General features: G+C 41.0%; 52 protein-coding genes, 1 tRNA gene and 1 pseudogene (1 of these 54 running past the window's edge). 29 read left to right on the forward strand and 25 right to left on the reverse strand.

What is annotated here, in order from left to right; genetic code table 11:
• Positions 1–137: 137 nt before the first annotated feature.
• Both FPZ43_RS11040 and mnmE read right to left on the reverse strand, forming a co-directional pair.
• Positions 138–548, reverse strand: a complete 411-nt coding sequence (locus tag FPZ43_RS11040; RefSeq protein WP_186461817.1) for a helix-turn-helix domain-containing protein — start codon at positions 546–548, stop codon at positions 138–140.
• 558 nt (positions 549–1,106) lie between these two features.
• Positions 1,107–2,471: a tRNA uridine-5-carboxymethylaminomethyl(34) synthesis GTPase MnmE gene (gene mnmE / locus FPZ43_RS11045; RefSeq protein ID WP_146381985.1), complete on the reverse strand. Its 1,365-nt coding sequence runs from the start codon at positions 2,469–2,471 to the stop codon at positions 1,107–1,109.
• A 154-nt stretch (positions 2,472–2,625) separates the two neighbouring features.
• On the opposite strand from mnmE, the gene FPZ43_RS11050 reads away from it, so the two are divergent.
• The 3 genes from FPZ43_RS11050 to FPZ43_RS11060 all read left to right on the forward strand — a co-directional run bounded on the left by FPZ43_RS11050 (position 2,626) and on the right by FPZ43_RS11060 (position 5,752).
• Entirely contained in the window at positions 2,626–3,684 is a 1,059-nt protein-coding gene (locus FPZ43_RS11050; protein WP_146381986.1) for a nucleoid-associated protein, read from the forward strand.
• Positions 3,685–3,863: 179 nt separating this feature from the next.
• Positions 3,864–4,151, forward strand: a complete 288-nt coding sequence (locus FPZ43_RS11055; RefSeq protein WP_146381987.1) for a hypothetical protein — start codon at positions 3,864–3,866, stop codon at positions 4,149–4,151.
• 62 nt (positions 4,152–4,213) lie between these two features.
• Positions 4,214–5,752: a DUF4394 domain-containing protein gene (locus FPZ43_RS11060; protein WP_146381988.1), complete on the forward strand. Its 1,539-nt coding sequence runs from the start codon at positions 4,214–4,216 to the stop codon at positions 5,750–5,752.
• 103 nt (positions 5,753–5,855) lie between these two features.
• On the opposite strand, the gene FPZ43_RS11065 is transcribed toward FPZ43_RS11060, so the two are convergent.
• Positions 5,856–6,227: a DUF5655 domain-containing protein gene (locus FPZ43_RS11065; protein WP_146381989.1), complete on the reverse strand. Its 372-nt coding sequence runs from the start codon at positions 6,225–6,227 to the stop codon at positions 5,856–5,858.
• Positions 6,228–6,325: 98 nt separating this feature from the next.
• Between FPZ43_RS11065 and FPZ43_RS11070 the strand changes: the two genes are divergently transcribed.
• Entirely contained in the window at positions 6,326–7,228 is a 903-nt protein-coding gene (locus FPZ43_RS11070; protein WP_146381990.1) for an NAD(P)/FAD-dependent oxidoreductase, read from the forward strand.
• Here FPZ43_RS11070 and FPZ43_RS11075 read toward each other — a convergent pair.
• The 4 genes from FPZ43_RS11075 to proS form a co-directional block, all read right to left on the reverse strand.
• Positions 7,225–8,142 (reverse strand): TIGR02757 family protein, encoded by a 918-nt coding sequence (locus tag FPZ43_RS11075; RefSeq protein WP_146381991.1) that lies wholly within the window; start codon positions 8,140–8,142, stop codon positions 7,225–7,227. The two genes, FPZ43_RS11070 and FPZ43_RS11075, sit on opposite strands and share 4 nt — an antisense overlap.
• Positions 8,143–8,227: 85 nt before the next feature.
• Positions 8,228–9,367, reverse strand: a complete 1,140-nt coding sequence (locus tag FPZ43_RS11080) for a cystathionine gamma-synthase (RefSeq protein WP_146381992.1) — start codon at positions 9,365–9,367, stop codon at positions 8,228–8,230.
• A gap of 91 nt (positions 9,368–9,458) precedes the next feature.
• Positions 9,459–9,827 carry a four helix bundle protein gene (locus tag FPZ43_RS11085; RefSeq protein ID WP_146381993.1) on the reverse strand — a complete coding sequence of 123 codons (369 nt, stop codon included), beginning with the start codon at positions 9,825–9,827 and terminating at the stop codon, positions 9,459–9,461.
• Positions 9,828–9,923: 96 nt separating this feature from the next.
• Complete coding sequence (gene proS, locus FPZ43_RS11090) at positions 9,924–11,396, reverse strand: proline--tRNA ligase (protein ID WP_146381994.1); 1,473 nt, start codon at positions 11,394–11,396, stop codon at positions 9,924–9,926.
• A 103-nt stretch (positions 11,397–11,499) separates the two neighbouring features.
• Between proS and FPZ43_RS19665 the strand changes: the two genes are divergently transcribed.
• Both FPZ43_RS19665 and FPZ43_RS11100 read left to right on the forward strand, forming a co-directional pair.
• The gene (locus FPZ43_RS19665) at positions 11,500–12,387 is read left to right on the forward strand and encodes a hypothetical protein (protein WP_146381995.1); all 888 of its coding nucleotides are present in this window, start codon (positions 11,500–11,502) and stop codon (positions 12,385–12,387) included.
• Positions 12,388–12,413: 26 nt separating this feature from the next.
• Positions 12,414–13,922: an OmpP1/FadL family transporter gene (locus FPZ43_RS11100; RefSeq protein ID WP_146381996.1), complete on the forward strand. Its 1,509-nt coding sequence runs from the start codon at positions 12,414–12,416 to the stop codon at positions 13,920–13,922.
• Positions 13,923–14,076: 154 nt separating this feature from the next.
• Here the strand turns inward: FPZ43_RS11100 and FPZ43_RS11105 are convergent, their stop codons facing one another.
• Positions 14,077–14,556: a Dps family protein gene (locus tag FPZ43_RS11105; RefSeq protein ID WP_146381997.1), complete on the reverse strand. Its 480-nt coding sequence runs from the start codon at positions 14,554–14,556 to the stop codon at positions 14,077–14,079.
• A 98-nt stretch (positions 14,557–14,654) separates the two neighbouring features.
• Here FPZ43_RS11105 and FPZ43_RS11110 point away from each other — a divergent pair, with 98 nt between their 5' ends.
• From FPZ43_RS11110 to FPZ43_RS11120, 3 genes are read left to right on the forward strand one after another with little or no spacing between them, the layout of a single operon-like run.
• The gene (locus tag FPZ43_RS11110) at positions 14,655–15,416 is read left to right on the forward strand and encodes a DUF4905 domain-containing protein (RefSeq protein ID WP_146381998.1); all 762 of its coding nucleotides are present in this window, start codon (positions 14,655–14,657) and stop codon (positions 15,414–15,416) included.
• A 21-nt stretch (positions 15,417–15,437) separates the two neighbouring features.
• A complete protein-coding gene (locus FPZ43_RS11115; protein WP_146381999.1) occupies positions 15,438–16,493 on the forward strand; it encodes a DPBB and LysM peptidoglycan-binding domain-containing protein in 1,056 nt (351 codons plus the stop codon).
• On the forward strand, positions 16,486–17,121 hold the full coding sequence (locus tag FPZ43_RS11120; protein WP_146382000.1) for a uridine kinase family protein: 636 nt from the start codon (positions 16,486–16,488) through the stop codon (positions 17,119–17,121). The genes FPZ43_RS11115 and FPZ43_RS11120 overlap by 8 nt, the downstream gene beginning before the upstream one ends.
• A 1-nt stretch (position 17,122) precedes the next feature.
• Here the strand turns inward: FPZ43_RS11120 and FPZ43_RS11125 are convergent, their stop codons facing one another.
• From FPZ43_RS11125 to rpsO, 4 genes are all read right to left on the reverse strand, one after another.
• Entirely contained in the window at positions 17,123–18,322 is a 1,200-nt protein-coding gene (locus FPZ43_RS11125; protein ID WP_146382001.1) for an erythromycin esterase family protein, read from the reverse strand.
• Positions 18,323–18,413: 91 nt separating this feature from the next.
• Complete coding sequence (locus FPZ43_RS11130; protein WP_146382002.1) at positions 18,414–18,689, reverse strand: hypothetical protein; 276 nt, start codon at positions 18,687–18,689, stop codon at positions 18,414–18,416.
• 164 nt (positions 18,690–18,853) lie between these two features.
• The gene (gene pnp / locus FPZ43_RS11135) at positions 18,854–20,995 is read right to left on the reverse strand and encodes a polyribonucleotide nucleotidyltransferase (RefSeq protein ID WP_146382003.1); all 2,142 of its coding nucleotides are present in this window, start codon (positions 20,993–20,995) and stop codon (positions 18,854–18,856) included.
• 131 nt (positions 20,996–21,126) lie between these two features.
• Entirely contained in the window at positions 21,127–21,405 is a 279-nt protein-coding gene (gene rpsO / locus FPZ43_RS11140; protein ID WP_146382004.1) for a 30S ribosomal protein S15, read from the reverse strand.
• Positions 21,406–21,605: 200 nt separating this feature from the next.
• On the opposite strand from rpsO, the gene FPZ43_RS11145 reads away from it, so the two are divergent.
• Positions 21,606–22,016 (forward strand): acyl-CoA thioesterase, encoded by a 411-nt coding sequence (locus FPZ43_RS11145; protein ID WP_146382005.1) that lies wholly within the window; start codon positions 21,606–21,608, stop codon positions 22,014–22,016.
• A 45-nt stretch (positions 22,017–22,061) separates the two neighbouring features.
• Here FPZ43_RS11145 and FPZ43_RS11150 read toward each other — a convergent pair whose 3' ends face one another.
• Entirely contained in the window at positions 22,062–23,045 is a 984-nt protein-coding gene (locus tag FPZ43_RS11150; protein WP_146382006.1) for a D-alanine--D-alanine ligase, read from the reverse strand.
• Between the two features lie 169 nt (positions 23,046–23,214).
• Here FPZ43_RS11150 and FPZ43_RS11155 point away from each other — a divergent pair, with 169 nt between their 5' ends.
• From FPZ43_RS11155 to FPZ43_RS11220, 14 genes and pseudogenes are all read left to right on the forward strand, one after another.
• Positions 23,215–24,009, forward strand: coding sequence for a PASTA domain-containing protein (locus FPZ43_RS11155; protein ID WP_146382007.1), 795 nt, complete (start codon positions 23,215–23,217; stop codon positions 24,007–24,009).
• Positions 23,996–24,301 (forward strand): rhodanese-like domain-containing protein, encoded by a 306-nt coding sequence (locus FPZ43_RS11160; RefSeq protein WP_146382008.1) that lies wholly within the window; start codon positions 23,996–23,998, stop codon positions 24,299–24,301. The genes FPZ43_RS11155 and FPZ43_RS11160 overlap by 14 nt, the downstream gene beginning before the upstream one ends.
• A gap of 22 nt (positions 24,302–24,323) precedes the next feature.
• Positions 24,324–25,349 (forward strand): endolytic transglycosylase MltG, encoded by a 1,026-nt coding sequence (mltG, locus tag FPZ43_RS11165; protein WP_146382009.1) that lies wholly within the window; start codon positions 24,324–24,326, stop codon positions 25,347–25,349.
• Positions 25,349–25,756: an acyl-CoA thioesterase gene (locus tag FPZ43_RS11170; protein ID WP_146382010.1), complete on the forward strand. Its 408-nt coding sequence runs from the start codon at positions 25,349–25,351 to the stop codon at positions 25,754–25,756. Before mltG ends, FPZ43_RS11170 begins: the two co-directional genes overlap by 1 nt.
• 11 nt (positions 25,757–25,767) lie before the next feature.
• On the forward strand, positions 25,768–26,748 hold the full coding sequence (locus FPZ43_RS11175) for a YihY/virulence factor BrkB family protein (RefSeq protein ID WP_146382011.1): 981 nt from the start codon (positions 25,768–25,770) through the stop codon (positions 26,746–26,748).
• 87 nt (positions 26,749–26,835) lie between these two features.
• Positions 26,836–26,920 (forward strand) — tRNA-Ser (locus tag FPZ43_RS11180).
• Positions 26,921–27,284: 364 nt separating this feature from the next.
• The gene (locus FPZ43_RS11185; protein ID WP_146382012.1) at positions 27,285–28,088 is read left to right on the forward strand and encodes an alpha/beta hydrolase; all 804 of its coding nucleotides are present in this window, start codon (positions 27,285–27,287) and stop codon (positions 28,086–28,088) included.
• Positions 28,089–28,197: 109 nt separating this feature from the next.
• Entirely contained in the window at positions 28,198–29,178 is a 981-nt protein-coding gene (locus tag FPZ43_RS11190; RefSeq protein ID WP_146382013.1) for an NAD(P)H-binding protein, read from the forward strand.
• On the forward strand, positions 29,175–29,630 hold the full coding sequence (locus tag FPZ43_RS11195) for a DUF2147 domain-containing protein (RefSeq protein ID WP_146382014.1): 456 nt from the start codon (positions 29,175–29,177) through the stop codon (positions 29,628–29,630). Before FPZ43_RS11190 ends, FPZ43_RS11195 begins: the two co-directional genes overlap by 4 nt.
• A gap of 27 nt (positions 29,631–29,657) precedes the next feature.
• The gene (locus tag FPZ43_RS11200; RefSeq protein ID WP_146382015.1) at positions 29,658–30,578 is read left to right on the forward strand and encodes a helix-turn-helix domain-containing protein; all 921 of its coding nucleotides are present in this window, start codon (positions 29,658–29,660) and stop codon (positions 30,576–30,578) included.
• A gap of 132 nt (positions 30,579–30,710) precedes the next feature.
• Positions 30,711–30,806 (forward strand): annotated as a pseudogene (locus FPZ43_RS19725) (hypothetical protein); the annotation flags it as partial.
• Positions 30,807–31,317: 511 nt separating this feature from the next.
• Positions 31,318–32,250, forward strand: a complete 933-nt coding sequence (locus FPZ43_RS11210; protein ID WP_146382016.1) for a histidine kinase dimerization/phospho-acceptor domain-containing protein — start codon at positions 31,318–31,320, stop codon at positions 32,248–32,250.
• A 62-nt stretch (positions 32,251–32,312) separates the two neighbouring features.
• A complete protein-coding gene (locus FPZ43_RS11215) occupies positions 32,313–32,666 on the forward strand; it encodes a sensor histidine kinase (protein WP_261381082.1) in 354 nt (117 codons plus the stop codon).
• Between the two features lie 69 nt (positions 32,667–32,735).
• On the forward strand, positions 32,736–32,954 hold the full coding sequence (locus FPZ43_RS11220) for a hypothetical protein (RefSeq protein ID WP_146382018.1): 219 nt from the start codon (positions 32,736–32,738) through the stop codon (positions 32,952–32,954).
• On the opposite strand, the gene FPZ43_RS19290 is transcribed toward FPZ43_RS11220, so the two are convergent.
• On the reverse strand, positions 32,946–33,083 hold the full coding sequence (locus FPZ43_RS19290; protein WP_186461818.1) for a hypothetical protein: 138 nt from the start codon (positions 33,081–33,083) through the stop codon (positions 32,946–32,948). The two genes, FPZ43_RS11220 and FPZ43_RS19290, sit on opposite strands and share 9 nt — an antisense overlap.
• Positions 33,084–33,667: 584 nt before the next feature.
• Between FPZ43_RS19290 and FPZ43_RS11225 the strand changes: the two genes are divergently transcribed.
• The gene (locus tag FPZ43_RS11225) at positions 33,668–38,911 is read left to right on the forward strand and encodes an Ig-like domain-containing protein (RefSeq protein WP_146382019.1); all 5,244 of its coding nucleotides are present in this window, start codon (positions 33,668–33,670) and stop codon (positions 38,909–38,911) included.
• A 419-nt stretch (positions 38,912–39,330) separates the two neighbouring features.
• Here FPZ43_RS11225 and FPZ43_RS11230 read toward each other — a convergent pair whose 3' ends face one another.
• Complete coding sequence (locus tag FPZ43_RS11230) at positions 39,331–39,705, reverse strand: TetR/AcrR family transcriptional regulator (protein WP_146382020.1); 375 nt, start codon at positions 39,703–39,705, stop codon at positions 39,331–39,333.
• A gap of 1,083 nt (positions 39,706–40,788) precedes the next feature.
• On the reverse strand, positions 40,789–41,826 hold the full coding sequence (locus tag FPZ43_RS19730) for an acyltransferase family protein (protein ID WP_146382021.1): 1,038 nt from the start codon (positions 41,824–41,826) through the stop codon (positions 40,789–40,791).
• Between the two features lie 491 nt (positions 41,827–42,317).
• On the opposite strand from FPZ43_RS19730, the gene FPZ43_RS11240 reads away from it, so the two are divergent.
• Positions 42,318–42,680, forward strand: coding sequence for a hypothetical protein (locus tag FPZ43_RS11240; RefSeq protein WP_146382022.1), 363 nt, complete (start codon positions 42,318–42,320; stop codon positions 42,678–42,680).
• A 750-nt stretch (positions 42,681–43,430) separates the two neighbouring features.
• Here the strand turns inward: FPZ43_RS11240 and FPZ43_RS11245 are convergent.
• The 3 genes from FPZ43_RS11245 to FPZ43_RS11255 all read right to left on the reverse strand — a co-directional run bounded on the left by FPZ43_RS11245 (position 43,431) and on the right by FPZ43_RS11255 (position 45,176).
• On the reverse strand, positions 43,431–43,697 hold the full coding sequence (locus tag FPZ43_RS11245) for a hypothetical protein (protein ID WP_146382023.1): 267 nt from the start codon (positions 43,695–43,697) through the stop codon (positions 43,431–43,433).
• 78 nt (positions 43,698–43,775) lie between these two features.
• The gene (locus tag FPZ43_RS11250; protein ID WP_146382024.1) at positions 43,776–44,417 is read right to left on the reverse strand and encodes a response regulator; all 642 of its coding nucleotides are present in this window, start codon (positions 44,415–44,417) and stop codon (positions 43,776–43,778) included.
• Between the two features lie 399 nt (positions 44,418–44,816).
• Positions 44,817–45,176, reverse strand: coding sequence for a TetR/AcrR family transcriptional regulator (locus FPZ43_RS11255; RefSeq protein WP_146382025.1), 360 nt, complete (start codon positions 45,174–45,176; stop codon positions 44,817–44,819).
• Positions 45,177–47,445: 2,269 nt separating this feature from the next.
• On the opposite strand from FPZ43_RS11255, the gene FPZ43_RS11260 reads away from it, so the two are divergent.
• The 3 genes from FPZ43_RS11260 to FPZ43_RS11270 all read left to right on the forward strand — a co-directional run bounded on the left by FPZ43_RS11260 (position 47,446) and on the right by FPZ43_RS11270 (position 51,084).
• Positions 47,446–47,901, forward strand: coding sequence for a BLUF domain-containing protein (locus FPZ43_RS11260; RefSeq protein ID WP_146382026.1), 456 nt, complete (start codon positions 47,446–47,448; stop codon positions 47,899–47,901).
• A 1,111-nt stretch (positions 47,902–49,012) separates the two neighbouring features.
• The gene (locus tag FPZ43_RS11265) at positions 49,013–49,348 is read left to right on the forward strand and encodes a helix-turn-helix domain-containing protein (protein WP_146382027.1); all 336 of its coding nucleotides are present in this window, start codon (positions 49,013–49,015) and stop codon (positions 49,346–49,348) included.
• A 692-nt stretch (positions 49,349–50,040) separates the two neighbouring features.
• The gene (locus FPZ43_RS11270; protein ID WP_146382028.1) at positions 50,041–51,084 is read left to right on the forward strand and encodes an NHL repeat-containing protein; all 1,044 of its coding nucleotides are present in this window, start codon (positions 50,041–50,043) and stop codon (positions 51,082–51,084) included.
• Between the two features lie 136 nt (positions 51,085–51,220).
• On the opposite strand, the gene FPZ43_RS11275 is transcribed toward FPZ43_RS11270, so the two are convergent.
• The 6 genes from FPZ43_RS11275 to FPZ43_RS11300 all read right to left on the reverse strand — a co-directional run.
• A complete protein-coding gene (locus FPZ43_RS11275; RefSeq protein WP_146382029.1) occupies positions 51,221–52,387 on the reverse strand; it encodes a glycosyltransferase family 9 protein in 1,167 nt (388 codons plus the stop codon).
• Between the two features lie 105 nt (positions 52,388–52,492).
• Positions 52,493–53,050, reverse strand: a complete 558-nt coding sequence (locus tag FPZ43_RS11280) for a D-sedoheptulose 7-phosphate isomerase (RefSeq protein WP_146382030.1) — start codon at positions 53,048–53,050, stop codon at positions 52,493–52,495.
• A gap of 10 nt (positions 53,051–53,060) precedes the next feature.
• Positions 53,061–54,065: a D-glycero-beta-D-manno-heptose-7-phosphate kinase gene (rfaE1, locus tag FPZ43_RS11285; RefSeq protein ID WP_146382031.1), complete on the reverse strand. Its 1,005-nt coding sequence runs from the start codon at positions 54,063–54,065 to the stop codon at positions 53,061–53,063.
• A gap of 39 nt (positions 54,066–54,104) precedes the next feature.
• The gene (locus tag FPZ43_RS11290) at positions 54,105–55,475 is read right to left on the reverse strand and encodes an exopolysaccharide biosynthesis polyprenyl glycosylphosphotransferase (protein ID WP_146382032.1); all 1,371 of its coding nucleotides are present in this window, start codon (positions 55,473–55,475) and stop codon (positions 54,105–54,107) included.
• 184 nt (positions 55,476–55,659) lie between these two features.
• Positions 55,660–56,991 carry a UDP-glucose dehydrogenase family protein gene (locus FPZ43_RS11295; protein WP_146382033.1) on the reverse strand — a complete coding sequence of 444 codons (1,332 nt, stop codon included), beginning with the start codon at positions 56,989–56,991 and terminating at the stop codon, positions 55,660–55,662.
• 40 nt (positions 56,992–57,031) lie between these two features.
• Positions 57,032–57,671, reverse strand: partial view of a glycosyltransferase gene (locus tag FPZ43_RS11300; protein WP_146382034.1) — the 3' portion only. It continues 251 nt past the right edge of the window; only the last 640 of its 891 coding nucleotides appear in the window; its start codon lies off the right edge, out of view; it ends in the stop codon at positions 57,032–57,034.

The raw sequence follows: 57,671 nt of genomic DNA on the forward strand, positions 1-57,671 counted from the left end.
AACCGTACAAAAACATCCGCTCTCAGGAGCCTATCTGTACAACAACTTTACTCTCTTTCAAACCCTAACTCAAAGGGGTCACTTTAGATTGGCGAAGAGGGGTCAACATCAGTGGTATATCCACCTTAGGCATTTTATTATCCGGGATTCAATACCCTGTCCAGCTCTGATTTGGCTACATATACAAATTTGCCTTCCTGAAACTTGAACAGGTTATTTCGTTTAATGATCTCGAATAGCGCTTTCTCAGAAATATTGAATTTCTTTTGTGCTTCGCCCATATTGTAGCATTCCGAGATCGGTGGAGGTTTGAGCTCCTTCAGTTGAACCACCGGAGGCAGTTCAAATAACTTATCGATATCCTTTCGGGCGACAAGTGTTTTTCTTTTTGATAGGTTAACGGCATTGAGTTTACCCAAGTTGATCATAGCGTAGATCATCTTATCGGATGCGCGAAGTAATTTTGCCGCAGTTTTGACATCAAGGTAATCTGCTTTGACCTGTTCAGAAGCGTTACCCTCCAGTACCTTTTTAACGACCTGATCCATCGACGCCATTTTCTGACCTCGTTCCTTAGCCTTATAAAAACGTTTGTTGCACAGTTTACTGCAAAAACGGGTCACTGTTGTCTTTGCTTAAAAAACATTCCCGCATTGCTCGCATAACCTATTTACCGTAAAATTTGAACTCATTCTAAAATCATTCGTTAAATCAGTTTGCCAAAATTTCAGCAAAGCAATCCCACGGGATAATTTCCCCTATTTTAAAACATTAATAATCAGATTATACCCCATACAGGGGAGATAACCGGGGCCTTAACTACAGATATGTTTTAAATTCTATCATCAGTTGTTAAGTCCCCAACTTTAAGGGTAATTAAGCGTATATAAGGCGCTATAAGCGGAAATAAGGGTATATAAGCGACTTAATTTCTCCCTAAAATTGTCAACTCAAAAATTTTCTTTTTTGAGTAACAAGATAGTAACAAAAGTAAGAAATACATCGCTAATTATCCAAGAAAATGGATAAGCAAAAATATCATAAGTTACTAACAATCAAATTTTTAATTGTCATTAGTTGTCGATGTTTTGGGTTGTTTGGAGGGGTCACTTGCCGATACAGAACTTACTAAATATATTCTCCAACAAGTCGTCGGTTGTTACGGCGCCGGTTATTTCGCTGAGGTAGTGAAGGGCCTGCTTGATGTCCATTGCGAGGAAGTCGGAGGTTACGCCGTCTATTCCATCGAGCACGCGGATCAGGGATTGTTCGGTTTTTTGGAGGGCTTCCAGATGGCGAATGTTGGTTACAAGAGTTTCGTTGCCCGTAAGTTGTTCCTTTACCGCAGCATTATATATCTTTTGCTTGAGCTCGTCAATATGCAGTTTTTCCTTGGCTGATATAATTATGGCCTTTTCGGTGTGTGGCAGTGTAGCAAGCTGATCCGGGTTCAAAAGATCGGCCTTATTAGCTATCACCAGCATGGTGATACCTGGTGCCTGCAGACTGGCTATATCAGCTTCTAGGTCGGCCAAAGATATCTGCTCTGCATCGAATACATAAAGCAACAAGGCCGACTGACTAATTTTTTCCATTGTGCGCTGCACACCTATTTGCTCAATAGCATCCGTTGCTTCGCGGATACCGGCCGTATCTATCAGTCGAAAGTTTATTCCTTTAATGTTCAGTACTTCTTCAATCGTATCACGAGTGGTTCCTGGGATATGGCTTACAATGGCGCGTTCTTCATTCAGTAAGGCATTCAGCAAGGTTGACTTTCCCGCGTTAGGCCTGCCGGCAATTACCGTGTTTACACCGTTTTTAATGGCGTTACCCAATTCGAACGATTGTATTAACCCACCTATTATTTTGGTAATTTGATGGATCAATTGCTTTAGCTGATCACGGTTGGCAAACTCAACATCCTCTTCAGCGAAGTCAAGCTCAAGTTCGATGAGCGAGGCAAACTGCACCAATTGTTCGCGCAGGTGTTGTAGCTGGTTGCTGAACCCGCCGCGCAGTTGCTGCAAGGCTACCTGTTGCGACGCTTTTGAGTTAGACGCGATCAAATCGGCAACGGCTTCGGCTTGTGACAAGTCCAGTTGGCCGTTCATAAAAGCCCTTAAGGTAAACTCGCCGGGCTTTGCGGCCCGTGCGCCATTTTTTAGCAGTAGCTTAATTATCGACTCGATAATGTAATTCGACCCATGGCATGATATCTCCACCACGTTTTCGCGCGTGTATGATTTCGGGCCGACAAATAACGACACGACAACTTCGTCCAATATAAAATCCCCATCGGCAATACTACCGTAGTGCAGTGTATGAGTTGCCTGTTTAGTTAAGTCTTTGCCTTTAAAAACTGCGTTAGCCATCATAATTGCATCGGGACCCGAAAGCCTGATCACCCCTATCGCACCGCTCCCACTTGGTGTAGCAAGGGCTATTATAGTATCTTCTGTTTGTATCATTGAGTCATCACGTTAGCGGGTGTTTCCACTAACAATCTGCAAAATTCGGTATTTACAGCCAATCTTCCTAAGTCATAATCCTGTCAACGATGTTTAAAAATAATAGATTGATGCCTTCAATCACTCAACTACATTTCCCTACCTTCGCGGTATTATGGTAACTTTTTTTGAAGCATCGCTTGATACTATCTCCGTACACCATGTAGGCAACCAATCTCAAGGAGAAATGTATTCCCTCTCCGACGAGCCTCTGGAGCTAAAAGATGAAGTGATTCCGGCGTTATTGTTACAGTATTTTTTAAAGCCCTTCGAAAAAGCCAACGAAGTTTACCATTTGATGCACAGCAGCGGCGACCTTTTTTTAAATGAGGTGTATAACTTTACCACTAAAGTGTTTGAGGATCAGCAAAAGTTTCAGGAAGCTTCAGACCAACTGGCAAAACACTTATACAGCGTAAGCACCCACCCCAACATTAAAGGCGGCGAATTTTATGTTACCTACTTTAAGCAGGTGCAGATAGAAGGTGATTTGCTGGATGCTATTGGCATCTTTAAATCAGAAAATAAGGAAACATACCTGAAGGTGTATCCTGATCAGGGAGGCTTTGCGGTAGATTACGAACAGGAGGCCATCAACATCAACAAACTTGACAAAGGTGTACTGATCTTTAATATTGAAAAAGATAACGGCTACAAAGTAGTTGTGGTAGATAAGGTTACCGGCGGCCAGGACGCAGCCGTTTACTGGAAGGACGAGTTTTTACAGCTCCGCATACGTAACGATAGCTTTAACCAAACTACTAATACGCTGGGCGTTTACAAAAACTTTGTGACCCAAAAACTCGACGAAGAATTTGACATGAGCAAGGCAGATAAAATTGACCTGCTTAATCGCTCGATGAAGTATTTTAAAGAAAAGGAAACCTTCGACCTGGATGAATTTGCCGAAGAAGTGATCAGCAACCCCGAAGCCATTACATCATTCAAAAACTTCAAAACCCAGTACGAAGAAGAGTTTGATAGCCCTATAGCCGACAGTTTTGAGATATCCGGTAACGCTGTTAAGAAACAGGCCCGCGTTTATAAAAGCGTTTTAAAGCTTGATAAAAACTTCCACATATACATTCATGGTGATAAGGACTTAATCGAGAAAGGCTTTGACGATGGCAAGGCTATGAACTATTACAAGGTTTATTTTAAAGAAGAAGCATAGTCAGCTTCAGGTCTCCATACAGCATCAACCCCTTTTAGGAGTACATAAATTATTCTAATTAAACCGATTTAAAAACTGTAATGCGGCGCTAATCGTATCTAAATGTAACAATCTACCAATTGTTGAACATTTACGTGATAGCAATTCCACTAAATCCGTCTTCGTACTGCCGCATTTTTTTGGCATTCCTACTAATCTTTTTGATCGGTGCAAAGGTTGCTATGCCGGCCTTTGCTGAGTCGAAGCAAGAGAAGGTAGTGTCTGCAGAACAAGGCGATGATGATAGTGATAAGAAGGCTGAAGACGACCTTTCTTTAAAAAAAGAAAAGGAGGCTATTGGCTTTTACAATGAGCATACTGCCTTTCTGCCACAACAGATTGACATTTTGCACAACACTGCTTATCAAAACAATTACAAATCATCTCACCACCGTAAGGTAACTATCCCGCCTCCCGATAGCGTCTAATTACATTCCGAAATCACTGGCCCTCGGCCTCAAGTCATTTATTGTAATTAAAAATCTATCTAATGAAATCATTAAACACCTATATATTAAGGGCAGGTATACTTTGCGCCCTATCTACAGTTTTTTTAACATCTTGTAAAAAAGATAATGATGGCCCTAAACCGGGGCAAAACGAAGTTGCAGGTCCCGACCTGGCAATTTACGCCGTAACAGCCGATAATCAACTGCTTGCCTTGAATGCTAAAAACGTGGCATCGGTTACTGCAACAGTTGCTATAACAGGCTTGCAAACCGGCGAAACCATTGTCGGTATCGATTTCCGCCCGGCGACAGGTGAACTATATGGCTTGGGAAGCACCAGCCGCATTTACGTGATCAATAAAACATCGGGCGCTGCAAGGGCAATTGGTGCAGCAGCATTTACCCCTGCCATTACAGCTTCGGCAATGGGTGCCGGGTTCGACTTTAACCCTACGGTTGACAGGATACGCTACGTTGGCTTTGACAAACAGAACCTGCGCATCAACCCTGAAACCGGAGCCGTACAAGCAGTAGATGGCGCTATAAACGGGCCAACAAATCCTGGTGTTGCTACAGTAGCTTATACCAACAGCCGGGCAGGTGCAAGCACAACTACACTTTTTGATATAGACGTTACCAACGACAAATTGTACAAACAGGACCCGCCTAACAATGGCACCCTTGTAGAGGTTGGTGCACTTACCGTTGATGCCGAAGCAGCTACGGGTTTTGATATCAGCCCGGATGGTACCGCCGCATTAGCAGTGCTAACCGTATCAGGCACTAAAGGTCTATACAGCATCGATCTGACTACCGGTAAAGCAACCAAGGTGGCAGGCCAGTTAGCCGCTACCGTTACAGCAATTGCTATCCCTACAGAGCCGGTTGCTTATGCCATATCTGCAAGTAACGAGCTAATGATATTCAACCCGATGAACCCGGCACCTGTTGTAAAAACAATTACAGGTATTGCCGCGGGCGAAAATATCCTGGGTATCGACTTCCGCCCGGTTAATGGTCAGCTTTATGCGCTTGGCAGCACAAGCAGGTTGTATACAATCAACACATCGTCTGGCGCGGCTGTAGCTATTGGTACTGCACCGCTTACAACGCTACTGTCCGGTACCGATTTCGGTTTTGATTTTAACCCAACTGTCGACAGGATTCGCGTGGTGAGCAACACCGGCCAAAACCTTCGCTTGAATCCCGACAACGGATTAGTTGCAGCTATTGACGGTAACTTATCACCGGGAACGCCATCTGTAACCGGAGCTGCTTATACCAATAATTTTGCAGGTGCAACCACTACTGTACTGTTTGATATAGACACACAAACCAATACCCTTTACAGGCAAGACCCGCCAAACACCGGCACGCTTGTATCTGTAGGCTCGTTGGGTGTTACAGCAACAGCAGCAAATGGGTTTGATATTGGCAGCACCAGCGGCACAGCGTACGCATTGCTTACCGTAAGCGGCGCGACCAAAGTATATACCATAAACCTTACAAGCGGCGCGGCTACGGCTGGCGCTACTTTACCTGTAGCTGTTAAAGGCTTTACAGTAGGTTTAGGTTTTTAACACATATTAAATCCGCATACAAAAAAGGCTCAATACTAATGGTATTGGGCCTTTTTTGTGGAGTGATGTAACACATTACGTTATTACTACCTCACCAGATTTTTCAGCTCTGCTCGTTATTCCAAGCCAGCTTCATGAAATGCAAAACCTCATCGTTAATATTATCAGGATGCATTATCCGTAGGTGATGATTAAACTGACTTTGCCCCGGCACCTGGGCAATTTTCCTGAAGCACAAATTATCGGGATATGCTTGCTCAAATGGGAAAACTATGTCTATGAAGTTTTTACCAAGCTGTGTTACCCAGGCAATACGCCTTGTACTATTTGCTATGCCAATCATGGTTTTAGCGGGATGCAATGCAACCGGGCCTGAAGTTTGAAAATGGCTTATAAAGCAATTAAATAATGATAACGTAAGCTCACTTTTGCCCGATAGTAGGGCTGAAATCTGTTTGTCTGTTTCTTTATCCATGACTCGAATTAGATTGAAGATAGTCATAAAACTGTATTATTCGCATTTAACAAATGCAATTTAGTTGCATTTGTTAAATTGCCTGTTACTTTTGCTTTATGGCAACAGCATTTGATGTAATCATTATTGGCGGCAGCTACGCGGGACTATCCGCAGCTATGGCACTTGGAAGGGCACTGAGGAGCGTTTTAATAATTGACAGCGGTAAGCCCTGTAACCTGCAAACGCCGCATTCACACAACTTAATAACCCACGATGGCGAGATACCATCCAACATAGCCGAACTGGCTTTAGAACAGGTTTTAGCATACCCTACCGTAGTTTTAAAAGACGGTATTGCTATTGATGCAGCAAAACTTAAGGATGGATTCACGATACTTACAGCAGACGGAGAAACTTACACGGCCAAAAAGTTACTATTTGCCACAGGCCTTAAAGATATTATGCCCGATATACCCGGCTTTGCTGAATGCTGGGGCATATCTGTAATTCATTGCCCCTATTGCCATGGCTACGAGGTGAGGCACCAGCCAACCGCACTGCTTGCCAACGGCGAAATGGCATATGAGTTTGGCAGCCTGCTTACAAACTGGACAAGCAATCTTACAATTTTTACCAACGGCCCCTCAACTTTAACTACTCAACAAACCGAAAAATTAGCGCAGCACAAAGTGTCCATAAACCAGCAATTTGTAAGCGAGATCATACACAATAAAGGGTATATTGATAGTGTGGTATTTGCCAATGGTGATAAACTTGAGTTGAATGCGATGTACGCAAAAATAGGTTTTGAGCAACACAGCACCTTGCCCGAGCAATTGGGTTGCAAGCTAACTGAGCATGGCTTAATTTATGTAAATGAGATGCAGGAAACCAGTGTTGAAGGCATCTATGCCGCAGGCGATAATACAACATTGATGCGTTCACTAAGCAACGCAATAGCTGCAGGGGGTAAAGCCGGCGCTATGATAAACCACAAGTTAGTTAAGGAAAGCTTTTAAAGCTGGGGCAGGATGCCTTCTATACCCCAACGCTCTTCGATACCGAGGCCGAAAAGCGCAAAATCATATTTAACCGGGTCGGTTGGGTCGAGTTCGCGCAGATTATGGGTAAGCTCTACAGCGGTTTGCCAATCGGTTCGCTTGCGTGTAATTAATTTCAGTTTACGCGCCACACGGTCAACATGCAAATCGCAGGGGCATATTAAGTCGGCAGGTTTAAACTCGTTCCAGATACCGAAGTCGACCCCCTGCTCATCTTTTCGTACCATCCAGCGCAAAAACATATTGAGCCGTTTACATGTAGACTTTTGCGACGGCGATGACACATGCTTTTTTGTACGATGAGGAAAATCGGGCAGAGAAAAGAAATATGAGCGAAAGTGGTTGAGGGCGGCTTCGGCCCCCCAGCCCCCTGAAGGGGAAGCAGAAACATTGGCAGGGTCAGTCTGAGCTTGTCGAAGACTTAATGAAGCGGTTAATGTTTCGACAGGCTCAACATGACTCGTTAATGTTACCATTTTTAACTCCCCCCTGATAGGGCCAGGGGGCAAAAACGCATCCTCTAATGATTCGTATCTTTCATAATGCCACCTGAAAAAGCTGATGAAATAAAGGGTATCTATATCGTTGAATGTGCGATGCTTGAAGTGCAGCAATCTTTTAAGATCAGGCTCCTGGTGATTAACGATAAAATCATAGGGCGCACCATCCATTAGTGCAATTAATTCTTTACACTTATTAATGATGGTAACCCGTTGCCCCCAGGCCAGGGTCGCGGCCCAAAAACCCATGATCTCGATGTCCTGCTTTTTGCTGAACAAATGCGGGATACTTACAGGGTCGTTAGCGATAAACTCCGGTCGATTGTATTGAGCAACCTTAGCGTCTAGAAAGGCTTTGAGGTTATCGTTCATTATTTGTATCAGGTATCAAGTAGTTAGTATCAAGAAAAAGGGAACCGAAAGCGTGCTGATACTTGATACTAACTACTAGATACTATTAGGCCAACGCCTGCTTCAAATCTTCCAATAAGTCTTCAATGTCCTCCACCCCTACACTTAAACGCAGCAGGTTATCTACAACACCGGCCTTATCGCGCTCTGCTTTGGGGATAGAGCCGTGGGTCATGCTTACGGGGTGATTAATTAATGATTCAACGCCACCTAACGACTCAGCCAAAGAGAATACTTTAAACGAGCCGGCAATACGGTAAGTGTCTTCAAGAGTTGCATCCTTTAATACGATCGAGATCATACCGCCAAAATCACGCATCTGGTTTTTGGCGACCTCATGGTTCGGCGAATCGGGGAAGCCCGGCCAATAAATCTTTTCAACCCTTGGGTGGTTTTTCAGGAACTCGGCTACCTGACGGCCGTTTTCACAGTGCGCCTTCATACGCAAATGCAGGGTTTTAATACCGCGAAGCACCAAAAAGCTATCCATGGGGCCGGGTGTGGCACCGCAGGCATTGTATATAAACCAAAGCTTTTTATAGAGCTCTTCGTCGTTCAGCATCAGGGCACCCATTACCACATCGCTGTGGCCGCCGATGTATTTGGTTACCGAATGCATAACGATATCGGCACCAAAGTCAATCGGGTTTTGCAGGTATGGCGATGCAAAAGTATTGTCTACCACAAACAGCAAATCTTTCGAGTTTGCAATTTTACCTACCGCCTCAATATCTACAATTTGCATGGTAGGGTTGGTAGGCGTTTCAATCCATATCAGCTTGGTTTTGTCGTTTACATATTCGTTGATGATGTCGGGGTTAGACAGATCAAGGAAGTGAAACTTGATACCATAATTAGCATAGATCTTGGTAAAGATTCGGTATGATCCACCGTATAAATCATTTCCCGTAATTACCTCATCGCCAGGGGCAAGTAATTTCATTACGCCATCCGTAGCGCCCATACCGCTCGAAAAAGCCAAACCATATTTAGCATTTTCCAAAGCTGCCAAACAATCTTCCAAAGCCTTACGTGTAGGGTTTGTACCACGCGAGTACTCATAGCCCTTATTATCGCCAGGCGATTTTTGCCAGTAGGTTGATGTTTGGTATATCGGCGTCATAATAGCGCCGGTAGTTGGATCGGGCTCCTGCCCTGCGTGTATTGCTTTAGTTGCGAATTTCATAAGTTAGTGAATGGTTGATTGGGTGAGTAGAGAGTAGTTGGGTATCGGCGAATGGTAACATAAACTAACCACGTGCACAATAATCGATTCATCACTCACCCATTTTCTTGCTTTTTAAATATTGAATATATCCATTTATTAATTTCAAACAGCTTTCATATTCTGGATGAAACGATTGTAGAATTTCCTCAGTAATAATTTTTTCGTCCAGAGCGATAATCAAATGGTCGAGCGTTTCCGTTAATGAACCTCTTGCCACAATGCAAAACCGGATATTATCCTGATAATGAAAACGTCCGTGCCCTTCCGCTAAGTTATTACCTATAGAACGTGAAGAACGGATGATTTGATCTGCCAACCGAAACTTTTCATCAACCGGAAACTTCTTTACAAGATCAGAAACAATGTTTCTGATCTTCCTCGATTGCTTCCAGGCTTCTAACTCTGTGAACGAGCCCATACTCTAGATAATAATAAGATTGTAGTGTTTATTGCATTAAATTATGCATAAGCAGTTAAACCGCTCACCATTAACCCAATCAACTACTCACCAACATTAATATGCCCTTGCAAACAACACGCGCTGTGTAGACGGCTTGCCGGTAAGGATGCACTTGCCCTCTTCCTGCTTATTGTTTAAAGGTATACAACGTATTGTTGCCTTAGTTTCGTCTTTTATTTTTTGCTCAGTTTCTGATGTGCCGTCCCAGTGGGCAGATATAAAGCCCGGTTCTTCGTCGAGCATGCGTTTAAACTCCTCCCAGGTATCCACTTCTTTGGTGTTCTCTGCACGGAAATCAAAGGCCTTTTTGTAGATATTCTGTTGTATCTCTTCTAACAAACCTTCAATCCTTTCGGCAAGTCCTTCCTGCGCAACTGTTTCCTTAGTTTTAGTGTCGCGGCGGGCAAGCTCGACTGTGCCGTTTTGCATATCGCGGCTGCCTATGGCAACGCGCAATGGTACGCCTTTCAACTCGTACTCGGCAAATTTTGCACCCGGGCGGTGTGTATCGCGGTTATCAAATTTGATGGAGATACCTTTCGCCACAAGTTCTTTTTTAAGCGCATTTACAAACGTGGTTATGTTTTCCAGCTCCTCATCATGCTTGTAAATAGGCACTATAACCACCTGTATTGGTGCCAGTTTTGGTGGCAATACCAGGCCGGCATCATCACTGTGCGACATGATGAGCGCGCCTATCAAACGGGTTGAGACACCCCATGATGTTGCCCACACGTAATCCTGCTTGTTATCTTTTGTGGTAAATTTTACGTCGAACGCTTTGGCAAAGTTTTGCCCTAAAAAGTGCGATGTACCTGCCTGCAAAGCTTTACCATCCTGCATCAGCGCTTCAATACAATAAGTGTCTAACGCACCTGCAAAACGCTCGTTGGCGGTTTTGCGACCGCGCACTACAGGCACCGCCATAAAGTTTTCGGCAAAATCGGCGTATACATCAAGCATCTGTTCGGTTTCGGCTATAGCTTCCTCGGCGGTAGCATGTGCCGTATGGCCTTCCTGCCATAAAAACTCACTGGTGCGTAAAAACAAACGGGTGCGCATTTCCCAGCGCATAACGTTGGCCCACTGGTTAACCAGGATAGGCAAGTCGCGATAGCTTTGGATCCACCCGCGGTAGGTGTTCCAGATGATAGTTTCGGACGTTGGGCGGATGATTAATTCTTCTTCTAATTTTGCGTCGCTGTCCACAACAATATTACCATCTCCATCGTTCTTAAGGCGGTAATGTGTTACAACGGCACATTCCTTTGCAAAGCCCTCTACGTGGCTGGCTTCTTTAGAGAAAAATGACTTGGGTATAAGCAACGGGAAATAAGCGTTTACGTGCCCGGTATCCTTAAACATTTTATCGAGCGATGCCTGTATTTTTTCCCATATAGAGTAACCATAGGGCTTGATGATCATACATCCGCGTACGGGCGAATATTCGGCCATATCAGATTTTATTATCAGGTCATTAAACCATTGCGAATAATCTTCGTCTTTACTGATGACACCTTTGCTCATATATTGATTTTTGGAATGAAATTTGACTTTAATTAAGTATTAGCAAAGTGCCAAATTTATAAATTTATACGTTTATTTGGACTCGAATATTTACACCACAAAAATGAAAAGGAACCTTATCTACGGAATTATCGCGATCGGCGCTATAGCGCTGAGTTCCTGCTCCGTCAGCAAAACTGCATCTACAGCTAATGATGATGTTTACTTCTCGAAGGCTACCGCTGCCGAGGAACCTCAATATGCTGCCCGCCAAACTTACAATCAGGATGCCGGCCAGCAGGACAGTTATTATGACGGGGGCGATGACGATTATTTTTACTACGACGATTATGCATCGCGCATTAATCGCTTTAGCTATTACTCTCCTTTCGGATATTATGATTATGCATATAGCCCATATGGCTACGGTTACGGCGGTGGCTGGAATATAGGCCTGGGTTACGGTTGGGGCGGCGGCCTTGGCTGGGGTGGTTACGGCGGCTGGGGCCTTGGCCTTGGTTATGGCTGGGGCGGCTATGGCGGCTGGGGTTACAACCCATGGGGCTTTGGCTATTCACCATACTATTACTGGGGCACCGGTTGGGGCGGTGGCTGGGGTGGCGGCTATCCTTACTGGGGTGGCTACTCGGCTTACAACGGTGGCAATGCCCGCCCTAATCGCGGTAACGGAAACCCAGGACGCGGAATGGGTAATGCAAATAATGGTTTAGCAACACGCGGTATATATAATGGCCGGGCAGATAATGGCATTGGCTATTATCCTGGTGGACGTGCAGTACGCGATGCCAACGGCATGTCTGTTGGTAGGCCGGGCCGCAACGGCAGCACAGTTAACCAAAGGCCTACGGCTCGCGGTAACGACGGATACCAAAGGCCGCAAATTTACCAGCAACCTGCTCCGCAACCTTCTTCATCATCATTTGGTGGCGGCGGTTCACGTGGTGGCGGCGGCTCAAGCGGCGGTGGCGGAGGCAGACCGGGCAGACCATAATTTTATAACCTTGCACACATATATCCATGAAAATAAAATATATACTAAGCGTGGTGGCTATAGTAGCCCTCACAAAAAATAGCTTTGCACAATATTCGCAAGATGCGATACGCTTTTCGGGCGGCTTAAACGGATCAACTTCCCGCATAAAAGCATTGGGTAATGCCGGTACCGCTGTTGGTGGCGACTTAAGCAATATAAGTGGCAACCCTGCTGGTCTTGGTTTCTTTACCCGTTCAGAGTTAAGCATCACCCCAGAGTTTGATGGCTCAAAAGTGAAGTCGACGTACTTTGGCCAGTCTATGAGTGATAGCCGCAATTCGGGTAACGTAGCGCATGCCGGTCTTGTAATTTATAACCAACTTAGCAAACCGCGCGGTGCCGATAAGTCAAAAGGATGGCTAAGCGTTAACTATGGTGTTAGCTTTAGCCGTAACAATAATTTTTACGAGAACATCTCATACGGCGGGGTAAATAACACCAGCACTATTGCCAATTACTACAGTAACCTGGCCAACCAAACCAAACTTAGCGATAACCAGGGCTTTTATCTGCCGGATGGTTCGCTACAGTCATGGGCATACAACCAGTATTTAATTGAAGAGCAAAATGGCAACTACTTCCCTAATGCGCAAAACGGAAGCACCCAGTTAATGGGTATAACCCGCGAAGGAGGTGTAAGCACGGTTGATTTCTCATTAGGAGCCAACTACAGTAATAAACTTTATCTTGGTTTTGGCGTAGGTTTCACATCATTAAGGTATAACTCTTCGCAGGTATTTTCAGAGAACGGTGTTGTTAACTTACCAGCAACTCCAACGGATCCCGCTGAGTCATTAAATTACCAAAGCCAGTTTTACCAAAATCAAATTACTCGCGGATCGGGTATTAACGCGCGCTTAGGTTTAATTTACAAACCGGTTGAGTCGGTACGTTTGGGCGCGACGTTTACCAGCCCTACCTGGTATAATATCGATGATAATTACAGCGAGGGCTTAAGTACCCGCTATCCTCAAAGCACCTCAAATGCTAATTTCTCTGATGGTACAACTGACCCTTACTTCCTTAATTACAATTTACGCACGCCCTGGAAAGTAGCGGGTGGTTTAGCTGTATTTGCAGGCAAGTACGGTTTTATAACTGGTGATGTGGAATACGTAGATTATTCATCAGCTAAAATTTTACGCAACAACGATTACAATAACACAGGCGATAATGCTGATATAGCTTCTTTATACCGTGGTGCAATAAACGCACGTATTGGTGCCGAAGCAAGGTTGAATAGCATATTCTCGTTACGTGGTGGTTATGGTATCCAGGGCCGTGCACTGAGAGATAAAGACCTTGGCGGCGATATCAAAACGGCAAGTGCGGGTATAGGTGCCCGTTTTGGCGCTTACTATGTTGACGCTACTTATCTACATATAACCAATAACCAAACCGTATTTCCTTACGAAGTTGGTGCGGCAAGCCCTTCTGCCCTTCTTAATAGAAGCGCAAACAACGGATATTTGACAATTGGTTATAGATTTTAAGTTAGAGAACAGTTGATCAGAGGTGAGAGATTGGTAAAATCTTAATTTCTGTTCACATAAAACAAAAAAAGCGATGAACATTCATCGCTTTTCTTGTTTTATAGGATTTAACTAAAGGGCCTTATCTCTAATCTCCTACCTCCAATCTCTCTAATTAATCTTCATTAACAAATGAGCGCAGCATCCAGGTATTCTTTTCTTTAAACTGCATAAAGCGGTTTACCATATCATTAGTGCCATCGTCGCCGGCATCGGCTGTTATGTCCAAAATTTCGCGTTCCATTTCAATGAGGGCAGCCATATCTTCTATCAAAGCTTTTACCATGTCGATGTCTTTCATACCAATGGTGTTCACTTCTTTTAAAGCCGATGTTTGGATATAATCCTGGAAAGTGCTGTATGGGGGTTTGCCTAGTGTTAGGATGCGTTCAGCAAGTTCGTCAATTGTGGTCAATGCCTCGGTGTAAAGCTCTTCGAATTTAACGTGTAGCGTAAAAAAACTTTTGCCTTTAACATTCCAGTGGCAACCGCGTAATTTTTGATAATGTATGTGATAGTTGGCCAGCAAATCGTTAAGATGATCAACTACCGGCTTTACTTTTTTTTCCTCTAAGCTTATTTTTTCTGCGTCCATAATGATTGTGATTGTTTTGATTGTTTAACAGTAGTGGTTATGCTTTGTTTATCAAATATAAGGTGGATGAATTTAAAATCCGATATTTGCACACTCATATGACAATGCTTCAACCATCCATTCAAAAGAAATTTAACGGCACCATTTGGCGGCTGGAATTTGATGAATTAAGCAGTGTTTTAGCATTAGAAATTCGAAATCAACAAGATAAGCAAACCAGTTTTACCAGTATAGACATAAATACGGGCAATATCAATTTTGAAGGGCTTACCACGCCCGAGCGTTGGCTTACCGGCATTGAATGTGTTTATAACAATGTGTTATTACTTCATCATTATAAAAATGAGTCGGGGCCCGAGCATAGGGCTGTAATCGGTATCGACGCAACCAACGGCCAAACCCTTTGGAGCAACTACAGCCTGGCCTATGACCATTTAACAGAAGATGGCCCCGCTTTATACAATACCAGTGTACAGCCACGCAAATTATTTATTGCCGATATTAAAACAGGAACAACTAAAAGCCCAAATAACAGCGCTGCAAATAAACCTTTGCAAAACAGGATAGTCATACCTGATATGCTGCCCGCTGCAGATCTTGTGCCTGGCAGCCTGCCTTTACCGCCTTACGGAAATATAGTACATTATCTCCGTCACAATAATTACATAATAGTATCTTTGCACACGCAAAAAAACGGATCGCTGCAGCAGCATTTGTTTGTAATGCGTGGCAGCGAAATAGTGTTTACCGATTTGTTGAACACTAGTATACAAAAACTGCAACCCGAGGCGTTTGTAATACACAACAATACCTTGGTTTTTATAACAAATAGGGATACGATCAATATCATAAACCTGTAAACTATTGATTAATAATAAATTATGAAATTTAAGCTGTTAGTGTTAATCATACTTTCTGTTGCCCTTTCCTCTTCGTTATACGCAACTTCAATTCCTCTCGATTCGATAGGTATCGAAAACCTGAACGGTAAAAAAGTTATTCTGCATAAGCTCGATCCAAAAGATAACTTTTACTCTATCGGTCGCAAATATGGTGTAAGCCCTAAAGTAATTATGGACTTTAATAAGAACGCCAAGATGGCTATAGGCGCTATTATCAAAGTACCTACCGAGCGTTCGATCGTAGAAACTACCGGTACTCCAGCACAGCAAACGCAAGCCCAACCAGCGGTGCAGCAACCTGCAGCCACACAGCCCGCAGCAGTACAAACAAAACCAGCAACACAACCGCCTGTAGTTAGTCCGCCTCCTGCCACACAAGGCAAGCCTGTTATTACGCAGCCGGCTCCAGTTGCAGCAAACAACCAGGCAGCCAACAACGCCAACCCACCCGCCATACAGCAATACAAGGTATCGGCAGGTGAAACGCTTTATTCAATTGCCAAGCGCTTTGGCACCACTGTGGAAGATTTAACCAAGTTGAACAACTTAAAATCGACCATAATGCCGGGGCAGGTATTGCAAGTGCGTACAGGTACGCCGCCCCCACCGCAACAGCCTGTAGCACAACAGCAAGACAGTAATGGTGGCATCCCTCCACGCAACGCAGGGTCAGACAGTTTAATAACCAGGCGCGACTCAACCTATCTTGCGCCGGACAGCCTTGACAGACGCGGCACCAACCGTTACGGATTATTTGAAAAGAATGAAAAGGGTGTGGCCACTTACATTGATGATGCCAGCCTTGATCCTAATAAAAAACTGATACTTCATCGCACCGCCCCTATTGGTACGGTAATGCGCCTTACAAACCCAATGACAGGCAAATTTGTATTTGCGAAGGTTGTGGGCCGCTTTACCGATGACCAGGCTACCAGGGATGTAATTGTTGTGATGACTAAAAATGTTGCGCAATCTATTGGCGCTATCGACAAACGCTTTCAGGTAAATATAAGCTACGGAACTCCTAATGAATAAACCTTATGTTATTGGCATTGCCGGCGGCAGCGGCAGTGGTAAAACTTTTTTTTTGAAATGTTTTCTGGAGCATTTTACTGACGAGGAAGTGTGCCTGGTATCGCAGGATGACTATTATATCCCGGTTGCACATACCATGACCAAGGAGGAAAACAAGCTTTATAACTTTGATCTTCCATCCACCATTGATCATGACCATTTTGAGGATGACATTTTCAAGCTATTGCGTGGCGAATCATTCGTGAAGCAGGAGTATACTTTTAACAATCCCGACGCAAAGCCTAAGATGCTGGAGATAAAGCCTGCTCCTATCATTATTGTCGAGGGCCTGTTCATATTGCACTTTAAAAAAATAGCCGAAGTATTGGACATGACTATTTTTATTGAGGCCGATGAAGAAGTTGCCCTTGCACGCCGCCTGAAACGCGATTTGCTTGAGCGCGGCTATTCTAACGATGACGTACAATACAAGTGGCACAACCATGTTGTACCGGCATACAAAGAGTATCTATTACCTTACAAGAATACCTGCGATAAGATCATCATCAACAATACCCAACAAGCTGCAGACATTATCAAAGTAACCGATGAGATTTCGCAGGAACTGCGCGACAAAGTGTTAAGCTGATTTACCGTAATGGCTGTGACGGCGTGGTGTTCCTGAAAAACATAAGGGCATCAAAATCTATACCGGGCCGCATTGGTAGTACCCTCTTAATACTCCAATTTGCAAATACATTGGTAATGTTGCCTGTTTGCCCGCTGATTAGGCCATTGCTACTAAATGGCAGGTAAAAATTAGGCTGACTGGCGGAAGCAAACCAAGCTGAAAAAGAAGGTTGCGGGGTTTGAAACGCATACTTTACGTAATAGTCGCCATTCATAACGGTTACGCCACCTTGATAGGTATCAAACGCAAGCGCAAAATACTGGCTTTGATATTTATTTCTTAGATAATAGCCCATCCCCTTGCATTGCGCCATTGTAGTATCCTTGGCCAAGTGCACGTTGTGCCCCCAGATAATTGTTTTCCTTTTTCCTGCCTGTTGCGTTTCGGTGATATTGGCCGCCATAAATTTGTCGCGCGCCAATGGGTCCGTAAGTAATGTACCTTGGTATAATATCGACAACCTCTTCTTAAATTCAGCGAAGCCAACTGGCCCGGACTGCTGACTGCTTACCTCGGTATTTAAACCTGAAAGTATGGCTTGTTCTGTTAAGGGCAGATCAAACATATTGTTAAAGCCTAGAGCCGTAACTTTTTTTAAAACCTTAATAGCATTCGGGCCACTTTGATACGTTTGCTGATGTTGTAGTAAATAGTTAATGCAATACTTGGCAGATGCATCAATATCACGCTTAAAGTAATCGGTATCAAAGCCGAATATAGCAACCTTTGTTCCGGCAGCCTGCTTATCATTAAATTGCTTTAGTGATTGGAAAAGCCTGTAAAATTCTTCCGTCCTAAACAAACGCAGCGGTTTCATGAGTTGCCGCAAATTGCCTCTGCCTGTTTGCAGGTAATTATTGATCGGCTCAATAGCTGAATAGCCATACTCAAACCCTATAGATCGATAATTGTCTTTACTTATCAAATAATTAACAATCCGGCTTTTCTCTGTATAAAACTCATGCGTACCGTGTGATGCTTCGCCCAAACCGCAGATAACGTTACCCTTTAGTTGCGCTGCCAGGTATGGCAAATAGCTACCTGAGGCATCAACCGGCTTAATGGCCGCATTAAGCGCGTCAACATCAAATTGCTGTGCAAAACATATAGTAACGAAAAGCTCTAAAAATAATACAAATCCAAGAAAGCGTTTAAACATGCCCTACCATACAAGTGATGGCATATATACAAGATGTATCAGGGTTTGGTTTTTCAAAATTTGCCGGGCGGCGAATAATAGGATGAAAGTATCAATCGCAGTTAAGCAGCAGATCGTAATATTTTTTCATCAAAACGGTATCGTAATTTACCAGTGAGTTATAAGCTTCGGTAACCAATTCGTTAAGGATGGACGATCCAAGCTGGCCCGCACCATTCGGAATGGCGTCGTAATACGCTATTAACTCCTTCACCCGGATAATTTCATACAGAAGCTGCTGTATAAGGTCGGTAGTTTGAGAATTACCGCCTTGCATGCCCTGCCCGTTATTCAGGAAGCTTAAAGGATCATTAGTAGTAGAAGTCATCTCTCGAATAGGAACGGCTTTATCATGTACACTTTACACTTATCACTCTAACTATATGCTACAGATCTTTTGACGTTTTGTTTTGCGTTTTTTTTATTTTATAGAATGCAAATAACAAAGCCCTCATTAAAAGGGCTTTGTCATTTTTGATATTATCCCGACAATTACTCCTTGTCGGCTGGTTTGTTGCTCTCCGGCTTTGGCAATAAAGCCTTGCGGGAAAGTTTTAACTTACCTTGTTTGTCAACATCTAACAATTTAACACGCACTTCGTCGCCAACCTGGAAAATGCCATCCATGCTTTCAAAGCGTTTGTGGTCGATTTCTGATATATGCAGTAATCCGTCTTTACCAGGCATGATCTCAACAAATGCACCAAACGGCATAATTGATTTCACTTTACCTTCATAAATCTCGCCAACTTCCGGTTTTGAAGCAATAGCACGGATACGACCAACAGCCGCATCAATAGCAGCTTTATTATCGGCAAATACCTGCACTATACCAACGTTGTTAACCTCTTCGATAGAGATAGTAGCGCCGGTTTCACGTTGCATTTCCTGGATAATTTTACCACCGGGACCAATAACGGCACCAATAAACTCTTTATCGATTTTGATGGTAACGATACGAGGAGCGTGTGGTTTGTAATCCTCACGTGGCGCAGTAATGGTTTTAGCCATTTCGCCAAGGATATGTAAACGGCCGTCTTTAGCCTGGTTTAATGCGTTTGATAATACTTCGTAAGATAAACCGTTTATTTTCAAGTCCATCTGTACAGCAACTATACCGTTTTTAGTACCGGTTACCTTAAAGTCCATATCACCTAGGTGATCCTCATCGCCAAGGATATCTGATAAGATGGCATATTTGGTACCCATTTCATTTGTTATAAGGCCCATTGCGATACCTGATACCGGGTTGGTAATTTTAACACCTGCATCCATTAAAGCTAATGTACCGGCGCAAACTGTTGCCATTGATGACGAACCGTTTGACTCAAGGATATCAGAAACGATACGGATAGTGTACGGATTTTCATCCTCGCTTGGCAATACGCGTTTTAATGAACGCATAGCCAGGTTACCGTGACCAATTTCGCGACGACCAGCACCACGGTTAGGACGAACTTCGCCAGTTGAAAAACCAGGGAAATTATAGTGTAACAAGAATTTTTGGTAACCATTGATGAAAGCACCATCAATCATCTGCTCATCATCTTTAGCACCTAAAGTAACGGTGGTTAATGATTGCGTTTCGCCACGTGTAAATACGGCCGAACCGTGTGCAGATGGCAGGTAACCAACTTCGCTCCATATAGGGCGGATCTGGGTGGTTGAGCGACCGTCTAAACGTTTGCCTTCATCCAATACAAGGTTACGGATAGCATCGTACTCAACATCGTGGTAGTACTTTTTAGCTAATGATTTTGTGATGTCATCAATCTCGCCAAGCGTTTCGATGTATGCATCTCTTACGGCCTTAAATTTAGCACCGCGCTCTTCTTTTGCAGAAGCTGCAGAAGCGATGTCATAAACCTGCTGGTAAGTAGCCTCGTAGATAGCTTTTTTAAGATCTTCGTTGCTGTGCTCGTGGTTGTAAACACGTTTCTCGGTTTTGCCAACCTCAACAGTCAATTCTTTTTGAGCAAGGCATTGAACTTTGATAGCGGTATGTGCAAACTTAATTGCTTCAACCAGTTCTTCTTCCTGTATCTCGGCACTTTCGCCTTCAACCATGTTTATATCATGCTCGTTACCGGCAACAATAAACTCAAGGGTTGCATTAGCCAATTGGCTAAGTGTTGGGTTGATAACCAATTGACCATCAATTTTTGCTACACGTACTTCAGATATAGGGCCGTTGAACGGGATATCCGAAACAGATAGCGCGGCAGAAGCTGCCAAACCTGCAAGTGCATCAGGCATAATATCTTTATCGGCACTGATCAGGGAGATCATCACCTGTGTGTCTGCATGATAATCTTCAGGGAACATTGGGCGCAGCGCGCGGTCAACCAAACGAGAGATTAAAACCTCATAGTCTGACAAACGTGCCTCGCGGCGTAAAAAACCACCCGGGATACGGCCTGTAGCAGCGTATTTTTCCTGATAGTCAACAGAAAGCGGTAAAAAATCTACCCCTTCTTTGGCCTCAGGCGATGATACTACGGTAGCAAGCAACATTGTGTCGCCCATTTTAACTACTACCGAGCCATCTGCTTGTTTGGCCAGTTTACCGGTTTCGATTTCGATGGTGCGACCATCGCCTAAATCAATAACCTTTTTAATTACGTTTAAACTCATCTTTTTTGTGTTGTGGCGTGCTTTTCATCTTCGGGAGCACACCGGATTTTTATGTGTGTAGAAATTGTTTTAAAAAGTAAAAAAGCCATCCTGCATTTTGCGGACGGCTTTTTTTAAAATTTCAACAAAAGTTATTTGATGATATCCCTTAGCTGTAAAGCTTTGATGATAGCACGATATCTTTCAATGTCTTTTTTAAATAAGTAAGCTAATAACGCGCGGCGTTTACCTACTAGTTTCTGCAATGATAACTGGGTTGAAAAATCATGTTTGTTTTTTTTCAAGTGACCGGTTAAATGTGCAATACGTGTTGTGAATAAAGCTACCTGACCTTCGGCCGAACCTGTATCAGTTGCGCCTTTTCCGTGTGTTGCAAAGATCTCTGCCTTTGCTTCTTTACTTAAATACATTACCTGAATAATATTAAAGCGTTTATACTTTTGTTAATTGTGGTGCAAAGATACGCTTTAAATTCGAAAGTAAAAGTGTAAAGTTTAAAAGTAAGGCCTATATCCCGCATTGTATCGAAGTAAAGGATTTTAACTTATGAATTATTTGATTGCGCAATCAGTATGCTTTTTGACTTTTAACTTTCTACTTTTGACTTATTATGTCATACGCAACCTTTGAGACAGAACACCGTGTACGCCCCGATGATATTGATATGTTTAGGCATGTACATAACAGCCGTTATTTCGATTATGTACTGGCAGCCCGTTACGAACAGATGGACCGCTACTATGGCATGAGCATGGAGAAATTTATGGAGCGTGGTTTCGGCTGGGTAGTGCGCACGGCCCATGTTGATTACAAACGGGCCCTTACCATGGGTGATTATTTTACCGTGAAAACCGGCATTGAAACCATAAACGATAAAGGATGCCGCGTTGCATTTACCTTAACCAACAAAGCCACCGGCAAGGTTTGCTGCGATGGTTATTTTGATTATGTAATGATTGATATGCAAACCGGCCGCGGCGTAAAAATCCCTGAGGATATTGTTGAGCATTACGGGATATAGCATCAGATATATCCGGGCGTAATTAAAACGCAGAAAGGCCTGCAATTAATGCGTACCCTCGATAATCTTTCCGTAAAAGTTGCCCACGTTCATACCCATAGCACGTACCTGCTGCGGAATAAGGCTATTTGCCGATTGTCCTGGCGTGGTATTTATTTCTATAAAATAAAACTCCTGCGTATCCTTCAGTAAAATAAAGTCAACCCTTACCATGCCGCGGCAGTTCAGTCGCAGGTAAACCTGCGTAACAATCTCACCAATCTCCTGCACCTTTTCGGCGGGTAAATCTGCAGGGGTTACTTCCTCAGTTACACCGGGAGTGTATTTTGCTTCATAATCAAAAAAGTCTTTCGAGCTTTTAATTTCCGTGGCCGGCAACACGGTTACTTTGCCATCCAAACGGGCTATGCCAATACTAAACTCGCGTCCTTTTATAAACTCCTCAATCAATATCTGCGGATCTTCCTTAAAGGCTTTATCAATAGCATCCTGCAGGCCGGCAACATTGTAAACCTTGCTCATGCCCACGCTGCTGCCGCCGTTATTTGGCTTAATAAAAAGCGGGAATTTTAACGTTGCTGCAATGGTGGCGGTGTCATGCCTGTCCTTTTGGTGCAACTGAACAGACTTTGCCGTATGCAAACCATGTATGCCCTGCACCACAGATTTGGTGTAGGCCTTATTCATAGTAATGGCCGATGTTGTGGCATCGCAGGTGTTGTACGGAATGCCTATCATATCCAGGTAGCCTTGCAGCTTACCATCCTCACCGGGTGTACCATGCACAGTAATAAACGCAAAATCAAATTTGATTCTGTCTCCCCCTATTGTAATTGAAAAGTCGTTCTTATCAACAAACACGTTTCCGTCAGCACCCTCATACACCCAGCTATCGCGATTGATAAGTATGGTGTATACCTTATATTTTTGCAAATCGAGATTGGCCGCGATATTTTTTGCACTGTTGATAGATACTTCGTACTCGCCGGTATAACCGCCGGCTAAAAGGGCTACGTTAATAGGATTCATGCTGATGATAGTATGCTATGTTTCGGTTTCGAAATTAAAGATAAAAGCTAATTAATTGCACCAATTTAAAAATTGATTACCTGGTGCTACACCGGGCCAAATCATATAGCTAAAATTCTGAATACCGAAATTTTGCGCTATGTTTGGTGGTAATTTTGCGATTGTACATATGGAGAAATTTTGGGCTTATTTAAAAACAAGGCAATTCAGAAACACGATATTACTGGTTATAGCAACTGTTATTACCATAGTGCTGGTAGCTTTTTTTAGCCTGAGCTCATATACCCGCCATGGCGAAGGTATCCCTGTGCCAAAATTAAAAGGCCTTAATGTTGACCGTGCAATGGAATTGCTGAAAGAGCAGGGATTTAATTACAAAATTGACAGCGTTTATGTGCCCGACCAGGCACCCGGCGCCATTGTAGAGCAAGACCCTGATGCCGGTACAAACGTAAAAGAAGGCCGTACTATTTACCTTACAATGGTTACGCAACTGGCACCAAATGTATCGCTTCCTGATTTGCTTACCAACGAAAGTATATACCGCGAAGCTGTTGCAACGCTATCTAACTATGGCCTTAAAATAGGCGACACTACTTATACATCGGACATTGCCCGCGACCGTGTTCTTGAAATGCGCTATAACGGGCAGGTAATTAAACCGGGTACAAAAATACCAAAAGGCTCAAAAATTGACTTGGTGCTGGGTAATGGCGAAGGTGCAAGCGAGGTAGATATACCCGAGCTTACTGATCTTGACCTTGACGCAGCCAAATTTGCTATTCGCGGGGCTAAACTTACCATAGGCACTATCACCTACCAAGGAACCATTACCGATTCAACAAACGTTGTTGTTGTTTCGCAAAGCCCAATGCGCAGCGATTCGTTAAGCAAAACCAGTATTGGTACGCGTATAAACCTGGTTGTTTCACAAGGACAAGCACTACCTAATGAATCAAATTGATGCTGTACAGCTGCAGCAACGGCTCAATAACGGCAATAGTATTAATTTACTTGATGTTAGGGAGCCGATGGAATACCTTACGCACAACATTGGCGGGCAAAACATCCCTGTAGGGAAACTTCAGGAGCATATCAGTAGCTTAGCTTACAACAAAGCAGACGAGATTATCGTTATTTGCAGTGCAGGACTACGCAGCCAAACCGGTGTGCAAATACTTGAGCAAAACGGCTACACAAACGCAGTTAATTTAAAAGGCGGCTTAAAGGCCCTGCAAAGAGCAAACAATCAATAACAAACCATCCACCACAATAATCATGTTAAAAAAATTTATTATCGCGCTGATCATCATCGTTGTGATATCACTGGCAGGTACCGGTATTTTTTATTACCTGCGCCTGTTTGGGCCTAATGTAAGCGATAAAGAAAAATATTTGTACATACACACAGGCTCCAACTTCGAGGCCGTTTATGATACCATTCGTGCAAAGGGCATTGTAAAAGACACTACAACTTTTATGTGGGCTGCCCACAACATGAAATATATTAACCGGGTTAAACCGGGCAAGTACCGCCTTAAGCCGGGCATGAACAACCGTAACTTCATCAACATGCTGAAGGCCGGCAATCAGGAACCTGTTGACTTTGCTTTCCACAACATACGCCTTAAAACACAGTTTGCAGGTTTTGCCTCAAGGAAGCTCGAACCGGATTCAACGGCATTTCTTCGCCTGTTAGATTCGGCCCAGTTTGCCGAAAAACATGGCTTTACTACCGACAATATCTACGCTGTATTTATCCCGAATACCTACCAGATTTACTGGAACACAACGCCCGAAAAATTCTTTGAGCGCATGTATGCCAACTATCAAAAATTTTGGACGGCAGAGCGTAAGCAAAAGGCCGAGGCCTTGAACCTTTCTCTCGTGCAGGTATCTGTTTTGGCATCTATAGTTGATGCTGAGGCTTTGCATGATAATGAAATGCCTGCTATTGCGGGATTGTATCTGAACCGTCTTAAAAAAGGCATGAAATTGCAAGCCGACCCAACAGTAATTTATGCTACCGGCGATTTTACAATAAAACGCGTACTTAACCGCTACCTGGTTACCAACTCGCCTTATAATACTTATATGTACACTGGCTTGCCTCCGGGCCCTATTATGATGCCATCGGTAAATGCTATTGATGCTGTGCTTAATTATCAAAAAAGCGACTACCTGTACATGTGTGCCAAAGAGGATTTTTCGGGCTACCATGCGTTTGCAACTAACGAGGCCGACCATAAAATAAACGCCCGCAAGTTTCAGCAGGCACTCAACGAAAGAAACATCAAACGCTAATGTTTCAGCACTCAACCAAGCTTAGGGTTCGCTATGGCGAAACCGACCAAATGGGCTACATGTACTATGGCAACTACGCCGAGTTTTTTGAAGTTGGCCGTGTAGAAATGCTGCGCAGCCTGGGCCTTACCTACGCAGGTATGGAGGCAGATGGTATTATGATGCCTGTGCTGGAGATGAACTGCAAATACCTTAAACCGGCACGTTACGATGAGGAAATTACAATTAAGGTTACCATGGCCAAAATGCCAGCTGTAAAAATTCATTTTAAGTATGAGTTGTTCAACGAAAACAATGAACTGATACACGTTGGCGAAACCCTGCTTGCATTCATCAACATGAAAACCAATCGCCCATCGCTGCCAACGCAGGCATTTTTAGATAAAGTGAAGCCGTTTTTTGAGTAACTTAGCTTGTAATGAAATGGGTGCACAATTTTTTATGCCGGTTCAGGTTTTACCAGCACCTTACCGACTGGGCCAAAACGGTTTATATACCCGGTTTTAGGCCGCTGCCGCTTTACACCGTTATTGTATTTTTTATTGAGGAGATACAGAAAACGTCGCTTACCAACAGGGCGGCCTCGTTGGCATATAACTTCATGCTGGCGTTGTTTCCTGCCATCATCTTCTTATTTACGCTGATAGCCTATATCCCGGTAGATCATTTTCAGGACGACCTATTAAGCATTTTCGAGCAAGTATTGCCTACCAATGCATATCTGGCCTTTCGCAGCACTATAGATGAGATAGTAAAAATTCAGAATGGCAAATTGCTTTCAGTTGGTTTTATAACAGCACTATACTTTGCCACAAACGGCGTAAGTAATTTGATGCAGGCCTTTAATAAGTCGTCCCTGATACTGGAAACACGTACCTGGCTTAAAAGGCGCTTTATAGCGCTTATTTTAACCGTTATCATCAGCATTGCATTACTCATAGCCATAGTAATAATGGTGGCGGGGCAAGCAGTAATTGTATTTTTGAAAGAGCGGTTGGATAGTGATGCGCATTTCTGGTTTTTGCTGATCGCATTTTCGCGATGGATAATTATACTGCTTATATTTTTTGTGAGTATTTGCATCCTTTATCGTTATGGGCCTTCCAACAAGCAAAAGTGGAAATTTATAAACCCCGGCTCCATATTGGCTACATCATTAGCCATATTAACTTCGGTGGGGTTTACTTATTACACCAACAACTTTTCGTCGTACAATAAAGTTTACGGATCTATAGGCACGCTGATAGTGGTTATGATTTATTTGTACCTAAATTCACTGATTTTACTCATCGGATTCGAATTAAATGCCAGTGTCGACCTCTCAAAACGCACCGTCAGGATCTCAAAACCGAGGTTTAACACGTTTAAATCGTCAAAAAATACCCAAATTGAAAAATAAGCGTTTGTGCTTCAATCCTTTACAGAAAAGTAAAAAAAAGTTAACTTGAAATTTGCCAATTCGGCCCGGATTTGTACTTTTGTCCCCGGAGAGTTGGCAGAGTGGTCGATTGCGGCAGTCTTGAAAACTGTTGACTGTAACAGGTCCTGGGGTTCGAATCCCTAACTCTCCGCTGATAATTATCAAAACGTTCAAAAACGCCTTAAATGCATCATTTAAGGCGTTTTTTGTTTCAAGACCTGCCCACATTATTCAATAATTCGCAACCATCTGGGAACCTAATCGGACCTGTACATGAAGCCAATAAACCGGTTCGTATGTTAGGCGCAATTCAGGATATTGATCGTCAAAAAACCTATAGCCAACTCTTGTAATACGTCATTCACTTCGCAGGCTAAGCTAAGCTCAGTGATATTGCAGGCATTGGATGTTCCGGGTTTTAAAGGGCTTGCCATAATTATTACTGTTCACTCACTTTTGGGTGAGTTATTGTTGATGGGTTGCTTTGAAACGAATTTTGCTCAAAATTAAAACGTATGAAATTGAGTAAAGTCAAAGCAAAAGCATTTTATATTCTGCTAATCATTACGGTTTCGTTTGCAAGGGTAAGCGGGCAAGCGATCCAGCAGCCACCGGTTTATGTACTGGTGCACGGCGCTTTCCATGGAGGATGGTGCTGGCAACGGGTAAGTAATGAATTAAGATCACATGGCGCGACCGTATACACACCAACCTTAAGCGGGTTAGCCGAACGACGGCATACCTTGCACAGAGACATTGATCTGGATACCCATATTACTGATATTGTAAATTATCTGATAGCCGAAGACCTGCATAATGTCATCTTAGTCGGTCACAGTTACGCAGGTGCGGTGATCGCAGGTGTGGCAGACAAAGTTCCTGAACGGCTATCGAAACTGGTTTTTCTGGACGCTATGTTGATGGAGAACGGGCAGAGTGCGCTGGACGTTAGCCCCGAAGATATTAAAGCGTACTTCATCAAAGCTGCCCGAGATCATGATCAGGGTTTAAGCATCCCATTTTTTACCAGCGACTTTTTCGGTGTGAAGAATGCACAGGACATAAAGTGGGTAAACGAGCGGTTAACGCCTCAGCCACTCAAGACCTTTACGCAACCGCTTAAGTTATTCCACCCATTCGGTAACCACAAGCAGCTTATTTATATAGCCTGCACGGCCCCTGAACTACGTGCGATAAAACCCTTTGCCGACAAAACTAGAGCCAACAAGGCCTGGAAATACATGGAGCTAAAAACCGGGCATGATGCCATGATAACAGCGCCTAAACAACTTGCAACAATGTTGATGCCTCTGAAGTAATGAGGTTTTCTCCGGAATATAAACGGTTTTGAACACACAATACGTGGATTTGAACACTTGCTGGTGATCCTGTAAACTGATCTTTGATTCATCAATAAATCAGTAAAAGATGAAAATTGTCGTAACGGGTTCATTAGGAAATATAAGTAAACCATTGGTGATGCAGTTGATAGCGCAAGGGCACGATGTGACAGTTATCAGCAGCTCCGAATCAAGGAAAGTTGAAATTGAAAGCTTAGGCGCAAAAGCTGCAATTGGTAAAATAAAAGATATTGCTTTTCTAAGCGACGCATTCGCAGGTCAGGATGCGGCTTATTGTATGATCCCCCCTTTCAACTTCTTCGCGGAAAAAAATCTTGATTACAGGAAGGAAACGTCAGGTATAGCTGATAACTATTTTCAGGCAATCCAAAAGGCTGGCATAAAAAAAGTTGTCCATTTAAGCAGTGTGGGTGCCGAAAAGGCGGCCGGAGCCGGTGTCTTGGATTTTCACTATCTGGCAGAAAGTATTTTGAAGAAACTCCCTTCAGACGTAGATGTGATCTACTTAAGGCCTGCATCGTTTGATTATAACCTGTATGCTTTTATGGATATGATAAAAGGCAACGGGTTTTTAAAAGGTATCATAGGCAAACTGCTTTACTTAAGACATTACGGTTTTGAGGGGCTGTTTAAAGGGTATTCCGGCATTATCTTATCAAATTATGGCGGAGATGATAAGATAGCCTGGGTATCTCCTATTGATATAGCAGCTGCAATTGCAGAAGAGATCACTGCTGATCGAAAAGGTAAAAGCGTAAGGTATGTGGCCAGTGACGAATTAACCTGTCAGGAAATAGCAACGATATTAGGGAATGCAATTGGTAAACCCTACTTAAAATGGGCGCTAATCAGCGATAAGCAGATGAACGATGCCTTCATCAAAATAGGTGCGTCTGAAACAAATGCAAAAGCATTTACAGAAATGAACGCAGCGATACATAATGGAAGCCTATTTGAAGAATACTTTAACAACAGACCAGCCAAATTAGGAAATGTTAAAATTAAAGATTTTGCGAATGACTTTGCTCTAAAATATAATGCACAATGAAAAAACTATTATTATCAATTCTCTTTCTATCATTTACAAAGATGTTATTTTCACAATCCAATGCTGATGATATTGTAGGTACCTGGTACAGTCCGGTAAAAGCCGGTAAAGTGCGCATCTATAAAAAGCAGCAAAAATATTTTGGTAATCTTGTTGAGCTGAAAGATTCCGTAGATAAGGAAGAAAAACCAGTGCTGGACGTTAATAATCCTGATGTGACAAAACGTAATAGCCCGCTGGTAGGTATCACTTTACTTAGTGATATCACCTATGATGCTCGGAAAAAAAGGTGGAAAGGTAAATTGTATGATTATGACGGAGGAAAAGGAAGGACCTTTGACTCCTACCTTACTATCACGCAAAGCGGTGATCTCAATATCAAGGGCTTTTGGGGATTGTCGTTCTTTGGTTTAAATCCGGGATTGACGCTGCAAAGGGTCGCTGAGAAATAGTTGTGCTATTAAAAATGTTTTAACACAATGCGTATGCAACAACCGTATAGAATAAGGACAATAAAAGAATATCACAAGATCTTAGGCATTGGCAGCCCGCAACATCCAATGGTAAGTGTCATCAATCTTAACGAGATCACACCTTACAAAGGCGAAGAAAATATTAAAGTGATCTTTGACTTTTATTTGATTTCACTTAAAAAAGTGGATGCTGGACGTGTTCATTTTGGTTATGGACAACAACAGTATGATTTTGATAACGGTGTATTGTTCTTCATCGCTCCCAACCAGGTTTTTACATTTAGCGCAGACCAGGATTTCAAAAGTTCAGGTGTAATGTTGCTCATTCATCCTGATATTCTTTGGGGATTCCCTTTATTGGAAGCAATTAAAAAATTTGAGTTCTTTAATTATGAAATTAATGAGGCTCTTTTTGTCTCTGAAAAAGAGGAGACGATACTGGTTAGTTTTATCAAAAATATTGAGCAGGAATACCATTCGCACATTGATAAATTCAGTGATGCCATTATCATTTCTCAAATTGAATCACTCCTCAGCTATGCTGACAGATTTTATACGCGCCAGTTTCTCACCCGTAAAAGATCCGGAAGCCAGCTACTCGATAAGTTAGAAAATTTACTCAATAATTATTTTGATGGAGACGACATTGCTAGAAAAGGGCTGCCGACCGTTCAATATGTGGCCGGGCTTTTGAATTGTTCGCCAAACTATCTGAGCGGCGTATTAAAAACGCACACGGGGCAAAATACGCAACAGCATATTCACAACAAGGTAGTTGAAAAAGCGAAAGAGAAACTGTCCATCACGACGCTCACCGTAAGTGAGATTGCTTTTGAACTGGGATTTGAATATCCACAATCTTTCAGCAAGCTATTCAAAAGCAAGACACAGCTCTCTCCGATAGCGTATCGGGCTTCTTTCAACTAATTTCAAAGCCACCATTCTATAATTGCTTCATGGCCCTGGCTGCGTAATTACCGGTTCTGCACGTCTTAAGCCTGCCCCCCTGGGTGCTTCTAGCTAAATAAAACAAGCGAACCTACAACTACCTTTCCTGTAAAGCGTAGCGGCACACCTGAAGAAATGGCGGGTAATTACTTATTTCTGGTAAGTGATGACTCAACATTCATAGTTGGAACTGAGATAGTGATATAAGGTGGCTGGCCGCAATTGTAATCAACGAACAGTAATAGAATAGTGTTATAATAATCACGTTGTTATGAAAGTTTTGGGTACTAAACAAATTATATCGTGAACCTCATCAAGTTCACTTTTTTTGTGTAGCGCCAACTGATGCTTATTGACAAAGCCGATTACTTAAGATGCGTGTGCAAGATTTTAATTACCTTTATCGAAATTTTTTTAATTACTTTAATACAAGTAGCACGATTAAAGTTTGATGCTATTTATTCTGATAAGTGAATACTACGCTCAAACCATCTTACTTACTGGCACTATTAACGGTATTAATAGGCACTTCCGCAATAGTTGGCTGGTATCTGCATATTCCTAGTTTATATACTTTCCTATCGCATGGTGCATCAATGAAATTCAACACTGCTTTTATAACAGTGTTATTAGGTGTATCAATCGCTCTAGCCATTAGTAGAAGGCAATTGTTAGCCAGTATCCTGGGCTTATTATCATAGTGTTCTGTTTGCTAACATTGGCAGAATACCTCTTAAACCGGGACCTTTATATTGATCAATTACTGTTCCCGGATAACCTTACCAATCCTCAGGCCGAACCTCCGGGTAGGATGTCATTATTTACCACTATTTCATTCGTTGTAATTACATTGGGTTTGCAGTTTGCGCTGATCAAAAAATATTTTACTGCACAAATTGTCATGATATTGGGATTACTCCTCACTTACATTTCCTTTGTAGGTGTTCTTTATAATATAAGCGGGCTATTTTCATTTGGCCCTTACTCGGCCATTGCGTTACCAACAACACTTGGCCTTATCAGCGCATCTCTTGCAAGTCTGTTCTATACGTCTGATAAGGGCTGGCTTAGTGAAATGGCTTACAGGCATTCAGCAGCGATAACCACACGATACTCGCTATTTTATTTTTTTCTTTCGGTACCTGTATTTATTGGCCTATTTCTCTTGATGCTTTCAAAAGCACGTTTACCTGCCGAGCTTGCTATAGTGATTCTTATTGTAGGTTTTGCTGCATTAACGCTGCCTTTTGCCTTCATCCTATTGAAAAAGCTTAACCGCTCTGATGAAAGGTCGCTAAGATTAACGGAAGAATTAAAGGAGCGCAGTAAACAGTTGCATTATAATAACGAGGAACTGGCTCGAAGTAATAAAGAGTTGGATAGCCTGATCCACATCATCAGCCATGACCTGAAAACACCTATAGCAGGGCTACAAACCTCGCTTGACATCCTGGAACGAAAGCTGGGCCCACAACTTGAGGAAAAGGAACTACAATTACTTGCGATCCCGAAAAGGTCCGTCAAACGGTTGAATGAGACTATCAGACGTCTTAGCGATATCATAAAAGCAAGACAATTTCAGGACATTGTGAAGGAGAAAATCGACTTATGTGGTTTAGTTGACGAGATCATTCCGAACTGCAGGTTTTAATTCGCGAAAACAATGCGCAAATAAATGTCAATATTGCGGAATGCGATGTTTATTATAAACGGATCCATTTACACAGCATCCTGCAAAATTTAATTACAAACGCGATAAAGTACCGACACCCGAACCGATTGCCAATTATTAGTATTGATGCGGAGCAAACGCATAACGAGATTAAAATAAGCGTGGCCGATAATGGCTTGGGTATTCCAAAAGGTAAACAGAAAGGCCTATTCAGTAAATACATGCGTTTCCATGAACATGTAGAAGGTACGGGCGTAGGGCTATACCTTGTTCAGCAATTACTTGGAAGCCATGGAGGATTTATCACGGTTGAAAGTGAAGAAGGTGAGGGCGCAACTTTTACTGTTTTTTTGCCATTAAAAGAAGTGCCCGCAAATAACAATAACAATCATTAGCAGCAGTCTTATTAAATTTCCGCGGATTCGACGGCTTTGAGGTTCCTTTTGTTAACCTCCGCTGCAATTTTGCCGCAACTGAGTAATGAGCAGGTAATGGTCTTAGGCATACTGAATAAAGGTCCGGCAGTATCGCTTCACTACCGTGCCGGGATATCAGCGGGAACCAACTTCCTGTGGGAAATCAACGGTTCTGATGGTGATATTGTCATTACAGGCGGATTAGGTCATAATCAATTGACACCAGTGACTATTCAATTTGCTGTTCGCGGGCAGGAGCTAAAATAATTGCAAATTCCTGTGAAAGAATTTAGCAGGCCCGATCAACCTGTCCGCGGCGTCTATGTTGCCTATTTGCAAGGGCGCGATGTCTTTTAACTGCTCATTCTCGCTTTCTTTAACAAAGGCGCTGCTCATGATATTTATTTTAGACACGAAAGCCCCGTTAAACTGGGCTTCGCGCTTGTTTAATGTTAGAACTATTTGATCTTTTTTTCGATGGCGGTGCGCTGATTACCCGCTTATTATTTGCCGTCTCTTGCCGCCTGCTGGCTGATACCTTCTTTATGCGCCTCATACTTAATCTCGTGTGGCTGATCCGATACCGCATTCCTCTCCACTTTACTTCCCCTTGTGCTCATAGGTATATGATTTTTTCTTATTAATTAGCAAAGTTTATCACAAATGATTTTTAGCCCATGTATATAGGACTGTTTCATTGATGTTTTAACCTGAGTACAGGCCTGCGAGGAAGATACTACAAAGTCACAAATCAGTATTAAGATTACCAGAGCAGATCTATTGTTACTTTCCTCATTTAATACATCCTAAAATTGGCGTTTCTCATGAGTTTGCCACTATTGCGCATAATACATCAAATTGGTAAACAACAAGTTGATGAGTGCTGATAACAGAAGTTCAAGGCATACTTTTGCCCATGTATTACGGGCAACAAATACTCTCGTACTACCTTTCACCCCTGACTTTGTCTATCAACTAACATGAAAAAAGGATTAATGCTTTTCACCGCACTGTTCATGAGTGCAAAAGTATTTAGTAGTGAGTATGTTATTGCACCTAAATCGCATAATCCTCAACCAGACACTTGCAAACCCACAAGTACCTTATCCTGCGCGGATGTTAAGGTTGCATTACCCTTTAGCCTATCTTTTGATACGCCAGCGAGCGGAACCATTTTAGATAAAAATGGCTTAGGTACTGGCTTTAGAACTGTAAATACTTACTCCGGCGCCCGGCTGTCCGAAGATGGGCAGACACCAATTCCAGGCGTACCAGGATATGATCCCTCAAAAATCACACTTGCAGCCGGCCGACTGCAGATAGTGGCAAACAAAGGGATAGACTATCTAAAAAACAATAACCAACTAAACTTACTTGGTGTACAAATACAATCAGGTGGAAAACTACAATTAGACGTAAAAGTAATCAATCCATATAACGGCACCCAGTCGCAGCAGGCAGGTATTTGGTTTGGCTTAAACGATAAAACTTACATTAAATTAGGTGTTACAGGCAATAAGGTGGAGCTACGGAAAGAGTATAACGATATATCATCTACGACAAGTGGAAGCGCCAACCCCGACCAGCGTATCACGGGCGTGATCAGCGGGCTTAACACTAACACTGTATGGCTCCGGCTCTTAATTGATTCTGTGTCACAAACGGCTGAGGGTTTCTATTCAACCAACGGCAGCGACTACACAAGTTCCGGTAAAACCGGCTATACGAATGCGAGTGTCTCCACTTCGGAAATGGGAATCACCTCCGGAACAGTATACGCAGGCTTATTTGCATCGTACCGGAACGGAACCAATCCTGTCACTTATACCTTCGATGACTTTAGTATTCAATCCGTTGTGATACCTCCGTTTCATGGCTGTGCCCCTATAAGTACGTTGCCATGTGCATCGCTACAAATAAATTTGCCTTTAGCACTTTCATTTGACCAACCAATAGGCGGCACTATCAACGATAAGAATAGCCAAGGCACAGGTTTTACCACAGTAAATACACTGTCTGGTACACGTAACGCTGCGGATGGTCAGCTTTCGGTTAAGCAGATTCCGGGATACGAACCATCCAAAATTAAGTTAGCCGGCGGTCAGTTGCAATTGGTAGCCAACAAAGGTATAGATTATCTGACAAACAATAATCAACTTAATCTGCTGGGTGTTCAGGTTGCCGCTAGGGGACGCCTTCAACTGGACGTAAAAGTCATTAAACCTTACAATGGTACGCAATCACAGCAAGCTGGGCTTTGGTATGGGTTAAATGATAAAACCTACATCAAACTCGGCATCACCGGCAATAAAGTGGAATTGCGGCGAGAATTAAACGATATATCATCAACCGTGGTAGGATCCTTAAATCCCGACCAGCGCATTACCAATGCTATAAGCGGGCTAAACACAGATACAGTTTCACTTAGGCTGGTTATCGATTCGCTCTCCCAAACTGCCGAGGGCTTTTATTCAACAAATGGTACCACTTATACCAGCACAGGTAAAACCGGTTATGCACGCCCTGGTGTCGACATTTCGGGAATGGGTGTTACGTCAACTATAGTAACAGCCGGTATTTTCGCCTCCTATCGTAATGGAACAAGCCCGGTAAATTATTACTTTGATGACTTTGCAGTATCCGATGTCTCTCCAACACAACGAAAGCTGAGCTTCTCGAAAGATACATTAAATTTTACGGTTATCCGGTCCGGACAGGTCATACCACAATCAGTTAACTTAATTACGACGCCCGCTACTTTGGCCTTTACATTAACAAAAACTGAGGCAAGCTGGCTTTCATTGCCATCTAATCCGACATCGACCTTAACTTTAGGCGCAGAAAATATTAATGCTGCCGTCCCCCCCGGCAACTATCAGGCGCTTATCACCGGCACGGCAGACGGGTACACACCAGCAAGCCTATTGATAAACCTAAATGTAATAGAAGGCATTAATAATAAAGCTATCAACGTTAATTTTCAAGCCGCGCAAACCGTACCACCTGTAGAGTATGTTGTAGATTACGGGCAGGCTTATGGTGAGCGTACAAGTACAAGCCAAAGTGTGGGCTTAGTCTATGGCTGGAGAAAAAGGACAGATAATACGCCAATCAATCTGATCGGCAACGGTCGATTACGTACCCTGCCGGAAGATATTTTGCTGGCAACCCTATTTCACATGCAGCCTAACCATATACCCGGTAACTTTTCTGGCATAAAAACGGAGGGGTACTGGGAATTAAAAGTACCTAACGGTACCTATGATGCAACTGTATCCGTTGGAGACGGCACGGTTTCGAGCAGCCCAGAGATACATACCCTGAATATAGAGGGTGTAAATGCAATAAACCAATTTGTACCTAAAGGAAAGGCCGGCGACATTGGAAGATTCAGTTCTAATACCATACGGGTTACTGTAGCCGATGAAAATTTAACAATCGATGCCGACGGTGGAACGAATACAAAGATCAATTTTGCCAGTATTATTCCGGTCACTACAGCACCCTACCTTTATTGGGCAGCAGCCAATCAAAATATCACGATAGAAAAAGGCACAACTCTGAATAAGTCATTTTCCGTTGTACTAGGTAGCTCCGATAATTTAGCCAACGCCTATTCCGTAACAGCAACATACACAACTAATGCAGCACCATGGCTTACTTTTAACTCGTCGCCGTCAGGCATTCAGCCGGCTATCAGCTTTAATTACTCGTCAGCCAACGCTCTTCCGTTAGGCACCTATTACGCTAAAATAAAGGCAACATCCGGAGCGTATTCCAGCGCAACGTTTACCATTCAGCTAAACGTTGTTGACGGTACGAAACCCTATGTCATTTCCTCCAATCCGTCAAACGCCTCTATAAATGTCAGCCTTACAACCGTTAGTATTGCGGCTAACAATTTGCATGTACCACCTGTGGAAGGCTTTCCAGGCGGCGTTGATAATGCCAGTATTAATGACACCACCGTAGTGCTTTATAAATACACAGATACAGCGATGGAAAAGGTATTAGGCACAGTACAGGGTACTGGTGGTGGCGATGCCATAAGCTTTTCGCCAAAAAGTAGTTTGGAAGCCAACACAAGGTACAAATTTGTTATAACCTCAAATGTAAAATCTTATTCCGGGGCTGCCTTTGCACCCTTTGAAGCAACGTTTACAACCGATGCTGCAAAAATTGATTCGAGCCAGTTCCTATATGCTCAATTTAAGAAAGTTGCCATTCCAGGCACTCAGAATATTAAATACTCGTCGTTGACATTCGGTCCCGATAACAAATTTTATGCGCTTAGGCTCAACGGTATTATTGAACGATACGACGTTAACCATGATGATGGTTCACTATCTAATAAAAAAACTATTAGTACACTTTATAATAAGTACGGCGAGCGCACAGCTATTGGTCTAGCATTTGATCCCCGTTCTACGTCAAGTCATAATATTTTGTGGGTAACGCACAGCTCCGGGGGCTTTGCCAATGCACCAGCTTTTGATGGCAATATATCCCGCTTGGAGGGTGATAGTTTACAAATAGAGACGCTTATGGTTACAAAGCTTCCGCGCTCAACCAGAGATCACATGGTTAATAGCCTGGCGTTTGGCCCGGATAGCGCTTTATATTTTTGCCAGGGCAGCAACAGTTCTGCCGGGGAATATGATAACGATTGGCAACGTAAAGAAAGCTTACTGGCTGGTACGGTAATGCGTTTAGATATAAATAAATTAAATGGCTTTTCATTGCCGCTTAACGTGCAAACAAGCGCTGATCAGGCGGTGATCAACAGCGCGCCGGCTGCATTGGCAACCATGAGCGACGGTACCTACAACCCTTACGGCATTGTTTCACCACTGACCATTTATGCTTCAGGCGTGCGTAACGCATATGACCTTGTATGGCATTCAAACGGCCAGTTGTATGTACCAACCAACGGGTCTGGAGGGGGTGGTAATTCGCCAGCCTCTGTGAACGGTACCAGGAGGCCCGACGGCACTTTTTATAACGGACCGATGATTCCCGCCACCAATAATATTAAAGTGCAGGACGACTGGTTATTCAGGGTTAATCCGGAAATGCCGGTGGGATATTACGGCCACCCTAACCCCCTTCGTGGTGAATACGTGATTAACCGGGGTTATGCTGATAATCCGTTATACTCGCCAGCTATAGTGGCAGATACACGTTACAGGCCTGCGTTTGATTTTGGCTTGAATCATTCGCCTAATGGTGCTTTAGAATATAAAAGCAGCAATTTTAATGGTGCTCTTAAAGGCAAATTGTTAGTTTGCCGTTTTAGCGGCGGTGGTGATATTATTGTATTGGAATTGGGATCAAGTATCAAAATTGATAGTGCCGGTAGCAATGGGCAAGCTTACGACATAATTAAATCAACAACAGGATCGGGTAACATGGGGCTTGTAGGGATGTCGGGCTTTACGAACCCGCTGGATATTGTAGAGGATGTTACTAACGGCAACCTCTACGTCATAGAATATAACTGGAATGACAATACTAATCTTACCGGACAAATAACGTTGCTAAAAGCACAAGATCAGCCCATTAAACCAATGGGGGTGCTTGCTGTTGCTGCCAGTCCGGAGATTACTGACAGCAAATCGATGAATAAGAGTCATTGGATAACTATAATGAACAAGGGTGAAGGTATTTTAAAAGTAAAATCAATTCAGCTATATGGTGAAGGAGCTCCGGCTTTTAAAATTGCAGGTGTACCGTTGCCCACTAATAACGAACCGTTAGCGTTACAAAAAAATAGTGCCCTATCGTTCCGACTAAATGTGACGGGGAAGTGGCTAAGTAGGGCAATGGCTAACCTACGTATTACAACTGTTGAAGACAGCGTAAAAGAGTTGCATTTCAGCCACAGAACGGCGGCAATCGATACGCCCACTAATGAGGTCACTAAGACAACTGGATATACCGAAGTTAGCAAAACCGAACGCAAACTTTTGGTATATCCAAACCCCAGCAACGGTGCCCCTATATTTATTAATCTTAAAAACTTTAATAAAAACGAAGCGGTAAGCTTGTTGCTTTACGACGGGAACGGGCGCTTATTGAAAACGATAAGAGCCGTTACGGATTTGAATGGTGAATTTAATACAACGTTTACCATAGAAAAGCAAAACGAATCAGGAAGTTTTTATATAGTAAGGGCTGTTTATGCCTCAGGTTCAAAATATGCAAAACTCATTGTAACACGCTAAACAACATCAGCATGAACTCAGCCTGCCGATTTACGATGTAAATAACTAATCTTACGCTAACCTTTGTTAATCGATACTATGTATTTGCTCCACTAGATCGATAGAAAGCCAAACTTAAACCATTCCTAATCGACTAACTATACAGCATGGGACCGCTAAAATAAATTTTAAAAGAGCTCACGAAGACTTGAAAAAGCTGGAGGAATACATATCTTGCATAAAATAGGGCTTATTCCTGAGATATGATTCATCAAACGCCGATGTGCAATAAAGCATGCGAGCATTTCTACACGAAACTTAGGCGAAATCATGAAAATCAGACGGCTGACATGCCGGGTGGCATTTATTATTAACTGAAGACAACGCTTAATTAAACGTTATCTTCAGCCATAAACCCACAAGTATTTAAAACGATAAAACTAGCTTAAACATAAACTATCATTTTTAGTAACGCACCTTAACAGTAGTTGCTGATGCTTTTCCAACAGGTCAATGTATTTATCTTTCCAAAGCTCATCTTCGATTGATTGATTTTGAGCACTGATTGAGTTTGGAGAATATTGCTTAATTGGAACATCAAATTCTTCGGATGTAAAATATTCCGGGAATTCGCTACTAAAATCATGTCTGATAACTCTTCCAATTTTTAAAATCACCTCATATTTGAGGTGCTTATTTTGAAAGTAGTTATATATTGATCTTCTATTTACATTTAGAGCTTGAGCGAGCTCAGTAATGCTAAAACCGTTTTTCCTTACCAGGTATTCGGTTATTTGCCCGTTGTGTTTTTCCATGTTAGTGTGTAACAAACATAGCAATTAATGCCACTTAAACTTTATACATTTCCGCCAGCTGAAAGCACTTTAACAACTATTAGTTAATACCTAGTGTTATATTTACAACAACAACCATTCAAATTGTATTATTAAGATAAAACCAATACACAAAATTAACCTGCCTTACCTATAAGAGAAGGCCATTGTAACAATCGTGGTACAATTAATTTTTGGTTAAATAAAAACGAAAATAGTTCCTAACAATTGCTCACCTTTACATTAATCTCAGAACGGGGGTTCTTTGATCAAGATTTAAACTTCTTAGCTGTAGTAGGCTTGGAAGTTTTTTTGTTTAAGACAACTTTTGACAAGGTGCGTCGTATAAAAGTTAAATTTTGATTAGAAGCCCTAAATTGCCTGGCTTAGCGGCCGGGCTTTTTATGCCTGATGAAATTGTAATTAATCTGAACGTTTTTAATCCAATTTGTCTGATTAACTATCCAATTACCCATCTCGTCAAAAATCAAGCGTTACACTTAAGACGATCTGACTTTTTTTATACCGTTGTTGACAGAGGCATTCAATTGAACCTACATGTTAAAGGGGCAAAGTTATCAAGACTACGCTACTTGATTGCATTTAGCACTACCCTATCAAACGCCGTTAATATTTCTTTGTAAAGACATCCATGAATCAGGAAATCTTTCTGCGCCGATGTTAGGCAACTATAGGGTGAATTGTTTGACTGATATGAATAGTTAGCTAGTTGATTGCTAGCGAAAGCTCTCATATCCGCTTCACAAACCTAAAAACTCCCTGTTTTACCCAAAAGTATGATGTCTAAATGCAAATAAAGAAAACACACTTTGCAAAAAAGATATTTTTAGGAATTGGATTATCATGATAAGATTAATCCAACTTGAAAGCAATCATTTCGGGCGCACAAAAACTGGACGTATTAGGAATGCGATTAATGTACAGATTCCGTACTGGGCAGCATGTACCCATTACTGACGCAAAATTAAGCGAGAGATTTGTTGACTAAATGCCAGTACACATGGGGGACTGGGTTGTCCGGATTTCAGATTATTCAAGTCAAAATCATCCGGTAAACATTAACCGGATGTATTGCTTTGTCCGGTTTCCGCTAAAAAGCAACAGCGATTTGGACACCATAGACAATTGTAAAAAGCAGCATATTACTGATGCTGTATATATAAATGCGTAACTAAGTAACAAGTTAGGAATTTGCTCTTTGATATTAATCTTAATAAATATGATATGATAAAAATATATCCATAAAGAATTCCTGGAGATAAAACGTATTAGAAGGTTTAAAGTTGGCCAGGAGGCTATAACTTTATGCGCAGTTGGACTAATCAAATAACAGATAATGCAAAGCATTAGGCTGTAACTTAAATAATATAGTTGTGGCGGATATTTAAAATGTTGCGTTGCGGGGATAGAGCCTGTTATATGTAGGAAATAAAACGCGTATCCAATAAATAATAATATTGCACTAATTAATACATAACATATTTGATTCAAGTTGAATGATAAGAGCCTTGTTCCTAAACTGAAGATCAATGTGTAGAAAATGCCATAGAATACTATTGAACTGAAGTATAAATAATGTTTAGCCCCAAGAATCACCTTCCATTCAATCAGTAAAAGGAACTCATAACTTAAAAAACAGCAGAGTAGTATGATCAGGTAAGTATTATTACTTCTCAGCTTTTTATTGAAGCGATCAACTAGGGGGGCTAAGGCTGATGTTATTATAAAAACCCGAAAAATCCAGACAAAGCCAATACCCGAAATGAATGTATAACTGTGAAAAACGTTGGCAAACGTTAGTTTATCAAATTTTAACTCAAACATTGTTAAGCATAAAAAGTATAAGGTAAGGAATGTCCACGCTGGATATACCAATCTTTTTACACGCTTTGCAACAAAATCAATAGGATTAAGCTTTTTTGGCTGAAGTGAATGCGTTAACCCCGAAACAAGTACCATTAGCGGTACGTCAAAATTGCGCAACTGAAATAACCATGGTGGTGGATATAAATGGGCGAGTATAATAAGTGATAAGCCTAAAAACCTGAGAAAATCAATAACCTCATTACGGTCAGTCTGCATATTTATATCGGATAAGTTAAGTCTTTGGTCAAAAATATTTAAATAAGCGGCCGGTTGTAACCGTTATGTCATTATGGTCAATTTTTGTAAACTATGCTCATAAAAAGGACATGCCCTGTGCGCAGTCTATAGCCACGAAGTAGTTGTACTTGCTTAAATTGCAACACATCAAGCAGTGTATGGGATACTACAAGTAAAGCCACTGCGTTACAAAAAAGTGCCTGCGAAGGATTGGAGATTACATGATTGAGGGAATGTATACACTGTGTACGTTAAACACTTCATATTAAAGGGTCATGTTTACGTGTATATTATAGAATATAAAGAATTGCAATTTCTCACTATTTGAACATAATTGACATCTGTCGAACCCGTCCTATAGGTAATTTTAAAATTATGAGTGTGAATTTGTGGGAATATTGTTGTCAACTTCATTTTGATCGATAAATGTGGCATTGCTTTGGTGGATGTGTGATCATCAACACTAAACAATGAACAATTACCACCACGGCCAATTAGTAGAGTATACTATAAGAAAAAATGGTTACAATTTAACAGACTTAGCAAATAAGCTCAACGTTAACCGAAGAACGATATACAATTGGTTTCAACAACCTAACCTTAAAATCTCTATCATTATTGCCATTGGCAATGTTATAAGACATGATTTTTCTCAGGATTTACCGGGCATATTAGAGGATAAAGACTTCAGCTTTAATAGGCCTGTAGTAAAAAGCTATAATAAGTCGAATGAGAACGACTGGATGGATAAATACTTGACGTTGTTGGAACAGTACAATAAAGTTTTAACGGCAATGGTTGATGACCAAGAAAAACCCATGCTTGTTATGTAATGGTGCATATTGATTTGCATTCATTACACATTCACAAGTTTCGGTAGTCTGACCAATGCTTAGTCAATCAGTAAGCACTTTTGAGGCTGCTTTATGGTAACGCTGAGTTCGTTGGTTAACACATGCGGAGGCAGAACTTAACTGAATCTGATGATAAATATAATTTTAACATTAGATTTAGTTAATACGCAAAAGCAAAGGAAGATCATTCATAAAGCACAATCATATTTGGCACAACTGGGAAACACGGACCAATAGCGTCTGAATGGTGTGGTCCGCGCTGTTGAAGATCTAATAGCCCATCCAACATTTCGCGATGTAACTGGACTTTCAACTTTGACTGGTAAAAGTCCGTATGTATTGATGTCGCTTAAAACATATTTAGGCGAATTTCTTATATACCATCTTTGAAAAGAAGTGAAACTTTTTCAACTGCACCGCCATAAAGTGGAGAACAATTAAAAAAGAGAGAGGAAATAATAAAAATCCACATTTACAAACGAAACACCTCTGATACCGACCACAACAGTTATGTAATTGTCAAATTCGCGAAACTTAAGTACATAAATCCGATGACCCTGCAAAATTTTGCCTAAATTATAAGGTAAGTAACACTATGAATATTGACAAACAAATTGATAATGTGGATAGTACAAAATAATGCTCGGATATTAACAAATAAAGTTGATTGATAACCAACAGAGCAACCGCAAACTTGAATTGTTATAAATTGTTCTATATCGATGTCTCTTAATTAGTAATTGTTCGTTTAGCATATTGGACGTTACTCGGGAAAAGCAGATCCTGTAGGCTCGTGTCTCCATCCATCCAACTCCTGGCGTCCATAGCCGATTGCCAAAGTACATTATCCGGGCTGTTCATTAACAACTCCTCGTCTGTTAAGTAAGCTGAGTTGATCCACGCTATAGATCTTTTTAATCTAATGACATCCAGCATGATTTTTATCTTGGCAATGTTGTCATTTCCAAATGCATCATATGGTGAACACTTAAGCATGTTTTCTTCTAATTCTAATACCGACTTTTCAATTTCCTGTTCACTTCTTATCATGGACACAATTATTAGTGTTTTTACTTACAAAATAGATGCCACCTCATCTCTATTTACTGGTTTGGTTAGTATATCGCTTACCAAAGGATGCGCTTTGTATCGTTCGATTTCGGAATGGAAAATAGACGACGTGAGAACATGTATTTTGATCTGACGAAGCGGATCAATGTTTAACCGATGAAATTGTTCCAAAAAATGTCCACCATTCATAATCGGCATTTGCAAATCAAGGAATATGTGCTTCGGCAGTTTATCAGGACTATTAAAACAAAGTTCTAATAATTTATTTATGGCCAACTCACCATTAGCAAATGTATTAAGTTCTACGTTAACTAACAATTGTTTCAGCGTCAGTTTAAAAACCTGTATATCCATCTCCGAATCGTCAATCAAAAAGACTGATGCATAATCATTTAAAGCTGAGTCAATCTTATGGTTGTTGATATATATTTCTCGTGCAAGTCGATCTTCTTCGGGAAATTCTAAAGAAAAATCATGTTCGATAAGCCGCCCTATTGTTGCAATAACTGCCCACTTTAAATTGGGATTTGATAGTAGCCTATCAACAGTTATCTTATTTAAACTCAATAAAGCTGATAAACTTTCGGCTTTTAAACCTTTACGAATTAAAACCTTTTTTACGATCTCTCCATTATGCTTTTCCATTGTAACAGGCTATCAGGAATTAATTGACCCACAGGTTCACTTATAAGGCAATTTTTTGTGTGAAGTTAGCACTTTCCTTAAATTATAAATAAACTTAGTACTGATTTGTTTGGACAAAACAACACTAAATAGTAAATGTCAAAATTTGACAAATAGAATAGGTATACATAATCGCAGCCAACATTTGCATCAGATAAACCTACTCATAATGAATGCTTAAAACGTGAGTTAGTTTGAACTATAATGCGGAAGTACATTTTAACGGAGTATGCCAAAATCACATCGACTCAAATCCATGTATAAGCACAAATGCCCTTGTAGAGATAGCAGTTGTAGGTTATTGAATGTCTCGATTAAACAGATTTGATAAGTGGTCAATCAATAGGTCTAAAATAGCCATTAATTAATTGTTTTTTCTATCTGCTTACTCAACAGATTGCTGTATTGCTCTAGTAAATCAATATACTTATCCTTCCATACATCCTCATTTATGGGTGAACTAACAGGAGTTGGGGTGGCGCTAATTGCGCCAATTGGAAATGTAAATTCGTTTGAACCGAATAATTCAGGAAACTCGTTACTAAAGTCGTGCCGAATGACAATACCTATTCTAAAAATTATTTCTGACTTAAGATACTTATTTTGAAAATAATTGTAAACAGATCTTCTGTTAACATTTAACTCTTTTGCAAGGTCAGTAATACTATAACCGTATTTCCTTACCAAGTATTCAATTATCTGCCCGTTATGTTTTTCCATGATAGTGTAGTGTATCCGAATTTAATGAAATTAAATCTTATCCACGTAAAATTATAGCTCTTAGTTGTGGATTTCATAATTAAAAACCACAATTGTTAAAAAAAAACCAATTAATTAGAATCAATCTTAATAAACTGATAAACATTTACTTTTATTATAGAATAGCAAAAAAATTAACTTCACTTAATTGGCACTTTAGGTATAATCAATTACATTAATTTTCACTAATTAGGAAACGAGACATATTTAATTAGGATTTACACATCTTGGAGAACTAATACTCAAAAGTTTTCTTCTTTAAAAAATTTAGGTTAATCCTAGCCCGTCAATTCCACCTATGTAATCGTTATAACTTTTCGGATGCTGAAGTGCTCAGTTAAAACATTCAGACACTTCGTGATTTTTGCGTTATTACTTTATTATATATTCTATAAAATGGAATACACTTCAATTATTGCTAAACACCAAACAGGCGCTTTTATAAATAAATTGTATACAATATCGAGAAAAATTAGCTCACTGTTTAACCTTCAGTAATGCCTATCGTAAGGCATAGCTTTGAAATCTATTTAAATTCGCTGAGCTTTCAAAAATAGCCTACAATATAACAGAACGTTCCATCCTACGCAATGAGGGTACGGTTTATGCTTAAAAATTGTGTGTACTGCACCAGATATCCAAATGGCGCCATATTCTTTAACAACTAATGCAAAATAGTGTGGCTACAAGAATTGATGAATTGCTTTAGGATAGAGCGATATCTCTAGATAATTATAATCGACCAATTAATAGCGTAATTTAATTTTTCAATTTTGAACATTGTGCATGATGTATACCTAAATGTGCAATTAAAAATTCAATCTGCAAGCTATATTTGTTCAACCAATTATAATTAATTATGGGGCTTCAAATCCCTGCTTCCAAAAAAATTTCCTTTGAAAGGAGAGGCCATGTAGCAACCAATGCAATAGCTATTTGTTCTCTTCTTTCAAGGAATTGGAAAGCAACGGCAGTTACAGCTAATTGATTACATTTAATTCACCAACGCCCTGAAAAATTGTACTTAGCTTGAAGGCGAACTGTTTGGGGAAGACAATCATCACGTTTATCATACGGCGTGACGGTACTCCAATATAATGTGATTAATAACAGCGATGTAAGAGGGTGTATTTAGCCCCGAAGGCACTTGCGGGAAAACTGTTGCCTTTAAAGATGATGTAAGCGATTGATACTTTTGGGGGCACATTTTCAGGCGAATTCCGTGATCGGACAATTCGAATAGAGCAACTTTATCATCAAAAAACATGTCAATAACGCTTTGCTCAAATACCTTCTCTTGAACAACATAGTTGATCATATGTCTTCTTCTGTAACTGTTCCATAAACATAAACCCCTCTTTTTTCCTCGGTTCATATAATGCTGTAATTAGCGCAACTTTGCACTAATGCATTATACGTTGGCTTTTGTAAAATGTTAAGGTTTAGTTTATTCAAATTTTGAATCACCGTTCAGTATGTGCATTATCAAATAATATTACACATATATATTATTTTGTAATTGCTATCAAACATATTTATTTATTTCTATTCCCACAATAGTTTATTTAAATACATAACCGCTGTATAAGCTGACTTCTATGTTACTTTCATAATAATTAATTGCTTAGTGCGGAATTTTAAGTGAGTAGCAGGTTACGTTACCTGTGAGACTTTTACAACTTATTGCTTTGAAGTAAATTAGGCATGCTGCATGGTTTTGCAAATCAAAATCAGATCCACGTATTAGAATAGCCTTAGAATTAGCCTTCCTTATACCCAAACTACACTGTAATTCAATACTTTTGCGCACCCTACTGGACACGCTTATGACCTTCACTGTTGACAATGTAAAATTGTTTATCGACTACGTCGAAAATCTATCCGTACGTAATGGCATTTTAGGACCATTTTACTATCCTGACACGCAAATAAGGGAATGGAATATTATTAAAATTGATGACCGATTTATGCTAAGACTGCTTAAGATGTCCCCTGCTGATCATCAATTGCTTGTAGAATTATATACCTAATTGCTGCTTAAAAAAAAGGCAATTGCCTATTACTTAATTTTTAAAATTAAAAGTTACTTTTGAGCGTTGATTGATATAATGTATTCATAAAAGCTGGGCTTATCGTATTCACACCAGGTTTACTTAAATGGTTTGCATATCCCATTTGTAGGGTAAAGAAAATGCGCAGCGAGGTTAAAAACACGATCGATTAGAAAATTATGCTACATTGTTTAACTTACATAAGTAAGGCGGCTCAATTTATGTCTGACGCTCAACTGCTTACCTTATTAGAAGAATCGCGTAAGAATAATCAGGAATTTGGTATCACCGGAATGCTCCTTTACGTGCGCAGTTCGCTTCTTAAGCATCCGCATGGTCGTTTCGTACAAGCACTTGAGGGTACTGAAACTAATGTGCATAGGACGTTCGAAAAAATCAAAACTGACAAGCGGCATCATGGAATAACCCTCATAAACCGATTCGACATTCCCAAAAGATCATTCAATGATTGGACAATGGGTTTTGAAACATTGAGTTCACTAACATTTAGTGAACATGCGAAAGGATTCAAGCTCGACCAGACATTCCTTTCAAAAAACGGGCCTGATTTTTACGAACCTGTATTAGATACCCTAAAATCATTTTACTATCTAAATAAAACTTACGGTAGTTAGCAACCACAGTTGCGCTATGAGTGACTCTTATAATGATTTCTAACCGTTTATCTGTTTATAATATAATTGGATGAATAGCCATCCACCAACGCAGTAAATTTTAAAGTCCGCCATTCGCCAATACTTCTTTGAACCAGACAATATTTTTAACGCTATATTCAGCCCGTTTAATTAATACGTCTGGCTATACCCTCATCAGTTCTTAAGAGTCCCATCGTAAAATAACTACAGCGTTAACAAAAAATAGCGCTGCGAGGAGCGCATCCCTGTCACCTTGATCTGTAATATAGGTCGGTTCTACTTTGAACCTCTCAACAGATGCATCGATATTAAGTCTGATAATTATTTGTCTTCCAACTCTGCAGCTTTGGAAACGTACGTGATATGCACAAGATGAATTAAATTAAATACGCCGTTTGTGAAAAACACCTTTTGGCCCACATTTTTCCACTTAGCAATTTTGTTCCTCAATGTTGGCTCATCTGTAAGTCTATCATTAACGTTCTCTCGAGTTTGAAACGCATATAACGTTTTTTAAACGGATAATGTTAGATATAAGCTCAGCAAACCTTGTTAGGTTGGACTATGTAATTTTAGGTATAATTAATGATCACTTATAGGAAGTCAACAATGTACAGATTGAGATTCGTAAAAAGTATTCTTAAATCCAGCACAGCACAAACGTTGCAGCATAATATTGTCGACCGTATAAGCAAAATTGTCCGTGTTTCCCGCTTACTACACAAATGCAGCACAAATATTAAACAGCAAAATTTCAGGCATTTGTATTGAGGGAAATAACATTATGGATACATTTTTTTCTTTTGACCCTGCCGAAATGTTTGGATTAATTTTCATCACTGCTGTTGTAATTATTTATGTAACATTGACTTTATCCAGTATACGCAAGTCACGCAATTATAAACGAATGGAGGAATAATGAATTATTCAGCTGCATAACTGCTCCAACTGCAAACATCATGGATAAATGGACCATCGAAATTTTAAAGGATGATAAAATCCATTTTACTAAAAAATTTTAAAATATATGGCCAACTATTGACAACGTATATGTTGCAACGTATATTTATATGTCTAAATCTTTTCGGATATGTCTAAGCGTGATGGCCAAATACTTGAAGCTCAGATTAGAAGATCTTCATACAGTATCAGTGAAATTGCCGGACTTATGGGCGTAGATCGACGCACCATTTATAACTTATTCTCCACTAAGGATGTTAAAACTGAGTACATCATACAAATAGGCAATCTAATTAAATATGATTTTTCTTATGACTTTCCAAATAAAGTAAAACATACAGACTTTAACTTTAAACCACTGCCAGCGTCTAGCGAAGAAAACCGTAATAATTGGAAAGACAGATACATTGAGCTTTTAGAAAAATACACCAAGCTTCTAAACAGGATGATTGACGAAGATAAATAACATCGTTCAATCCTTTGTGCCTTTTTAGCGTGACCCTTTGACAATTCACATCCGTCAATATCTTTAAAGCTTACTGTTGACATTGACAGGTCAATGGTCGCCGGTGAGAAAAAACTGTAAATTTCGTATACCATAATGACGCTCTTCGTGCTGTTTAAATGCAACGGCAGCGTGTAAATTAGCAGCATAAAAGGCGCTGTTTCCTAGCAGCTTATTGAAATGCCAGTAACTGTAATCATTTAAAATGACGTGTCACTATTAACAAAATTTCTTGCTTAAGCAATCCAAACCTTATGAAAGCATTTATTATTTGCTGCACCATCCGAGGTGTGATGTGCAACCTACGCGTTACCGCTAAACGTACTCAACTCACTCAATTTTTCGTCTACGACGGACGTAGGTGGTTGTGTACTCTAAGCAAGGGCATTAACGAGAAATACAAAGTCATATCTTCTGGCGTACTGCCTCCTTCTATTACTGAGCTTGAAAGCTTAGGTGGAGAGATTGATTTATTCGAGAAGGCAACACTGGAGACCATTTGATATGAAGAAAACCTGTGTGATACAATGCAAAAATTGCACACAAACGGCTCAAGTTGACTAAGTATATATTTTTAGATTTTAGTATAGATAGCTTTGTAGAAGGCGATAATATGATTGATAAAAATCCTATTAAAGCCTTTAGCTGTAACTATGAAAAAACGTACCTTATGTCAGCTACTTTACGCTGTCCTTGCAACTGCATTATTGCTAACCAGCTGTAAACTTGACCCACCTATTTATCCGCAACATGATACGGAAGGCGAAACTGTCCCTGGTCAACCTCAACACCCGGTTGTCAACACAAATCTTAAAGTAACAACTGTTATGTCGGGGTTAGATAACGTTCCACAGCCCTCCAGAATATGTACTACTGTTAATGGCAACATTTATGTGACTTCGTTTAGCCGTGGAATGGTTTTTAAGATCACAGCAGCCGGATCTGTAACGACAGTATTAAGAAACCTGGACAAACCGCAAGGTATTAAGGCAGATAAAAACGGGAATATCTATGTGATGATTACTGGTGCTAACAAAATTATCAAAATAACACCTGATGGACAAGCAACTAATATCCCTTTAAGTTTGCCCATTGATGGGGCACAAGATCTAGCTATAGCTGATGACGGAACAATTTACATTGCAGATACTGGCAATCAACGAATATTGAAAGTGAAATCTCAAGGCGAAGCAACCGTTTTTGCAGGGAAAATAGATGTATTTGGGTTAAAAGACGGTGTGGGCTCAAACGCTCATTTTAGCTCTCCAAGCAACATTAGGCTGGCAGCTGATGGTTTTTTATGGGTAATTGACGGTAACGGTGTCGATAGAAGTGCTAAATCAATTCGTAGAATTACCAAGAGCGGGCAAGTAAACACGTATTATTTACAAAAAACAAAAGGCTTATTTATATCAGACATAGCGGTGGCCAAACGCGACAAGCAATTGATTTCCTCGCCCGTTGAAAATCTTTTTTTGGTATTATCGAATAATACGCTTAGTCATTTAGGAACGAATGGCGTTGAAACGATAATATCACCAACGACGGCATCCGGTTTTCTGAATGGCGATATTAAACAAGCACAGTTTTCAAACCCAACGGGAATTTCGGTATCCGGTGCTAACATCTACATAGCAGACCAAAACAATAATGCTATCAGAAAAATTACCAGCTCTAAAACCAATAAAACCAATTAACCATGTTCTTTAATAAGTTATTAAAATAACCGACTTATATTTTACATTGTCACCTATGAAATATAGTGAATAAAAAAGGCTGTCACTTTAAAATGACAGCCTTAGTATTACAGGAATTATTTAGATGGTTTTGTTTCTATGTGAAAGCGGGTGGTGCCTTTTCTATTTGAGCTGCATTGTAAGTTGACGTATTTAATATTTCGTTTACAACAATACTCACCTCAAACGGATAAATATTTTTCATACAAATATTATCGTCACAAACAAATTTACCACACCCTGTTACCAGATCGCACTGAACAACGCGTTTTAATAATGTTACCTGACCAGGATAAAAACTATGTGGTTTCCAAACATTAATATTTGATGTGCCGCTAAAAAGAATGACCGATTTTTTTCTCAGCATCGCCGCGATGTGTGAAAATCCCGACTCAAGCCCCATGAATAGTACCGACTTTTTTACGAGGTAAATAGACTGTAGAATATTGTACTTGCCTATACAACTTATTACATTTGGTATAGAAGCAATTGTAACGGCTTGTGCTGGGGTTGCATCATCTGCCGTCCCTAAAACATATACGGGTATATCCCTGGCAACAATTTTCAAAGTTTCTATGAAATTATCTACCGGCCACCGTCTCGATTGTGCGCCAGCTCCTAAATGTATCACCATATAGCGATCAGGCAAAACTATATCTGTTACAGGAGTATTTGGCACATCATTTTCATCCCAGTAATCTTCAAACCTGATTGCAGGTAACCGCAAATAATCAAAAATTGGCTTAATTAAATCGGTGCTATGTCCATTGTGTTCAAAATCAAAAACTTCATTTAACAGTGCTTCCCCGCCGCCAACGTTGTAACCGGCAAAAACTTTTTTGCGGGTAAAAAACTTAATGAACAAATTATTGCGCAAGTCGCCTCTAATGTCAAATAGCAAATCGGTTTTAATCGCTCGGAGTTGCTTGATAAATTTTAGGTAGCTGCCTTTTTTACCACGCGCAAACCACGGTGCGTCGGCCACCATCACATTATCTATAAACTTAAGTTTACTCGCAATAGCAAAGTTCTGACTATTGACCACAAGGTTTACCTTATAGTTTGAAGTAACCTTTAATTTTTTTAATGCTGGAAGCATCAATATCAAATCTCCAATATGAGCGAACTGTACTATGGTTATTTCTTTAACCTCAGGCTTTTGCGGACCTTTAAAAAAAATGTAGAGCAATTTATCTACCAACCTCACAAAACGCAGTTTATTTGCTGATATATTGCCACTAAACCTATATGTAATTTTTTTCATTGTTGAATAGGATTCGATTTTAACACCCAAGCAAATTGATGATAACGAGCCGTTGTTGAGCGATAGATCATACTTAACAGCCACTTTATGGCAGAAAGCGCTTGATTAGTCAAAAAGACCATCAACCGCTTTACAAAAGATATGGCCTATTAGTATATGCATTTCCTGCACACGTGCAGTTATCTGGGACGGCACCACAATATTAGTATCGCACATACCGCTCATTTTGCCACCACCCCGGCCTGTTAGGCCTATTGTTCGGCAACCTACACCTTTTGCAACCGATAAGGCGTTAAGAATACCAGGGCTGTTTCCGCTTGTAGATATGGCGATGAACAGATCACCTGGCTTAGCAAAAGCTTCTAATTGCCTCGAAAAAACATGATCGTAACCGTAATCATTTGCAATTGCAGTTAGTGCCGATGTATCTGTAGTTAGCGCCATTCCCGGCAAGGGCTTGCGTTCTTTTACAAATCTACCCGTTAGCTCTGCCGCTATGTGCTGAGCATCTGCTGCACTGCCGCCATTACCGGCAAGAAATACAAAATTGCCAGCTTCGATAGTTTCTGTAATCAGCTTACAGCCCTCCTCAATATCCTCAGTGGATGCCTCTATAAGGTTTCGTATAGTATCCAAATGATCGTTTAATTCTTCTAAAATCATGTAGCTTTTATTAGTGTGATGCTTGAAATTTGTGCGTTTCGTTTTGTATCTCCATAACAATTTCTTCTAATGTTACGGTTGCGCTGCCTACCTGCCTAATTACAATTGCTGCAGCATAATTAGCAATCTCGCAAGCCTCGTCCAGGTCAAAGCCCAATGCCACAAAAAATGAAATGGTGGCTAAAACGGTGTCGCCGGCGCCAGTTACATCGTATACCTCCGTAGCTTTTACAGGCAGGTTTGTAATGCCTTTTTTATTAAAAATTGATATCCCTTCTTCTGATAAAGTCACAACAAGGTTTTCAACTTCAGTTTGTTCAATAATAAGCTTTGCAGCCACTTGCAGATCAGCAATCGTATCAACTGAATCTACCTTAGCCGCAACAGCCAATTCGCTCCGGTTTGGTTTAATTACATATGCGCCGCTATACTTGGTATAATTACTTCCCTTAGGGTCAATAATAACTTTCTTTTGGTACTGCTTAGCAATCTGAATAATCCTCCTTGTAAGGTTTGAAGATAAAAAGCCCTTATTGTAATCAGATAAAACAACTATGTCTGCATTTTGAATAAGAGGTTCCAGATGACCTATCACATGCGCTTCTGCAGCTACATTTAAGTTATGAGTGCTTTCTTTATCAAGGCGGGCAAGTTGATGGCCTTCCACCAGTATCCTGGTTTTTACAGTTGTTGCCCGGTCTTTGTCTCTAAGTATACAATCAGTATTAACACCTTCACGCTTCAATATTTCTGAAACCTGATCTGCAGGCACGTCATCCCCCGTTGCACAGCTGATAGACACATTTGCGCCAAGTGCTACAAGGTTTTGCACAACATTGCCAGCACCGCCAAGCGTATATGTTTCCGCCTTCAAATTTACAACTGGGACAGGGGCCTCTGGCGATAATCGGCTTGCTTTCCCCGTCATATAATGGTCAATCATTATATCACCAATCACCAGTAAATTTGGACGACAGCCTGCCGACTGCAAATCTTTGAGTTTGTCGATTAACATATGTTTTTAAATATTTTTTTATTTGATATGAAAGGTATGCTAATAAGCATTTTCGTCGCCATTTATAACGTGAAATACCGTCATGAATATTATTTTTAAATCAAGCAGCATAGACCAGTTTTCCAGGTACCATATATCATGCTCAACTCTTTTTTGCATTAGTGTAGGGTCTTTCGTTTCACCTCTGTATCCGCTTACTTGAGCCCAACCAGTAATTCCCGATTTCAGGAAATGCCTAACCATGTATTGATTTATAATCTGGCTATACTCGCTGGTATGAGTAAGTATATGTGGCCGGGGGCCAACTACGCTCATCTCGCCTAAAAACACATTGAAGAATTGCGGTAATTCATCAAGGCTTGTTTTCCTTAGAAACCTGCCTATTGGCGTAATTCTGTCATCATTAATAGTTGCCTGCTTTTCGCCTGCATTCATTCGCATGCTTCTAAACTTGTAGCATACAAAGTCTTTGTTATCTTTTCCGCTTCGCAACTGTTTAAATAGTATCGGACCGGGGCTCTGAAGCTTGATAATTAAACCAATTATCGGGTATAGCCAGCTTATGATAAATACAATAACCAATGAGCTGAATATCAGGTCAAACAACCGTTTTTTAACTCGGTTCTCTATCTCTTCAAGTGGCTCATGTCTATGACTTAGAACTGAAAATTCGCCCATGTAGCTAAGTTTAAGATGATTTACCATAGATTCTGACATATCTGGTATAAGCTTTAGACGAAGGCAATTCTTCTCAGCCTGTTTCTGAAGCAACTCAAATTCATGAATCCTGTCTGTTGACAGGGACATGTATATGTCTTTTATGCCGCTGTCAGCTGCGGATTTAAGTTGCCCGACGATCGATGGTAAAACCTGACCGTGAGCATCGAGATATGACGTGCTATGTTGATCCAAGAAACCCTCGAACGCAAAATAGCTATCACGCTCTTTGAAAAAGCCCGCCAGCCGTAATGCCATTGGATTGTTGCCGATAACCGCCACTGAGCGCGCGATTTTAAAGTGCTTTTTAAATAGTTTTTCCGACAGAAAATATAGGTAACTATTAACTGTCATGCATAGAAACATAATGATGTAAAAAAGCAAAGTAGAGCTAATTACATCAGCAGACCCTTTAGATAGCAATATGTAAGGCGTAAACAGGATACTAAAAAGTGTCAAGCTCTTAAATGTAAGCGTGTAACTGTTACGTTGACTATGCAAAAACTTACGATTATAAAGGCCGAAATATATGGCTGTAAAAACCCAAATGTAGTTTGCAACAACCAATTGACTTGTAAAACTATTAACACCAAAATTGCTATGACTAAAAGCTACGATAAAAGCAAAATTGGTTATTAAAATGTCTATTACAGACATTGCCATGTAAACTAAATAAAGGTAGCGTGTTTTCATATTAGATCTTAGTATAGTTCGGGATGATAAACAACCTGTAACTATTTACCAAAATAAATCAATGCTCAAAAAAGCATTGATTTATTAGGTGCCACCGCAATATACATCCAATTTAAAAGATAGCTTTGCGAGGGGATATTGTTGGATAGTTAATGTGAAATTGTGTGTATAAAACGTTTGTTTTTTATACGCTTTGTGTCTGATAGCTCCCGACTGTTGCACGCCCCATACTATTGTAGTAAAAGCCGATGTCGTTCATTTTAGCAACATCAAACAGGTTTCGGCCATCAAATATTACTTTGCTGCCCAACAGATTGCTCATTTTAATAAAGTCAGGATTTCTGAAAACACTCCACTCGGTCAATATCAGTAAAGCATCTGCTCCGTTTAATGCATCATATTGATTTTCTGCGTAAGTAATTGTTGCGCCCAATAACTGCTCAACATTTTTCATAGCTTCCGGGTCATAAACATTTACCTTGGCACCGCTACTTAACAGTTCATCAATCACCTGTAAAGCAGGTGCTTCGCGGATGTCGTCCGTCTCTGGCTTAAAGGCCAGTCCCCATAATGCAAATGTTTTGCCAGTTAAATCATCTCCGTAAAAGGCCTTGATTTTACTAACCAAAACCGATTTTTGGAGCGCATTTACATCCATTACCGCGTTTAGAATCTTAAATTCATAGTCGTTTTCAGAAGCTGATCTTGCCAAAGCCTGAACATCTTTCGGGAAACAGCTGCCGCCGTAACCAATTCCAGAAAACAGAAAGCGCTTGCCAATACGCTCGTCAGCACCAATGCCAAGTCTGATCATGTCAACGTCTGCACCTACCTTCTCGCAAAGGTTAGCAACTTCGTTCATGAATGATATTTTTGTAGCCAAAAACGAATTTGCTGCATATTTGGTCAGTTCGGACGATCGTTCGTCCATAAACACAATTGGGTTACCTTGGCGCACATAAGGCGCGTAAAGTTCGTTTAATAGTCCTTTGGCAGTCTCATCGGTTGTACCGATTACAATCCTGTCTGGCTTCATAAAATCCTCGATAGCAACACCTTCCCGCAAGAATTCAGGATTTGAAACTACTGCTACCTCGACATCTGTATACTGCTTGAAAATAGCTTTCACTTTATCAGCGGTGCCTACCGGTACAGTGGATTTGGTGACAATCACCTTGTATGACGATATCGTTAACGCAATGTCTCTTGATGCACCAAGCACATAACTTAAATCAGCTGCGCCATCACCTCCCGGAGGAGTCGGTAAAGCCAAAAAGATAATTGTTGCCTCTGATACTGCTTCGGCAAGGTTAGTAGTGAAGTGAAGCCTATGCTCCGCAATGTTGCGGTGCAGCAATGTCTGTAAGCCGGGCTCATATATTGGTGACTGACCTTCGCGCAACATATCAACCTTTTGCTGATTGATGTCCACGCATGTAACATCATTTCCGGTTTCTGCTAAACAAGTACCTGTTACAAGGCCTACGTAGCCTGTTCCAATAACTGCAATTTTCATATTTTTATAATTAAATGGTGAATGTGTTTTTGTAAGCGTATTACTCACGCTGAGCAGATTTGCCCATGCTTACCTTAAATTTTTCTTTAGCGGTGACAACAGATAAATAGTACCTGATGTAAAAAACAAGCAGCTTTTGCGCTACGTGCATCTGTTTACCCTTGGCTATAATCAAAGGAATACTTTTTACCGGCGGGCGTAAATCATATAAAAGCTTAACAGCTGCCTGCAATATGTTAGGCGACGATTTTTTAATGCCGGCCTGGCCCCCACCTACTCTTTTGGCTTTCTTTACCAATTCTGCAAGATGATGCCTTGCTGGATGGCTCACTATAACATTATCAGCATACAAGATTTGGAAACCAGCGTTACGCGCCCTTACCGCCCACTCGTAATCGCCGCCAGAAAGCAGGTCTTCACGAAACATGCCTACTTTTTCAAATACGTGCTTATAAGCGAACATGTTTGCGGTAACGCCGGTACCATCTTGCTCCACGTATATATCCTGATTAAAGGCATAAACGGTTTCATAAAGTTCGGCATTTGTTAATTTATCCGATTTGTAGTAAAGACGGATTTTTCCGGCAATGCGCTGATAATCTGTACCGTTTTCAAAAGCAGTTATCGCATTGCTAATCCAATCGCTGTCCGGAATACAATCCGAATCTGTAAATCCAATA

The sequence above is a fragment of the Mucilaginibacter pallidiroseus genome (assembly GCF_007846085.1).
Taxonomy (GTDB): domain Bacteria; phylum Bacteroidota; class Bacteroidia; order Sphingobacteriales; family Sphingobacteriaceae; genus Mucilaginibacter; species Mucilaginibacter pallidiroseus.

Bases quoted from the DNA above. Each gene is read 5' to 3' on its own strand.
- FPZ43_RS11040 (WP_186461817.1), bottom strand. From the start codon at position 548: ATGGATCAGGTCGTTAAAAAGGTACTGGAGGGTAACGCTTCTGAACAG.
- mnmE (WP_146381985.1), bottom strand. From the start codon at position 2,471: ATGATACAAACAGAAGATACTATAATAGCCCTTGCTACACCAAGTGGG.
- FPZ43_RS11050 (WP_146381986.1), top strand. From the start codon at position 2,626: ATGGTAACTTTTTTTGAAGCATCGCTTGATACTATCTCCGTACACCAT.
- FPZ43_RS11060 (WP_146381988.1), top strand. From the start codon at position 4,214: ATGAAATCATTAAACACCTATATATTAAGGGCAGGTATACTTTGCGCC.
- FPZ43_RS11065 (WP_146381989.1), bottom strand. From the start codon at position 6,227: ATGGATAAAGAAACAGACAAACAGATTTCAGCCCTACTATCGGGCAAA.
- FPZ43_RS11070 (WP_146381990.1), top strand. From the start codon at position 6,326: ATGGCAACAGCATTTGATGTAATCATTATTGGCGGCAGCTACGCGGGA.
- FPZ43_RS11075 (WP_146381991.1), bottom strand. From the start codon at position 8,142: ATGAACGATAACCTCAAAGCCTTTCTAGACGCTAAGGTTGCTCAATAC.
- FPZ43_RS11080 (WP_146381992.1), bottom strand. From the start codon at position 9,367: ATGAAATTCGCAACTAAAGCAATACACGCAGGGCAGGAGCCCGATCCA.
- FPZ43_RS11085 (WP_146381993.1), bottom strand. From the start codon at position 9,827: ATGGGCTCGTTCACAGAGTTAGAAGCCTGGAAGCAATCGAGGAAGATC.
- proS (WP_146381994.1), bottom strand. From the start codon at position 11,396: ATGAGCAAAGGTGTCATCAGTAAAGACGAAGATTATTCGCAATGGTTT.
- FPZ43_RS19665 (WP_146381995.1), top strand. From the start codon at position 11,500: ATGAAAAGGAACCTTATCTACGGAATTATCGCGATCGGCGCTATAGCG.
- FPZ43_RS11100 (WP_146381996.1), top strand. From the start codon at position 12,414: ATGAAAATAAAATATATACTAAGCGTGGTGGCTATAGTAGCCCTCACA.
- FPZ43_RS11105 (WP_146381997.1), bottom strand. From the start codon at position 14,556: ATGGACGCAGAAAAAATAAGCTTAGAGGAAAAAAAAGTAAAGCCGGTA.
- FPZ43_RS11110 (WP_146381998.1), top strand. From the start codon at position 14,655: ATGACAATGCTTCAACCATCCATTCAAAAGAAATTTAACGGCACCATT.
- FPZ43_RS11115 (WP_146381999.1), top strand. From the start codon at position 15,438: ATGAAATTTAAGCTGTTAGTGTTAATCATACTTTCTGTTGCCCTTTCC.
- FPZ43_RS11120 (WP_146382000.1), top strand. From the start codon at position 16,486: ATGAATAAACCTTATGTTATTGGCATTGCCGGCGGCAGCGGCAGTGGT.
- FPZ43_RS11125 (WP_146382001.1), bottom strand. From the start codon at position 18,322: ATGTTTAAACGCTTTCTTGGATTTGTATTATTTTTAGAGCTTTTCGTT.
- FPZ43_RS11130 (WP_146382002.1), bottom strand. From the start codon at position 18,689: ATGACTTCTACTACTAATGATCCTTTAAGCTTCCTGAATAACGGGCAG.
- pnp (WP_146382003.1), bottom strand. From the start codon at position 20,995: ATGAGTTTAAACGTAATTAAAAAGGTTATTGATTTAGGCGATGGTCGC.
- rpsO (WP_146382004.1), bottom strand. From the start codon at position 21,405: ATGTATTTAAGTAAAGAAGCAAAGGCAGAGATCTTTGCAACACACGGA.
- FPZ43_RS11145 (WP_146382005.1), top strand. From the start codon at position 21,606: ATGTCATACGCAACCTTTGAGACAGAACACCGTGTACGCCCCGATGAT.
- FPZ43_RS11150 (WP_146382006.1), bottom strand. From the start codon at position 23,045: ATGAATCCTATTAACGTAGCCCTTTTAGCCGGCGGTTATACCGGCGAG.
- FPZ43_RS11155 (WP_146382007.1), top strand. From the start codon at position 23,215: ATGGAGAAATTTTGGGCTTATTTAAAAACAAGGCAATTCAGAAACACG.
- FPZ43_RS11160 (WP_146382008.1), top strand. From the start codon at position 23,996: ATGAATCAAATTGATGCTGTACAGCTGCAGCAACGGCTCAATAACGGC.
- mltG (WP_146382009.1), top strand. From the start codon at position 24,324: ATGTTAAAAAAATTTATTATCGCGCTGATCATCATCGTTGTGATATCA.
- FPZ43_RS11170 (WP_146382010.1), top strand. From the start codon at position 25,349: ATGTTTCAGCACTCAACCAAGCTTAGGGTTCGCTATGGCGAAACCGAC.
- FPZ43_RS11175 (WP_146382011.1), top strand. From the start codon at position 25,768: ATGAAATGGGTGCACAATTTTTTATGCCGGTTCAGGTTTTACCAGCAC.
- FPZ43_RS11185 (WP_146382012.1), top strand. From the start codon at position 27,285: ATGAAATTGAGTAAAGTCAAAGCAAAAGCATTTTATATTCTGCTAATC.
- FPZ43_RS11190 (WP_146382013.1), top strand. From the start codon at position 28,198: ATGAAAATTGTCGTAACGGGTTCATTAGGAAATATAAGTAAACCATTG.
- FPZ43_RS11195 (WP_146382014.1), top strand. From the start codon at position 29,175: ATGAAAAAACTATTATTATCAATTCTCTTTCTATCATTTACAAAGATG.
- FPZ43_RS11200 (WP_146382015.1), top strand. From the start codon at position 29,658: ATGCGTATGCAACAACCGTATAGAATAAGGACAATAAAAGAATATCAC.
- FPZ43_RS19290 (WP_186461818.1), bottom strand. From the start codon at position 33,083: ATGAGCAGCGCCTTTGTTAAAGAAAGCGAGAATGAGCAGTTAAAAGAC.
- FPZ43_RS11225 (WP_146382019.1), top strand. From the start codon at position 33,668: ATGAAAAAAGGATTAATGCTTTTCACCGCACTGTTCATGAGTGCAAAA.
- FPZ43_RS11230 (WP_146382020.1), bottom strand. From the start codon at position 39,705: ATGGAAAAACACAACGGGCAAATAACCGAATACCTGGTAAGGAAAAAC.
- FPZ43_RS19730 (WP_146382021.1), bottom strand. From the start codon at position 41,826: ATGCAGACTGACCGTAATGAGGTTATTGATTTTCTCAGGTTTTTAGGC.
- FPZ43_RS11240 (WP_146382022.1), top strand. From the start codon at position 42,318: ATGAACAATTACCACCACGGCCAATTAGTAGAGTATACTATAAGAAAA.
- FPZ43_RS11245 (WP_146382023.1), bottom strand. From the start codon at position 43,697: ATGCTTAAGTGTTCACCATATGATGCATTTGGAAATGACAACATTGCC.
- FPZ43_RS11250 (WP_146382024.1), bottom strand. From the start codon at position 44,417: ATGGAAAAGCATAATGGAGAGATCGTAAAAAAGGTTTTAATTCGTAAA.
- FPZ43_RS11255 (WP_146382025.1), bottom strand. From the start codon at position 45,176: ATGGAAAAACATAACGGGCAGATAATTGAATACTTGGTAAGGAAATAC.
- FPZ43_RS11260 (WP_146382026.1), top strand. From the start codon at position 47,446: ATGCTACATTGTTTAACTTACATAAGTAAGGCGGCTCAATTTATGTCT.
- FPZ43_RS11265 (WP_146382027.1), top strand. From the start codon at position 49,013: ATGTCTAAGCGTGATGGCCAAATACTTGAAGCTCAGATTAGAAGATCT.
- FPZ43_RS11270 (WP_146382028.1), top strand. From the start codon at position 50,041: ATGAAAAAACGTACCTTATGTCAGCTACTTTACGCTGTCCTTGCAACT.
- FPZ43_RS11275 (WP_146382029.1), bottom strand. From the start codon at position 52,387: ATGAAAAAAATTACATATAGGTTTAGTGGCAATATATCAGCAAATAAA.
- FPZ43_RS11280 (WP_146382030.1), bottom strand. From the start codon at position 53,050: ATGATTTTAGAAGAATTAAACGATCATTTGGATACTATACGAAACCTT.
- rfaE1 (WP_146382031.1), bottom strand. From the start codon at position 54,065: ATGTTAATCGACAAACTCAAAGATTTGCAGTCGGCAGGCTGTCGTCCA.
- FPZ43_RS11290 (WP_146382032.1), bottom strand. From the start codon at position 55,475: ATGAAAACACGCTACCTTTATTTAGTTTACATGGCAATGTCTGTAATA.
- FPZ43_RS11295 (WP_146382033.1), bottom strand. From the start codon at position 56,991: ATGAAAATTGCAGTTATTGGAACAGGCTACGTAGGCCTTGTAACAGGT.